Genomic DNA, 56580 nt, shown 5'->3' on the forward strand with positions numbered 1-56580 from the left:
GTCGGCGAGTGCGGCGAGATCATCGCGGCGCTCCGCGACGCTCGACGGGAAGGCGCGGGCGTTTTCGATGAGTGACTGCATGGTGGCCTGCCTTGTGCTGCGGGCAATTGATGGCAGGGGTGCTGTGAGCGGCTGCTGGGCCGCGCGGGGTGTCATGGCCGGCTCCCACGGCGGGGGCGGTGCTGCGCGGGGCGACCGATCCGGGAACGTGCACATCCGAGGTGCCGCGTTTGCGGATCGCCCGAGGGTGGTGAGGCGGCGGCAGGGCGTACGAGACGTACGCCGTAGGTGTACGGGACGGCTCCGCTGCCGTGCTTACCTGCGAGCCGACTGCATTGTGCGGCCGGTGCGGTGACAACGACGATGGGAACGACAGGCAGACCTGTCGGCTGGGCCGTGTGGGTGCGGCATCGGGTGTGCATCAGGTCGCGGCTGACACGAGCCGCCCGGTGCACGTCGGCTTGGGCGGGCGAGGGGGGAGCAGGGGCATGGGAGCGGTGTGCCGAGGTCGTGAACGGCGGGCCGTGCGGCCTGCCCAACAGCGGGCACAGGTCGCGGTCGCGGTAGGAAAACCGGTGAGAGACGCGCATGTGAGAGGCGCGGGTGAGTGCCCCGAAGATGCCAGCGGTGGGCGGCGCTGAACTCGAAGCCGCCGAAGCGTGTCGGTCGACGTCCACCTCCCCAAACTACTACACGACGTAGGAAGTCATGCCGTCCCAGCGATGGTGGACCGACGTCGCCTCTGCAGGCGGCTCGCACAGCCAAGAGAGGGAAAGGCAGGTCGGAGCAGTTGAGAGCATTCGGTGAACTGGAATCGGACATCATGCGCGTGGTGTGGGCGAGTGAGGAATCCCTCAGCATCCAGCGCCTCACCGATGTCCTCAATGAGGAGCGTTACACGGCCGAACTGATGGAACAGGCCCTGGCCTCATCGAGCGACCGCGCGAACGCGCTGCTGCACTTCGCCGGCCGTCTCGACGCCGAGGAGGCGGTGGCCCTGCGCAAGGCACTGGACACCATGCCGCCCGACCGCAACTCCGACCCCGGTACCGAGCCCGACCGCGATACCGATCTCGTCCTCGACACCGACCACTGAGGTCCCACTGTGTTAGTCATCGCAGCCTTGTTCGCCTACGCGGTACTCCTCGGCGGGCCGGTCGCTCGTCTGCTGACTCGTGCCCGCTGGGTCACCCGCTTCCCGCAGGCCGCCCTGCGCAGCTGGCACGCCTGCGCGCTGAGCCTTCTGGCCTCGGTGGTGGGCTTCCTCCTCGTGGTCGCGCACGACCTGTGGGAACACGCGATGGTGTGGCTCTTTAGCGCCGACGAGCCGCTGGTGCACGACGCCTACGGCGGCTCCTGGCTGGTGGCGGACATTCCCCGGGTCGCGTTGGCCGTCCTGTTCCTCGGTGCCGTCACGCTCATCGGTCTCACCCTGCGCAGTCTGCTGCGGCTTCGAAGGGAGCGGAACCGGCACCTGCTCACCGCCGACGCCCTGGGCAAGCACCACCGCATCCACGACCCGGACGTGCGGGTGCTGGAGCACACGGCCCCGGCGGTCTTCTGCATCCCCGGCACACGGAACGGCGCACGCATCGTGGTGACCACGACGGCCCTGGACATGCTGTCCGACACCGAACTCGCCGCCGCTCTCGCCCACGAGCGGGCCCACCTGAAGTACCGCCACCACCGCGCATTTCTCACCGCGGACGTCCTGACCGCGGCCCTCGGCTGGAGCGGGCTCTCGCGCGGCTACGCACAACAGGTGCGCCGCCTCGCGGAGATGGCCGCGGATGACCAGGCGGCGCAGAAGCACGGCCGGCGCGCCGTGGCCTCGGCGCTGTTGGAGATGTGCGCCGTGGGTCCCACTGTCACCGTGTCCGGGCTGCCCGCGATGACAGGAACCGACCCGGCCGAGCGCATCCGCCGCCTCATCAGGGCGACACCGCCGCAGGAGGCACTGGCGCCCGCCCTGAGATCAGTGGGATCGCGGGCGAGGAGCCATCATCCTTCTCCTCGGCCTGCTCGGCGCCCGTACTGCCTTCCGCGGTAGTGCTGCTCCCGGAAGGGGCTGCAGATGTCTTGGACTCCGAGGGGCTGGGGGAGAGGGGCGTGGCGTCGGCCGCCGCAGGCTTCAGCTCCAGCGTCGGCGCCTGATTGCCGTGGCCGCCGGCGTCCGCGTGGTCATGCTCACCGGGCTTCTCGAGCTCGATCCAACGGTCGGTGCGCCCGCCCTCGTAGCTCTGCAGGGTCTTGAAGGCCAACGACTCGACGTCGGGCAACTGCCGCACGGTGACCGAGTACGCGGCGTCCTTTCCGGCGGGTACAGCGGGGCCGGACACGGCGTAACCGCGCTCACTGCGTACGAACTTCCAGTTCCTGGGGCCGTCCTTGTACGTGATGTCCCTAGGGGAGAGCCCCTGGGGCAGGATGACCTCCAGCTTGGTGATGCCGGCGTCGGCCGACTCCGACTCGGCGTTGAAGGAAAGGGTGACGTTCTGGTCGAGGGCGCGGGCGCCTTTTGCCTCGACCTCGACATGGGCTGCGGCGGGCGGGACGGCGACGACGGAGGCCGCCGCGATGGCGGTGGCGATCACGGCAAAGCGGCGCGCGGTGCGCGCGCGGGGGCTGCGATACACGGGTAACTCCCGGGTGTTCAGGTGTAATGCGGGTGCGCGAGAATGCGGCCCGCTCGGGCGACGGGAAACGCACCCATCGTCGGCGGCCCCCGCCGCACCACTTCGTACGTCAGCACTGCCGCGGCATCCGGTGGCGACTGAGCCCGGGCCCGGACCGCTCGCACGAGTCCCTGCCGACGCGCGCGTGTCAGGCGCCCGTCCCGTACAACGGTCCTGGCCAGCGCGACCAATGCGTCGCCGAGACGCCGAACCATCCCGGCCGCCAGCCGGACCAGCTTCTGCCCGGCCGCATCCGCACGCTGCAGACACCATGCGACCAGCAGCGCGGCCAGGACATGGGCGGCGGTCATCGCCGTACCGCCGTGCTGACCGGCATGCCACATGGCATGCGGATCATGCTGCGATGCGTGCATGGGGTGCCCGCCGTGAGCCATGGCGTGGTGCTCGCCGGCCCACGCGAGCCAGAAGTGCAGCACCAGCTGTCCGGCCGCGGTTGCCGAGCAGACCGTGAACAGCGACCTGTGCCGGCGCGCGAGCGGCAGCGCCGCCACGAACAGCACCAGAAATGCGGGTAGCACTGCCCCCCAGTCCGCGGAACCCTGCGACATGAGATGGTGCCCGGCTGTCCCGAGCCCCGTACCGGCGAAGGCGAAAACCGCCGCGCGGAGAGCCGCCGCCCGCCTGCCGAGCGTGGCCCGCAACGCGAGGCGACAAGCTCTCCCGGTCCGGCCGCTCCCTCTCATGTCCGAACCATCATGAGGCATCGACACCCAGGCGTGTGGAGCACTGCTGATTGTCTCGCTCGTCGACCTCGATGCCGGCTGCCGTCATCGTGACAGCTCAGTGGCAGTTCCCGACATTCTGCGCGGTGGCCCTGATGATGTCCCGGACCAGGAGCAGAACCTGGTCACACATGAGCTCGACGTCGCGCTGCGACCGTGTCTTGCGAGGAGGAGCCGCGTCCAGACGGGCAGGGTCGTCCATGTCCAGCTGATGGGCCACGTCGTTGCGGGCGGTGAAGAACTCGTCCAGGTCCGCGAAGCGCTTCTTGGGGATCTGCTGGGCGGTGATGCCCAGGGCGCCACCGGCCCGTTCGCGCAGATCACTGCTGCCCTGGAAGCTGGCCTTCGTCTTGCTCCTGACGTAAAGCTGCAGGATCTGCGCGGCTGGGTCGACCGACTTCAACGCGGCGACGAAGTCACCTTCCACCTCTGGCGACCTGACCTGGTTCTCGACGAATGTTTCGTACTTGAGTTTCGCCGTCCCCGGCTTCGTGATCAGTACAGGGACACAGCCCGCGATCAGTGACTTCACCGCGGCATCCACCCCGGCGGAGGTGAACACGATCGCCGCCCGCAGGAGGTCCTGCTCATCCCGTCCCAGTCGCCCCCGGGTCTCCGCGTTCTTCTGCTTCGCCCGCGTGGTCCGTACCAGATGAAGGGTGTCGAACAAGCCTGTCACGCTGTTGTGGGTGCTTCGCAGCTTCCACCAGGAAGGGACGATCTCCGGGCACGCGTACGGCCGGTTGCCCAAAGCGGTGAGCTTCAGCTTGCGGATGTTCCCCGGCTTGCCGAGCGCGATCTCTTGGTCTTCAGATTTCGCGGACAGCTCTCTTGCCGACTCGTCCCCCACCTTGCCCCCCGTTTGCTCTTGTTCGGACCACCATCCTTCCCCAATCCATCCAAATAGGCCACGGGCCTGTTCAGTGCTTCCGGTGGATGTTCCGGGAGGGCGCGGACGTCCTCCAGCTATCACCATGTGCCCTCTGGGCCACGGGACTCACTTGATGCGGTTCGCCAGCGTGGTGGCCTTGTGCACGAAGTTTTCGAGCGGACCGCGCCGGAAAAGCCGGAACCATATGACGGCCATCAGTATCGCGGCCACGGTGAACGCGAACAGCACCAGCAAGCTGCTGGGCAGGTCCTCTTCCCACAGCGCCCAGATGGCCACGATGTGCAGGACGTAGGCGGTCAGGGACATCATGCCGACCGCGGTGACCGGTGCGGCGAGACGCCGTACGCGCGGCAGCCGGTCCACGGCGAACAGGCAGCCGGCCAGTACGGCGAGGGCGACCCCGGCATTGCCCACGATCGAGAAGGTCGTCTGGCTGTGCGGTGCTGCCACCAGGAGCCATTCGCGGAACGCGCCGTCGGGTTCGCCGACCGTGTCCGACCACCAGGCCGAGCCGGCGGAATTGCCGTCCGTGCGCGCGGCGATGGTGGCGTACGCGTTGGGAACCAGGTGCAGGGCGAGCCAGGAGCCGCCGTAGCCGAGCACGGCCAGCGCGCCGCCGGTCAGGGCCAGGCGGCCGCGGACCCGGGCGAGGTCGAGCCGGGCCACCGCCATGCCGGCGATCACGAACGGTATCCAGGTCAGGATCGGGTAGGCGCCGGTGAACAGGATCTCGATGAAGCCGTCCGAATCGGTGATCCTGGCCAGCGGGTCGAGAGCGATTACGGCGTCGGCCCAGCTTCCCTCCTCGATGGAGACCTTGATCAGGTACAGGTCCTGGGGGAGTATCAGCGCGGTGCCGGCAGCGATCACGGCCAGGGTCGCGGCGCGCAGCCGGTACAACGGGAGGGCGAGGAGGAACAGCAGCGCGTAGCAGGCGAGGATCACGTCGATCTGGGTGTCCAGCGCGATGAGGGCGATGCCCATGGCGAACAGCACGGCGGCCCGGATGACGACCTTGCCCACCGCCTGCCGCCCGGCACGGCCGGTCCGCGGCTCCGGACGGCCGGTGAGCAGGACCAGCGAGAACCCGGCGAGCAGGGCGAAGAGGGCGGAGGCCCGGCCGTAAGTGGTTTCCACCAGGAAACCCAGCGTCCCGCCGTCCATCGGGTCGGGGCCGACGTGGGCGGCGTACATGCCCAGTACCGCCAAGCCGCGGGCGAGATCGACACCGACCAGCCTGCGGACGGTTGGTGCGGCGGTCGGCTGCGATGAGTACGGCGGTGCGGCGAGGGCCCCACCGGCCTGGGATGTATTAGGTGCCATTGGGCCAAGATGTCCCGAGCGCTTGAAATATGAAATGACGCAACGGTATTCGGCGGTATCGGATGCCCGTGCGTCGTTGTACTGAGCCTGCCGGTGCACGAAAGCAGTATTGAGAGCTCGTTGACCCCGCCTGTACCTGTTCGGCGAACAGCGGCAACGTTATTGAGCCGGCCGACGATGAGCGGAGCGCTGCAGCAGTGACGGTTGTGACCGCGGAGGCATTCGGGGCACTACACGCCAAGGCGTGCTGTGCGCCGAATACATCCATCGCCCGTGAGGACTGCCGACAACCGCCGCTCTCTGAGCGGACGTTAGGGCCGGACGCCGTGGTGACGCGGCGCGTGGTGTCGGTGGGGACCGACCGCGGTGGGCAGGCCGGGCGGAACTTCTGGAACGCCTGCGGATCATCCTGCTTCGTACCACGGGACAGGAATCGTCGCGGCGTACGTGCGGGGCCCGTACCGGTCGCGCCCCCGGTACGGGCCCCGCACGTTGGACCGGCCGGTCAGGCGGTCCCGGGTACCTCCGTGGCGCCTTGAGCGGAGCGGGTGGGGTGCGGCTGCAGGACCCGTTCGGCGAGGAAGCCGAAGATCACGCCGAAGGCTGCCCACAGCAGGGCCTGGATGCCGAGCGAGGCGAGACGGAACTGCCACAGCACGGTGGCCGGGAAGTCCTTGGGCGTCTCGTTGACCGCCGGCAGGAATGCCATGGCCGCCGCGATGACCGCGGTGCAGCCGATCGCCGTGGCGAGAGCGGCGTTCCCGTTGCCGAGTCGGCCGGCCAGGCGGCGGCCGATGATGATCAGGCCGATGGCGACCAGTACGGACAGTGCGATCATCCCGAAGTACAAGATGGTGCGCTGGCCGACGGTGTCAGGGTCGCTGGCCCCCGGCGGATTGGCCGGGTACTTCAGGAACGGCACCAGGCAGACGGTGACGAACGCCCCGGCGGCGACCAGGGCGGCGGTCGCCCGTGCGCCGAAGGGGCCGATGCGTCCCAGAGCGAAGCAGAAGGCCAGCGTGGCGATGCCGCCCACCGCGGTACCGAAGATGAGTACCGCGGTGGCCAGACCGGCGGTGGACTGCATGGCCCGGCTGACCACTTCCACGCCGTGTTCGTGGGAGCGGGAGTCTTCGAACGCGATGCCCGCGTTCACCCCCGGCTCGCCGATCAGATAGGCCAGACCGAAGGCCAGCAGCCCTGCGGCCAGGCCGGCGAGCATGCCGCGTACCAGCAGCGCGCGCACGGTGACGGAGTTCATGAGGCTTTCCCCCGGAGCTCAGTGGCAGGGGAAGCCGAGCAGGTGCCGGCCGTCGTGCACCCACTCGTGGACGCCCGAGCCGGAGAAGAGGGAGGTGGCGCCCTGCTCGGCGCCGACGAAGTACAGCAGGACCAGCATCAGCAGGCCGAAGAACGCCGCCCAGGGCAGAATCGCCCGGATCGGCAGTTTGTTCGGCAGTTTCGCCGTGACCGGCGTGGACAGGGGGGAAGGGGCAGTTGCGGAGTGAGCCATGGCGGTACCTCCTCGGGAACACGCGTCCCGCTAGTTGGAGCACGCGACGACGGCGCCGGGTCTGACTCACCGGCAGCTCCCCGCTCGGCACGAGGGGCTGCACAGCACACAGTGGCGCGACCGTGCCGGATTTGCACCGGGCTTCCGTTCGCGCCGTCGTCCTATCTCACCAGACGGTACAGGCCAGCCACTTGGCGGCCAAGGTGGCATGCCTCACTTTCGTTCCACTTCCACTTCCGCTCCCGCCCGCGCCGCACCACCGGTACACGACTAGCCTGCCGCCGTGACCATCCGGCTGACCCTCCTCACCCCGGCCCCCGGCCCGGCCCTGCGTGAGGCACGCATCGACGACGACGGTCCACTGGACGAGCGAGGCCGGCAGCAGGCCCGCGCCGTCGCAGGTGACGTGCCCCCGGCCGACTGCCGACTCACCGCCCCTTCCCTGCGGTGCCGGGAGACCGCCGCCGCCCTCGGGCTGGACCCTGCGGTCGACACCGCTCTGCGCGACCTCGACCTGGGCAACTGGCGTGGCCGTACGCTCGACGACCTGGCTGCCACCGACCCGGCCGCGGTGGCGGCCTGGACAACTGACCCGGCCGCCGCCCCGCACGGCGGTGAATCGGTCGACCAGTTGTGCCGGCGCGTCGCCGACTGGCTGGACCACCTGCCCGACACTGTCGGCCGGGTCCTGGCCATTACCGACCCCGCCGTGGCCCGCGCCGCCGTCGTGCATGCCCTGACCGCACCCGCGCACGCGTTCTGGCGCATCGACCTCCGCCCGCTGACTCCCATCCACCTCACCGGCCGCGCCGACCGCTGGAACCTCCGCCTGTGAAGGACCGACGCTCCTGGGAACGGTGACGCTCGGCCTCGGCGATGCATTCCGCATCCTGCACGTCGGCAGCCTGGGCGTCGCCGAGACCCGATGAGATCAAACCGCAGGCCCACAACACCTTGCTGCGTGCCCGGCTCGGGTCCTCGTCCAGGGCGAGGGCCCGGTCGAGGTAGTAGCGGCCCTCCCGGCCGGACCCGCAGCCGTGCGAGGTCGGGGCGGTTGGCGTCGGTGACGGTGAATCCGGGGACCGCCTGGGCGGCCCGTTCGGCCAGCAGCACGGCCCGTGTCAGCACCTCGATCGCCATCCCGCGCGCCTCGACCAGGTGCTCGCAGGTGTCCAGCACCAGCAGTAGTTCCCGTCCGGCCGGATAGGCCGCCAGCACGTCGATCATGGCGCGGGTGGTCCGGTCGGCGAGTGGCAGCGCTTCGGCGATGGTGCGCGGCAGCAGCGCGCCGTCGTGCAGAGCGGACAGTTCCACCAGCCATGCCCCCTCGCGAAGTTGGCGCTGCAGTCCGTCCGCTGCCGCCGGCGCCGGCCGCGTCTTGCCGACGCCGGTCACGGTGAGGTGTGACGCAGCCGCTCGGCAGCCGAGAAATTCGGCGGGCACAGGCCGGCGTGACTGTGACCAGGGCCTTCCGGGCACGCCCTCGGGGATGGATACATCAGGCCGGAGGGGGTGACGTGGATCACCGCCGTCTTGGACTGTTGCGCCCGGCCGAGCAGGTGAGTGGGCTCAACTGGCGGACTGTGGCGAGGAGGAGACGCATCGTCCGCGAGCGCGCCCGATCCCCCCGCCTGAGGTCGCCCGGTCCATAGAGTGACCACCCTTGTTAGGTAAGCCTTACCTGATCTATGGTCTGGCCCGGCTGGATCCGGGTGCGACGGACGGACGCGCGATCGGGTTCAGTTATCCGCTCATTTCTGTCTAATTCGGAGATTCATCGTGCCCGAATCCGCACGGTCGGCGCAGCACGTCCCTGCTGCCGCCCGACCACCCATCGGCGATCGCCCGCAAGTAGGCGATCGCCTGTCCTTCCGCCCCCTCGTCCGCCTCGCCCCCGTCCCCAGGGCCGAGGCGGTCCTCGTTCCCGTCCCCAGGACCGAGGTGGCCAGGTGAAGGGCAACCGACTCGCACTCGACTCGCTCCTGACCGCGCTGGCTCCGGCGGTCTGGGGCAGTACCTATCTGGTGACCACGGAGCTGCTGCCTCCCGAGCGTCCCCTGCTGGCCTCCACGGTGCGGGCACTGCCCGCGGGACTGGTACTGCTCGGAATCGGCCGCGTGCTGCCGCGCGGAGTGTGGTGGTGGCGCGCCCTGGTGCTCGGGGTGCTGAACATCGGCGCCTTCTTCTACCTGCTGTTCCTGGCCGCTTACCACCTCCCCGGCGGCGTGGCCGCCCTGGTGGTCGCGATCCAGCCGATGCTGGTGCTGCTGCTCGCGGCGGCGCTGCTGAAGGACCGGATCCGGCCGCCCCAGGTGGCGGCGTGCGCGCTCGGCCTGCTGGGCGTGGCCCTACTGGTCCTGCAGCCCCAGGCGGGCGTGGACGCGGTCGGCGTGCTGGCCGGGCTCGGCGGCGCGGTCTGCATGGCCTCCGGCATCGTGCTCACCAAGCGCTGGGGACGGCCGGCAGGCGTGAACGTCCTGACGTTCACCGGCTGGCAGCTCGCCGTCGGCGGTCTCGTACTGGCACCTGCCACGCTGCTCGCCGAGGGCCTGCCGAGTCACATCACCGGTACCAATCTCGCCGGATTCGCGTACCTGAGCGTCATCGGGGCGCTGGTGGCGTACGCCGTGTGGTTCCGCGGCATCGAGCGGCTCCCCGCGCTCGCGGTGTCGATCCTCGGGTTCGCCAGCCCGCTGGCCGCGACGGTGCTCGGCTACGTCTTCCTGGGCGAGGCGCTGTCGCTGCTCCAGGGAGCAGGGGCGGTGGCCGTGGTCGCCGCCGTCTTCCTGGCCCAGCCCAGGCGGCGACGGACAGGCTCCCCGGCGCGGACCGCAGATCCCAACGCCGACGGGCGCGTCACCGAGGAGCCGACCGCCCATGCGTCGTAATCACGTACCGGCCTACGCACACGCACAGACACACGCACCAGCCACTGATCGGGAAACCGTGAACACCGCTCCGACCACCCGGCACATCCCACACATACGTGACACCCGCCTCGCCCCCAGTCTGCCCGATCTGCTGCAGGAGCAGGCGGCGTCACGGCCCGAGGCCGTAGCGGTCATCGGCGAGGACCAGAGCCTGACGTACCGGGAGCTCGCGCGGGCCGGCGGCCGGCTCGCCGCCCACCTGCGTCAACTGGGCGTGGATACGGGTGACACCGTCGGCCTGTTCGTCGAGCCGTCCCTGGACCTGATGGCCGGCGCCTGGGGCATCCTCTTCGCCGGTGCCGCGTATCTGCCACTGTCCCCGGAGTACCCCGAGGACCGGCTGCGCTACATGATCGAGGACAGCCGCACCCGCGTCATCGTCGCCCAGGAACACCTGGCCGCCCGCCTGGCCGAGCTCGCCCCGCAGGGCATCCGCATAGTCACCCTGGCCGATGCGGCGGAGCACCCGGAAGCAGTGGGTGGCGGCATCGGCCCGGCCGTTCCTCGCCTCGACGACCTCGCGTACGTCATCTACACCTCCGGCAGCACAGGGCGCCCCAAGGGCGTACTGATCGAGCACCGCAGCATCGCGTCCCAGATGCGCTGGATGCACGCCTGCGGCCACCTGGGCAAGGACACCACGGTGCTGCAGAAGACGCCGATGAGCTTCGACGCCGCGCAGTGGGAGATACTGGCGCCCGCGGTGGGCAGCCGGGTCGTCGTGGGAGCGGCGGGCATCTACCGGGACCCCCAGGCCCTGGTCCACACCATCGTCAAGCACGAGGTGACCACGCTCCAGTGCGTGCCGACCCTGCTCCAAGCGCTGGTGGACGACGAGGAGTTCTCCCTGTGCACCTCGCTCAGACGGGTCTTCTCCGGCGGTGAGGCGCTCTCCAACCGGCTCGCCCGTGCCCTCGCCGACGAGCTTCCGTGGGTGTCGCTGGTGAACCTGTACGGGCCGACCGAGTGCACGATCAACGCGACCGCGCATCTGGTCGACCCGGACGAGATCGGTGACGGTGCGGGCACGGTCCCCATCGGCGTGCCCGTCGACAACACCCAGTGCTTCATCCTCGACGAGAACCGCGCCCCGGTGGACATCGGGGAGACCGGCGAGCTGTACATCGGCGGCGCCCAGCTGGCGCGCGGCTACCTGCACCGCCCGGAGCAGACGGCGGAGCGGTTCGTCCCCTCGCCGTTCGTGCCCACCGAGCGGCTGTACCGCACGGGCGACCTCGCGTACTGGAACCCGGACGGCACCGTCCAGTTCGCCGGTCGGGTGGACAACCAGATCAAGCTGCGCGGCTACCGCGTCGAGCTGGACGAGATCGCGGTCGCGATCGAGGAGCACACCTGGGTCAAGCGGGCGGCGACGATCGTCACCGACGACGCGCGGACCGGCTTTCAGAACCTGGTCGCCTGTGTCGAGCTGAACCCCAAGGAAGCCGCCCTGATGGACCAGGGCAACCATGGTGGTCACCACCAGTCCAAGTCGAGCAAGCTCCAGGTCAAGGCGCAGCTTTCCAACCCGGGTCTGCGCGACCCCGAGGAGCTGGACGGCTGCCCTGCGCTGGACCTGCCCGGCAAGCAGGCGACCGAGCGCCAGCGGCGGGAGACCTTCGCCCGCAAGACGTACCGCTTCTACGAGGGCGGAAAGGTCACCAGGGACGACCTCCTGGAACTCCTCGCGCCGCGGCCGGTCAGCGGCTGCTTCCGTGGGCTCGATGAGCTGACGTATGCCGAACTCGGGGAGATCCTGCGGTGGTTCGGGCAGCATCGGAGCGAGGAGCGGCTGCTGGCGAAGTACGCCTACGCCTCCCCCGGCGCGCTGTACGCCACGCAGCTGTACTTGGAGACGGGCGGCGGCGTGGCCGGCCTCGACGCCGGCGCGTATTACTACCACCCCGTCGACCACAGCCTCGTCCGCATCGGTGACGCCGCGGCCGGTTCCGCCACTGCCGCCGGCCCGTACCTCTCCGTCCACTTCCTCGGCAAGAAGCGGGCGATCGAGCCGGTCTACAAGAACAACATCCAGGAAGTGCTGGAGTTCGAGGCCGGGCACATGGTGGGGCTGTTCGAAGAGGTACTGCCCGAGTACGGGCTGAACATCAGCCCTCTGGACCGTCTGCCCGCCGTCAAGGACGGCCTGGACGTCGCTGACGAGGACTACTACCTGGGCACGTTCGAGGTCCACGCCAACGACGGGACGCCTCGGCAGGACCCGACCGAGATCTATGTGCAGGCGCATCCGGGCGGAGTCGTGGACCTGACGGCCGGTCAATACTGTCATGATCATGGCAAGCTGAGACGCGTCTCGGACGGTCTGGTGGAGGCCCGGCATGTGATCGCCATCAACCAAGGCGTGTACGAGCGGGCGGGCTTCGGCATCAGCGCCATCAGCCGCGCGGACCAGCCGTGGCTGGAGTACATCACCCTGGGGAAGAAGCTCCACCACCTCCAGCGCAACGGCCTCGGCCTGGGCTTCATGTCCTCGGGCTACAGCTCGAAGACCGGCCACCCGCTGCCGGCCGCGCGCCGCATCGACGACATCCTGTCCGCCTGCGGCATCGCGCCGGGCCCCTCGTACTTCTTCCTCGGCGGTCGGGTCAGCCTGGAGCAGATCCGCAGCGAGGGCATGCGCGAGGACACGGTCCATATGAAGGGCCCGGCCGAGATGATCAAGGACGAGCTGGGCCGGCTCCTGCCCGACTACATGATCCCGAACCGGGTCCTGGTCCTCGACGCACTGCCGCTCACCGCGAACGGCAAGGTCGACGCCAAGGCACTGGCCGGCTCCGACGCGGTGCGCTCGGCGGATACGGGCAGCCCGTACGTGGCCCCGGCGACCCGGACCGAACGGTGGCTGGCCGAGGCGTGGGGCACCGCGCTCAAGTACGAGAACGTGTCCGTGGAGGACGAGTTCTTCGGCTCCGGCGGGAACTCGCTGACCGCCGTCGCGCTCGTCAACAAGATCAACAAGGAGTTCGGCACGCAGCTGCCGCTCCAGGTCGTCTTCGAGTGCCCGAAGCTGGCCGACCTCGCGGCCCGGATCGACGGCTCCATCGATACTGCCGAGCCCGCCTCACGGCTGGTGCCGCTGGCAACGGCGGACCAGGGTACGGACACGGCCAGCCCGGTGTTCTGCTGGCCGGGCCTCGGCGGCTACCCGATGAACCTCCGTCTCCTGGGCCGGGAGGCCGAACTCGGCGGCCCCTTCTACGGCATCCAGGCCCACGGCATCAACGCCGGAGAGACGCCCTACGCCACGGTCCGGGAGATGGCCGCCGCCGACGTCGCCGAGATCCGCCGCGTACAGCCCGAAGGCCCGTACACCCTGTGGGGTTACTCCTTCGGCGCACGGGTCGCGTTCGAGGCGGCCTGGCAGCTGGAACAGTCCGGCGAGCGGGTCGCGAACCTGCTGCTGATCTGTCCCGGGAACCCGAAGGTCCGCGAGGCCGACGGAGACCGTCACGGCCGCACCGCCTCGTACCGCAATCCGGCGTACCTCACGATCCTCTTCTCCGTGTTCGCGGGCGTCATCAGCGGCCCCGACCTGGAGCGATGCCTCGCGACGGTACGCGACGAAGCCGCCTTCGTGTCCTTCGTCCACGACCTGTACCCCGCCCTGGACGAGCAGCTGATCCGCCGGATCACCCGGATCGTCGGCCGGACCTACGCGTTCGAGTACAGCTTTCGCGAGCTGGCCGAGCGCCGCCTGAACGCGCCGGTGACCCTCTTCAAGGCCACCGGCGACGACTACTCCTTCATCGAAGGCCACTCCGGCTACTCCGCCGAACCCCCGACAGTGGTTGACCTCGACGGCGACCACTACAGCGTGCTGAAGGAGCGCGGCGTCGCCGAACTGGTCGCGGCGATCCGCGACCGCCTCGGCAAGTGAACCCACCAGCGATACAAAGGAGAACGCCGTGCCGCACGTCAACATCAAGCACTTCCCCAAGGACTTCACCGAGGAGCAGCACCATCGACTTGCCGAGGCCGTCACCACGGTCGTCATGGAACACTTCGGCGTCCACGACGGTGCCGTCTCGATCGCCCTGGAGCCGGTGGCCAAGGCGGACTGGAACGAGTCCGTCGGCGTCCCGGAGCTCACGGACCGCCGGCACCTGTTGATCAAGGCGCCGAACTACCGCAACTAGCCACGGATATCCCTTCGCCCGCCGCGCTTGCCGCGAGCAGCAGGATCGCCCTCCCGAAGCCGGTGCGGCCCTTGCCGGCGATGCAGTGGAAGTGGCGCGGGCGGCCAGCTGGCAGCTGCCCGCGCCGCGCGCGGCAACCGTGAGGCGGGGGGGACCGCAACCACTCAAGACGACCGCGCAGCCGATGACCAGTCGGCATTTTCTACAGCGACGCGCCGGCCCAGGGCGTCACTCGTAAACGTGCGAGTAACCCACGTCACAGATAAGGAGCCTGCCAGGGCCCCTGGATCCTCCGCCCGAACGCCTAATCGATGAATCGGCAGGTGCCGGAGCATGGTGCCGGAGAATCCGTCGGCGGCCGTGCGCAACTGATGTGGTCCACGTTGCGTCCCACCCTTTGGTGCACAGTGGCCAAGGCCGCTGTGCAGCGACTGCCGGCTGCCGTGCGTCACGCGCGGCGGCAGCCTGCGTGACCAGCAGATCGAGTACCCTTCCCTGACGTGCGGCGTCGCGCGTGAGGGGCGGCCCGTGGATGGGCCCGATATGAGGTGGAGGAAGCCGCGTTGCACGTCCAGGAGTGGCTCGAGTCCGTACCGGCGGTGAGCGTCTACCTCCTGGTGGGGGTGGTCATCGGGCTGGAGAGCCTGGGCATTCCGCTGCCGGGTGAGATCGTCCTCGTCAGCGCGTCTCTGCTGGCCGCGACGCAGGACCACATCAACCCGGTCGTGCTGGGGGTGTGCGCGTCGGTCGGCGCGATCGTCGGCGACTCCATCGGGTACGTCATCGGCCGTAAGGGCGGCCAGCCACTGCTGGACTGGGCCGGGCGGAAATTCCCGCGCCACTTCGGGCCCGAGCACGTCGCGATGGCCGAGGCGAAGTTCGACAAGTGGGGCATGTGGGCGGTCTTCTTCGGGCGGTTCATCGCCCTGCTGCGGATCTTCGCCGGGCCGCTGTCGGGCGTACTGCGGATGCCGTACTGGAAGTTCCTGATCGCCAACGTCCTGGGCGGCATCGTCTGGGCGGGCGGCACCACCGCGCTGATCTACAGCGTCGGCATCGTCGCGGAGCCCTGGCTGAAGCGCTTCTCCTGGCTGGGCCTGGTCGCCGCGGTCCTCTTCGGCCTCGGCTCGCTGGTCGTCATGAAGCGCCGGGCGGCCAAGGCCACCGCCACTGACCAGCAGGAGCGCCAGCCGGCCGCCACCGCGGCAACGGACTGACCGCTGCGCCGGGGCCCCGGCACCTTCCGCGCGCCTCACGCGACACCGGTGATCTTCCTCTTGTGATCTTCGCCCCAGTGGGGTGAGGTCCCGTCGTACGCCGCCTACGGTGCTCTCGGCGCAACACGATCACGCACCTGCACAGACGCGACGAGACGCGACGGCACGCGACGAGGAGACAGCAATGGCGGAACAGGCATTGATTTCCGGGGTCGGCGGGCCGGAGCCCAGGATCGACCCCGGGGCGTTCACCGCTCCCACCTCCGTCGTGCTCGGCGAGGTCACCATGGCTGCCGGTTCGAGCGTCTGGTACCAGAGCGTCCTGCGGGCCGACGGCGGCCCCATCGCCATCGGCGCCGAGAGCAACATCCAGGACAACTGCACCGTCCACGTCGACCCGGGCTTCCCGGTCTCGGTCGGCGAGCGCGTGTCGGTCGGGCACAACGCGGTACTGCACGGCTGCACCATCGAGGACGACGTGCTGGTCGGCATGGGCGCCACGGTACTGAACGGCGCCCGCATCGGCGCCGGCTCCCTCGTCGCCGCGCAGGCCCTGGTCCCGCAGGGGATGCAGGTACCGCCCGGTTCGCTGGTCGCCGGAGTGCCGGCCAAGGTCAAGCGCGAGCTGACCGACGAAGAACGCGAGTCGATCAAGCTGAACGCCGCGGTCTACGTCGACCTCGCCATTCGCCACCGCGAGACCGTCCAGCCCGGCTACGCCCCGGCCAAGCCGGCACAGCCCGACGAGGCGTAGCGGTAGCGACAGCCGCAGCGGATCAGCCCGGCTGGCTGCTGTCCTTCAGGGTGCCCCAGCCGTGCCAGCGGTCGATCTCGATCCAGGCGCTGACCCGCTTGCGGTCCCGCTGCGGGTACTCCTTTCCCATGTAGTGCTGGGCCAGCCGGTCGATGTCGGCCAGGCCGTCGTCGTCACGCAGTTCGACGACGCGCCCGATGATGCTGATGTGCGTGTACCAGCTCTCCTCGTCGAGCACGGTGAGCGTCACCCGGGGGTCCTTGCGCACATGGCTCAGCCGCTTACGGCCTTCATCCATGTTGACCAGCACCCGTCCGTCGTCCCAGAGGTACCAGGTGGCCGTGGACACCGGCTGGCCGTCGGACCGGAGCGTGGTGATGACAGCCGGGTTCGGCTTCCTCAGCATGGCGACGGCGGCCTCGGGAAGCGGCGGATTCGACATGGGCTCTCCTCCTCGTTGTGCTTGCGTTCACGTCCCGCGGCGCGGGCTCCGCACGGGGGCGGCCCCAGCCGTGAGACGCACCTGCACCGTGCCACATCCCGCGCGCCGCATCCCGCACCCACCCCCTCGGGTCTGCCCTATGGCCTAGCGCTTTCCTTGGGCAGCGTGTTCCTCACCGTGTGTGGCGGTGCAGGCGGAGGGCCAGATGTACGGCCAGTGCGCGGGGTGTGCCTGTCGGGTCGCCGCCGAGCAGGGTGAAAGCACGGCGCAGACGGGCGTAGAGGGACTGGCGCTGCAGGTGGAGGAGTTCGGCAGTACGGGTCTTGTGGCAGCCGGTCTCGAAGTAGGTCTCCAGCGTGGTGAGCAGCGGGTCCCGCTCCGGGGCGCGGAGCGCCAGGAGCGGGCCGAGCTGCTCATGGACCAGTGCGTCGGCCGGTGCGTGGAAGGAGTCGGCCAGCAGTAGCCGTTCGACGCTCAGGTCGGTCGCGTCGATGACGGTACGCGGAGGGAGTGCGGGGGAGAGGGAGGGCTGGTGCAGGTGGAGGGATTCCAGTGCCGCTTTCAGCGAGGCGCTGCAGTCGGCGATGTCGGGGAGCAGCGGGCCTACGGCCACCGTGGTGTCGTTGTCGCCGGTCGCGCACCAGGTGGTGAGGTCGCTGAGGAGGCGTGCGCGGGAGTTGGCTGCTTGTCCGGTTCGCGGCCGAGTGCGCACCGATATGAGTGCGTGCAGGGACAGTGGCGAAGGCATGTCCACGGCGAATCGCCCGTGCCGGCCCAGCAGTTCCTCCAGGCCGTGGAAGCCGGATGCGGGGCCTGCGGTCAGGGCCGCGATGCCGATCACCGGTGCCTCGGCCGCGAACCCGAGGGACGCGGCCAGCCGGCGCAACCGGTCGGGGTGGGTGGTGCCTCCGGTGGCGAGGCGGACCAGTTCGCCGGCGGCCAGTTCGCGCGGGCCCGGCGGCCGGGAGCGGAGAAGTGCCAGCTGCAGGGCTTCCGCGGTGCGGTCCCGGGCCAGTTCGATCATCTCCAGGTCGGCCCCGGGGCCGGGGTGCACCACCAGCGTGGCTGTCGGTACGCCTCGGATGGTGAGGCGCACGCTTGTGCCGTCGGTCGGGGCAGTCGGCCGGTGTGCCGGTGTCGTGTGTCCCGATACGGCTATGACGCGGTTCGCCGGGTCGAGGAGGGTTGCGGGGGCGCCCACTTGGCGGGTCAAGGCGTCCAGTACTTCCTGCGGCCCGCCACCTTCGGCGAGGAGGCCCGAGAGGTGCTGGGAGAGTGCGCCCACCAGCCGGAGGCGGGTCACCGAGTCATTGACCAGGACGCCGTTGATGACCTCGGCGACCTCGACGAACGGTACTACTCGGCGTAGTTCGATGACCGGGAATCGGGCGGCCGTGGCTGCTTCGAGGAGCGGCGGGGGCACGGCCGGGAGGGCAGCGCCGGTCTCTATGGCGACGCCCGCGACGCCGCGGTCGGCCAGCTTGCGGATGTAGGTGCGCTGTTCGTCGGCGGTCGCGCGGGCGAGCACGCTGCCGCCGGTCAGCAGCAGCTCGCCGCCGCGCAGCAGGGACGCGATGTCCAGTACCTCGCTGGAGTGGATCCAGCGCACGGCCCGTTCCAGCCCGTCCTGGCCTGCCAGCACTCGGGGCCGGGCGGGGGAGAGGCTGGGGTGCGCGAGGACCCGCGGCAGGGACATGGGCGTACGCGAGGGGATCGGCGAACTCGACGTGCTCGGCATGGATGACCTGCTGCACATGACGATGTGTCTAGCACCACGGACTGTCTGTGCGACAGACCGTCCCTTGTCTGGGCTGGTCAGGACACCAAGAATGAGCGGCCAACACCCACCGGGCAATGAACCCACCGAGCAATGAACCCACCGAGTAACGCAACCACCGAGTAATGCACCCACCAAGCAATGGGGGTCATCCGATGGCACGTTCGCAAGAGCCGGGCTCGTCGGCACCGGTATCCGGCACGACCGTGATGAATGACGTGGAGGCCATGCTGCGGCCGGTGCCGGAGGAGGCTCGGACCGGGAGCGTGTCCGGGCAGTTCTGGATCTGGTGCGGGGCCAATATCGCCCCGATCAACTGGGTGCTGGGTGCGCTCGGCATCCACCTCGGCCTCGGCCTCGCCGACACCCTGACCGTGCTGGCCGTCGGCAACCTGATCGGCATGGCGCTCTTCGGGCTGTTCGTACTGCTGGGACAGCGCACGGGCGTGACCGGCATGGTGCTCGGCCGGGCCGCGTTCGGCCGGCGCGGCAACTACCTGCCGGCGGCCATACAGGCGCTGCTCGCTGTCGGCTGGTGCTCGGTCAACACCTGGATCATCCTCGATCTGGTGATGGCTCTGCTCGGCAAGCTGGGCGCGGTCGATCCGCACGCCGCCAACCACGGCTGGAAGGTGGGCGTGGCGGCGCTGCTCATGGCCATCCAGGTCGCCATTTCCTGGATCGGCTACCGCGCGATCTCCGCCTTCGAGCGCTGGACCGTACCGCCGACCATCCTCGTACTGGTCGTCATGTCCGTCGCCGCCTGGTTCTTCCTGCATATCGACTGGTCGTACGCCGGGCCGCCCGGCAGGATCCTCACCGGCGGAGACCGGTTCGCCGCGATGACCGGAGTGATGACGGCGATCGGCATCGGCTGGGGCATCACATGGTTCACGTACGCCGCCGACTACTCGCGCTTCGTCAGCCGGCGGATGCCGCGCCGCAAGCTCTATCTTGCCAGTACGCTCGGCCAGTTCATCCCCGTCGTCTGGCTCGGCACACTCGGCGCCACGCTCGCCACCAAGAACGGGCAGGCCGACCCCGGCGGGCTGATCGTCGACAACTTCGGCGCGCTGGCAGTGCCCGTACTGCTGCTCGTCCTGCACGGTCCGATCGCGACGAACATCCTCAACATCTACACCTTCACCGTCGCCGCGCAGGCGCTCGACATCAAGGTCCGCCGGCGCACGTTGAGTGCGGTGGTGGGTGTGTTGTCGATGGCGGCAGTGGTCTTCTTCGTCTACCAGGCCGACTTCGCGGCGATCCTGGACAGCTGGCTGGTCTGCCTCGTCGCCTGGGTCGCGGCCTGGGCGGGCATCATGCTCGTCCATTACCTGCGGATCGAGCGCGTACTGAGTGACCGGACTGACCGGAGCGATCGCGGGTCGGGCGAGGTGGTGATTGACCGGCTGTTCGATCCGGTGGGGAGTCGGCGGCTGCCGGATGTGAACGGTGCCGGGCTGGTGTCGTTCGGAGCCGGCGTGTTCGTCACCTGGCTCTTCATGTACGGGCTGATACCGGTCTTCCAGGGGCCGGTCGCGGTCGCGCTGGGCGGGGTGGACCTGTCCTGGCTGGCCGGCGGGCTGACGAGTGCGGTCTGTTACGCGGTGCTGGGGCCCCGGGCGGCGGCCCGGGCGAGGAGACTGACCCCTGCGAGCGCATCCAGTACGTCCACCACGTCCAGTACATCCAGTGTGTCCAGTGCTCCCAGCACCCCCAGTGCGCCCAGTGCTTCCCACCGAGGAGACGACCAGTGATGACCTTCCCTTGGCCCGATGGGTACCGTGCGGCCGCTTCGTTCACCTTCGATGTGGACGCCGAGTCGTGCGTGCTCGCCCACGATCCGTCGGCCGCCTCCCGCATGTCGCTGATGTCGCATCAGGCGTACGGGCCCCGGGTGGGCGTGCCACGGCTGCTGCGCGTGTTGCGTCGGCAGGGCGTGCGGGCCACGTTCTTCGTGCCGGGCTTCACCGCCGATACGTATCCCGACATGGTGCGGGCGATCGTCGACGACGGCCACGAGGTCGCCCACCACGGGTATCTGCATGAACAGACGCGGGGGATGGACGCCCGGACGGAAGCGCGGGCCATCGACCGGGGACTGGCGGCGCTGGAGCGGCTGGGCATCCGGCCGACGGGCTATCGCGCGCCGTGGTGGGAGATGAACTGGCACACGCCGCGGCTGCTGATCGAGCGCGGATTCCGGTACGACTCCAGCCTGCTGGACGACGATGTGCCGTACCGGCTGCGGGAGGAGCAGGGGAAGCCCGGCGCCACTCTGGTGGAGATTCCCGTGCACTGGGGGCTGGACGACTGGGAGCAGTACGCCTTCTATCCGGGGTGGACCGGGAGCGGGGTCATCGAGAGCCCGCGCAAGGCGTGCGGGATGTGGCGTGAGGAGGCGGCCGCGTACCACGCGGAGGGCGGCTGCTACGTGCTGACCAGCCATCCCTTTCTCTCCGGGCGGCCGGCTCGGTCTGCCGCGCTGGAGGGGCTGATCGAGGCTGTGCGGGGGATGGCCGGTATGTGGGTCACCACGCTCGCGGAGATCGCGGAACATACGGAGCGGGTGGTGAACGAGGTACGGACCGTCCGGCGGATCGACGCGCCGGAGCTGTCGGAGGACGGGGAGCGGCGGCTCGTGGGGTGAAGATCACAGGTCGGGGCGGGGTCCGTTGGTCTTACTGGTGAGTACGGTGAGCGGGTGCGTGCGAAGAAGAACGTGTTCTCATCTGTCGGGGCCTGGCGGCGCCGGGCCGCGTCGTGGGTCGTGCACCGGGGTACGCGTTGGGTCCAGGAGGCCGGCGCGGTGACGGCGGAGCGGCCCGGGCCGTACCGCTTCCGCCGTATCGGGGGCGGCACCCGGCTCGCCTATCCCCAGGGCACGGTCTTCGGTGAGCAGTGGATCGAGCTGGGCGAGTACTGCATCATCGGCGAGCAGGTCACGCTGACCGCCGGGATGATGCCGGGGCTCGATCTCGGCCCGCACTCGGTGCTGCGGCTGGGCAACGGCGTCGTACTCGGCCGGGGCAGCCATGTCGTCGCCTCGCAGACCGTCACCATCGGCGACGAGGTCTACTGCGGCCCGTACGTCTACATCACCAGCGACAACCATTCGTACGACGATCCGGCGCAGCCTGTGGGCAAGCAGTGGCCGCGGACCGCGCCCGTCGAGATCGGCCGTGGGTCCTGGCTGGGCGCGGGCGCGGTGATCCTGCCGGGCGCGCGGCTGGGCCGGAATGTCGTAGTCGCGGCGGGCGCGGTCGTGCGCGGCGAGGTGCCCGACCACGCCGTGGTCGCCGGGGCGCCCGCCAAGGTCGTCCGCACCTGGGACCCGGCGGCGGGCTGGCAGCCCCCGTTGCGTACGCCGCCGCCCGTACCGATCCCCGAAGGCGTCACCCATGACCAGCTCCTGGCGCTGGCCGAGTCGGAGGCGGGATCGACCGCCACGACCGTCTCCGCCGCCTCGGTCGGCTCACCCGCTGGAAGCCAGCAGAGCCGTCCCCGCGAGGGCCAGTGAGGCGCCTGCCGTCTGGATGGCGCGCAGCCGCTCCTTGAGTAGGCCCATCGCGGCGACCGCGGTGACGACGGGGTAGAGCGAGGCGAGTACCGCGGCGATGGTGACCGGGCCGCTCTGCGTGGCGATGGCGTACGTGCCGTTGGCCGCGACGTCGGCGATGCCGACGAACGCCAGTGCCGGGAGCGCTGCGCGGATGACGGCCAGGCCGCCTTCGGGCAGCGCGGGTGTGCCGCGCCGGGTCGCCACATACAGGGCGGCGCCGCCGACCGCGACGTTGCAGACTCGCTGCACGAACAGGGCGAGGAAGAGCCCGGTCACGTTCGTCGAAGCCTCGGAGATGAACGCCATCACCGCGCCGAAACCGAACGCCGCGATCAGCGTGAGGACGATGGCCTCGCGGGTGACCGCGCCGCCGCCGCGCTGCGGTCCGCCGGCCAGCACCACGCCGACGACGGCCACCGTCATGCCCGCTATCTGCACCGGGCCCGGCCGCTCGCCGCCGATGAAGCCCACGCCGAGCGGCACGAGGACGGTGCCGAGCGAGGCGAGCGGCGAGACCACGCCCATCGGGCCGAGCGCGAGCGCGCGGTAGAAGCAGAGCATGGCCGCCGGGCCGATGACGCCGGCCGCGACGGCGAACCAGAGCTGCGGCGCCGCCGCGTGCCAGGCGCCGGTGGCGACGACGATCGCGCCGAGCACCGCCGCGGCGATCACCTGCGAGACGACCACGACGGTCAGCGCCTGCATGCGTCGGGTGAGCAGTCCGCCGCCGAAGTCGGCGGCTCCCCACAGAAAACTGCTGGCCAAGGCGAATACCGCGGTCATGGTGTCAGTCCTCGCAAGTACAGTGTGATGAACGATGCAGTACAGGACAGCGTAGTTCAGGATGATGCACCGCGTCATCCAATATGTTTGACCCCTCGACCTTTCTAGCGGACTGGACTGGACGGAACGGTGACGGACCTCGATCAGCTCACGCAGTCGCTGGCGCGCAATCTCAAGCACTGGCGCACGGACAGGGGCTACACGCTCGATGCCCTGGCCGCCCGGGCGGGCGTGAGCCGCGGCATGATCATCCAGATCGAGCAGGCGCGGACGAACCCGAGTGTGGGGACGACCGTGAAGATCGCCGACGCCCTCGGCGTCAGCATCACCACGCTCCTGGAGTACGACCGGGGGCCGCAGGTGCGGATCGTCGCGCCCGGCGAGGCGGTACGGATGTGGTCCACCGAGGCCGGCAGTCACACGTCGCTGCTCGTCGGCACGGAGGCGCCCGGCCCGTTCGAGATGTGGGACTGGCGGCTGATGCCGGGTGAGCGCAGCGAGTCGGACCCGCATCCGGCGGGGACGACGGAGCTGATCCATGTACGCCGCGGGGAGCTGGTCCTCGTCGTGGACGGGGACGAGCATGCGATCCCGGCGGGTGCGTCGGCCACGTTCGAGGCGTCGGCCGCGCACGAGTACCGCAATGACGGCGAGGAGGTCATGGAGATGACGATGGCGGTGGTCGTTCCCTCCGGCCGCTGAGTCCGGGCGTTGGCTCCGGCCGTTGGGCCCGGCGGCGGGGCGCCCGGCCGTTGGGTCCGGAAAGTGAGACAGGAGTCGTGACAGGAGTCAGCCACGCTCATGATCCTGTTAGCTTGACGGTCATGCCGACATCAACGCCTTCCCCCACCCCCTCCTCTTCGTCCGCGCCCACCCCCATGGACGCCTTCGACGATGTCCGGCCCGCCGTCGAGTGCCTGGAGCTGCTGCCCGAGCCCGTCGCCGCCGCGATCCGCGACTGGCAGGGGCCGGTGGACGTCAAGCAGCTCCTGCACGTGGACACCGACCCGGCCATCGCCGACACCGCGCTGCTCGTCGAGCACTACGGCTCCTGGCTGCTCGAACAGTCGGCGAACTGCGTCGTGGTGGCGGGCAAGCGCGGCGACACCGTCACCCTCGCCGGCTGCCTGGTGCTCTCCACCACCCGCGTCGACGTCAACGGCGTCGTACGCCGCGAACTGGGCTCCCGCAAGGCGTCGTTCGCCCCGATGGACACCGCGGTCGGCCGCAGCGGCATGGAGTACGGCGGCATCACGCCCATCGGACTGCCCGCCGACTGGCCGCTCCTGGTGGACGCGGCCGTCGCCGAAGCGCCGTACCTCCTGATCGGCAGCGGCGCCCGGCGCGGCAAGCTCATCGTCCCGGGCGAGGCGCTCGCGACCCTGCCGGGGGCCCGGGTGCTGGAGGGGCTGGGGCGTCCGGTCGGGGCCTAGAGCCCGTATCCAGGACGCGGGCTCTCAGAGTGCCGCGATGTCGGTGGCCGAGCCGAGATACGTCTCGCCGAAGGCCGCCGCCGCGGCGTCCGACGCGAGGAGCTGACGCAGCCGGGCCGCCGCCGTGCCCGCGCGGAAACGGTCGCCGGACGAAGCCCCGTGCATCACCTCGGACAGCCACTGGGAGAACTCCTGGTACTGCCAGACCTTCGCCAGGCAGGCGTCCGAGTAGCGGGCGAGCGGCTGTTCGTCACCGGCCGTGCAGGCCGCGATGAGTGCCTGGGCGAGCAGCAGCGCGTCGTGGATGGCCAGGTTCATGCCCTTGGCCGCGATCGGCGCGACCAGGTGGGCCGATTCGCCGGCGAGGTACACACGGCCGTACCCCATCGGCTCGACCACGTAGTTGTGCATGTCCAGGACCGTCTTCTCGATGATCCGGCCCTCGGTGAGCGGCTGCGCGCCGGTCGCGGCGAGGCGGGTGCGCAGCTCGCTCCAGATCCGTTCGTGCGGCCAGTTGGCGGGGTCGTCGCCCGGCGGGCACTCCAGGTAGTACCGGGTGACCTCGGGCGTGCGCGCCATGTGGGCGCTGAAGCCGCGCTCGTGGAGGCCGAAGACGACGCCCTCGGCGGACGGCGGGGCTTCGGCGAGCAGCGCGAGCCAGCCGATGCCGTAGTCCAGGCGGGAGATGCGGAGTTGGTCGGCGGGTAGCGCGGCGCGCGCCACGCTCCGCGCGCCGTCGCAGCCGGCTATGTACGCGCAGTCGATGCGGTGCCGTTCGCCCGTCTCCGGATCGGTGTACGAGACGGAGGGCCGGTCGGTGTCGATGCCGGCCGGCCGGACGTCCCGTACGCCGAAGCGGATGTCGCCGCGCGCCGCGTCCGCGTAGGCGGCGACCAGGTCCGTCACCAACAGCGGCTGCGGGTAGACGAAATGGCTCTGCCCGGAGAACTTGCCCGGCTCCACCACATGCCGCTCGCCGTCCCACCGGAACTCGAACGTCCGCTGCCGCTCGGCCCGTTCCAGCAGTCCGCCGGCCAGCCCGTGCCGGTCCAGCGCGCCGACCACCCACTCCTCGATGAAGCCGGCCCGCGGCCGCTGCTCGATGAACTCCCGGCTCTCCGCCTCCAGTACGACGCAGCCGACGCCGGCGGCACGCAGGACGTTCGCGAGTGTCAGCCCGGCGGGGCCGGCGCCGATGATGACGACGGACGTACGGTGCGCCTTGCCGGCGGGGGAGTCGGCCACGGTGGTGGTTTCCTTCAAGTGGGACCGGAACGGGAACTGGGTGGCAGTGTATGGCCGAAGTGGCTGGTCAGGGACGGCGCGTGGCGGCGTGGGCGCGGACGTCGAGGGACAGGGGCGTGGAGTGCTCCGCGAAGCCGAGGCTGCGGTACAGGGCCTCCGCCTCGTCGGTGGCGTGCAAGTCGACGCGGGACACGCCCTGTTCGGCCAGCCAGGTCAGCAGCGTTTCGGTCGTCGCACGGGCGTACCCGCGGCCGCGGTACTCCGGGTCCGTGCACACGTTGAAGATGAAGGCGAAGCGGCCCGTGGGGTGCTGCGGTGCCGGGAGCCGCTGCTCGACCGTTCCCACCGCGCAGGCGGCCAGCCGGGGAGCGGTGCCTCCGTCCGCCGCGCCGTCCGCGTCCACGACGAAGGCGCCCAGTACGGGGTCGGGGCCCGAGAGCTGCCGGCGTGCGATCTCCGCGGCGTCCTTTTCCCAGCTGCCGGGCTCGTCGGAGCCGTGCATCGACGCGAACATCAGCCGACGCAGCCGTACCAGTTCCTCGGCGTCCTCGGGGCCTGCCTGTCGTATCTCGATCATGACGGGACGCTAGCGCACGTGCGCGTGCGTGTGAGCGCGCGCGTGAGTCATGAGCGCAGTGCATTGACCATTAGCGGCTTTTTGGTGGTTTTGGGACGCTGGGAGAGGAGAACCGGTCCAGTGGAGGTGTGAAAGCCATGCCCGAACCAGGGAGCAAGAAGTTCGACAGGCGACGGGCGCAGCTCCGTCGGGAAGCCGAGGACCAGGGAATCCCGGACAAGCACGCCAACGAGGACGCGAAGGGGCGGCTCGAGGACGATCCGCAGTGGCAGACCCACGGCCCCCGGACGGAGCGTGGGCTCGGCCCGAAGGGGCAGCGCAACGAGCGCGACGACCAGCGGAAGTCCTGAGCCGGCGGAACTCCTGAGGAGGACGTGGTGAGCAAGAGCAAGAACCCGCAGTCGAACGAGCTGCGCCGCAGTGGCAAGAGCGCCGCCGTTCAGGACGCGGCCGAGGCCAAGGCGGGCTCCGACCGGAAGGTGGGCCCCGGCGGCGCCGAGCACGCGCACGGTACCGACAAGGGCCGCAAGGGCGGTGGCCCGGGCGGCGGCGTACCGGCCGACCAGAGCCCCGACCACCCGTAAGTCCATCGACGGTCTGTAGTTGGACCGTCGACCACCCGTAGCCACCGTCAGCGCCCCGGCACAGGTCGGGGCGCTGACGGCTGTCAGCCCAGCCGGGGAATCTCGATCGCCGGGCAGCGGTCCATGACCATGTCGAGTCCGGCGGCACGGGTGCGCTCGTAGGCCGCCTCGTCGATGACACCGAGCTGGAACCAGACCGCCTTGGCGCCGATGGCGACGGCCTCGTCGGCTACCTGCCCCGCAAGGCTGCTGTTCACGAAGGTGTCGACGACGTCGATCCGGAAGGGGATGGCGTCGAGGGAGGGGTAACCCTGTTCCCCGTGCACCGTCTCTGCCTTCGGATGCACGGGGACGATCCGTTTTCCGAATCGCTGCAGTACGTCCGCGACGCCGTACGCGGCCCGCCGCTGATTCGAGGACAGGCCGACGACGGCCCAGGTGTCCCCGAGCTCCGTCAGGATCCTGCGGATGGTCGCCGAGTCGTCATCGCCGTACATGGGTGCCTCCTAGCGGTTGTCGTGCGCAATGTACCCGGTGCTGGCCAAGGCTCGGCGGCTCGTAGGGCGGCCGGCCGCCGGTTCGGCGCTCCTGGCCGGAAAGCGTCTTACGGCAGGCTTCCAGCCGCTCTACGTTGACCTCATGACCAGATTTCGAAATTGGTCACGAGGTCAGAACAGTCGATCGGTAGGCGGCACGGGGGGGCGACGGGCACGTGGAGCGTGGCGAGCGGATTCTGGAGGCGGCGGGGGAGCTGCTGGTCGCATGGGGGTACCGGCGCGTCACCATCGACGAGATCGCCCGCCGTGCCCAGGTCGGCAAGGGCACGGTCTATCTGCACTGGAAGACCAAGGACGCGCTCTTCCTGGCCGTCGTCCTGCAGGCCAAGCTCCGCAGCCACCGTGCCCAGACGGCCCGTATGCGCGTCGACCCGCTGGAGGTCCTGCCGAGCCGGATGATGAGCGGGGTGTACCGGGACTTCCTGGCGGACCCTGTACTGCGCGCCGTCTACAGCGCCGACACCGACGTCCTCGGCCGGTTCAACGACATCGCCAAGAAGGAGCTCGCCGAACTCGCGGCGTACGGAGATCAGGTGGTGCGCCGCCAGCTCGAAGTGCTGCGCGAACACGGGCTCGTACGGGCGGACATGGACGTCGTGCAGCAGCAGTACGCGCTGCTGGCGACGGCCTCCGGCTTCTTCCTGACCGAAGCGCTGCTCCACGACCGTGCCCCGCACGCCGCGGAGGAACGGGCCCACATCCTCGCCCACACCCTGCGGGGCGCGCTGGAGACCTCAGCCGATCCCCGCTCCGGTACCGGTACCGAACCCGCCGCCGCCCGAACCCGCGCGGCCGCGGAAGCCGCCGCTTCGGAGATCATCCCGCTCTACGAGCGCCTTGAAGAGCTCAGCGAGCAGGAAATGCGGCGGCAATTGCGTCATTGACGTGACCGACCCCCCACGACCTGGAGGAACGCCCGATGACCGAAGCACCCGCCACCCCGTCCTCCCCAATGACCGCCCACGTCGGCAAGCACCCCGGCGAGCCGAACGTCGCCGACCCGGCGCTGATCGCCGACCCGTTCGGCGGCTACGGCGCGCTGCGGGAGAAGGGGGCCGTCGTCCGCGGCCGGTTCGTGGACGACTCGCCCGTGTGGTTCGTGACCCGTTTCGACGAGGTACGTGAAGTCCTGCGGGACCCGCGGTTCGTGAACGACCCGGCGGTGGTGTCGGCGGACGGTACCCGCGAGAACCCGCTGACCCGGCTGCTGGACATGCTCGGCATGCCCGAGCACCTCCACGTCTACATGCGCGGCTCCATCCTGAACAACGACGCCCCCGACCACACCCGGCTCCGCCGCCTGGTGTCGCGGGCCTTCACGGCGCGCAAGATCATGGATCTGCGGCCGCGGGTCGAGGAGATAGCCGACGACCTGCTGGACCGCCTCCCCGAGCACGCCGAGGACGGCGTCGTCGACCTCCTCGAGCACTTCGCGTACCCGCTGCCGATCACCGTCATCTGCGAACTGGTCGGCATCGCGGAGGAGGACCGCCCGCAGTGGCGAGCCTGGGGCGCCGAGCTCATCACGATGGACCCGGAGCGGGTGAGGAGGGTGTTCCCCGCCATGATCGAGCACATACACGCGCTGGTCAGCGAGCGGCGCGGCGCGCTCACCGACGACCTCATCAGCGAGCTGATCCGGGCCCATGACGACGACGGCGGCCGGCTCAGCGACGTCGAGATGGTCACCATGATCCTCACCCTGGTCCTGGCCGGGCACGAGACCACGGCGCACCTCATCACCAACGGCACGGCCGCGCTGCTCACCCACCCCGACCAGCTCGATCTGCTCCGGTCGGACCCGGCGCTGCTCCCGCCCGCCGTCCACGAGCTGATGCGCTGGTGCGGGCCGGTGCACATGACCCAGCTCCGGTACGCCGCGGAGGACGCCGACATCGCCGGTACCCGCATCCGCAAGGGCGAAGCCGTACAGCTCCTCCTGGTCGCGGCCAACCGCGATCCCCGCCACTACGCCGACCCCGACCGGCTCGACCTGACCCGGCACCCGGCCGGGCGCGCCGAGGACCACGTCGGCTTCGGCCACGGCATGCACTACTGCCTCGGCGCCTCGCTCGCCCGCCAGGAGGGCGAGGTGGCCTTCGGCCGACTGTTCGCCCGGTATCCCCGTCTGTCCCTCGCCGTTGACCCGGCCGACCTGCAGCGGGCGCCGGTACCGGGGAGTTGGCGGCTGACCGCCCTGCCGGTGCGCCTGCAGGACTGACCGCCCTGGCGGTGCGCCTGTAGAGGGGCTCGTGCCGCCGGTCCGCCTGCGGGGGGACCGGTGCGCGCCCATTAGGGTGGCGTGATGCAGGAGCAGTACGTCACCCTCGCCGCCGAAGGCGTCCACGAGATCGAGATCAACAAGTCTCGCTTCATCTGCGCGCTCGCGCCGGTGGCGACCGAGGCCGAGGCGCAGGAGTTCATCGCGCGTATCCGCAAGGAGCACCCGACCGCCCGGCACAACTGCTTCGCGTACGTCATCGGCGCCGACGGCGGCGTCCAGAAGGCGAGCGACGACGGTGAGCCGGGCGGCACGGCGGGCGTCCCCATGCTCCAGATGCTCGTGCGGCGCGAGATGCGGTACGTCGTCGCCGTCGTCACCCGCTATTTCGGCGGCATCAAGCTCGGCGCGGGCGGGCTGATCAGGGCGTACGGCGGGGTGGTCGGGGAGGCCCTGGACGCGCTGGGCACCGTCACCCGCCGTCGATTCCGGCTGGTCACGGTCACCGTCGACCACCAGCGGGCCGGCAAGGTCGAGAACGACCTGCGGGCCACCGGGCGCGACGTCCGGGACGTCCGTTACGCCGAGGCCGTCACGATCGAGATCGGCCTCCCCGAGAGCGAGCTGCCCGCCTTCCGCGCCTGGCTCGCCGACGCCACCGCCGGCACGGCCACGCTGGAGCTGGGCGGCGAGGCGTACGGCGAGGGATAGGCGGCCGACCGAACCGGGGAGCGGTGCCCGGACTGATTGAGCCCTTCGGTGCGGGGTAACCGGTCACGGCACACCATTTATGCGTGAGGAGGTGCGATGACCAGCACCGCTGCACCGAAAACCGGCTACGGGCCCGCGCCCGGCGACGCTCCCCGCGACCCGGAACCCGTACCGCGCGACCCCGAACCGCCCGAGCAGACCCCCGACGAACCGGCGCCCACCCCCGGACCGGCCGCGCCCGACGCGCCTCCGGAGGAGCGGCCGGAGACCCCGCCCGGCGCCCCTGCGCCGGAGCCGCCCGACTGAGCCCGACCGATGACCGAGGACGGCGGGCCGGACGGCCTGGCCAGAGGCCGGCACGAGACCCCTGAGGAGCGGGCGGACCGGCGATGGGCGGAGCTGCTCCAGGAACTGCGCGTCGCGCAGACCGGCGTACAGATCCTCTTCGGCTTCCTGCTCACCGTCGTCTTCCAGCCCGGCTTCGCGCGTCTGGACGACGTCGGCCGGGACATCTACGTCGTCACGGTCGTGCTCGGCGCCGCGACGACCGGTTCCCTCATCGGCCCGGTGTCACTGCACCGGCTGGTGACGGGGCACCGCCTCAAGCCGCAGACCGTGACCTGGGCCTCCCGCCTCACCGTGCTCGGACTGGTGCTGCTGCTGTGCACGATGGTGTCCGCCATGCTGCTCATCCTGCGTGTCGCGCTGCACGGCAGCACCGCTGCGGTCTGGCTGGTGGGCGGCATGTTGGCATGGTTCGTGCTGTGCTGGTTCGTACTGCCGGTGTGCGCACGGTGCAGCGCCCGGCGCGATGGCGACCGCTGAGTGCAGTCCCGCGCGGCTACAGGAGTACCGGCGTAAGGTCCGGGTCCTCGAAGCTGGTCTTCTCGCCGGGGCGCCGCCGCCCCCAGGCCAGGCGGCGCCCGGACACCGCCTGGCCTGCCGCTTTCCGCTCGCAGGCGTAGCCTCGGGAGTGCCGGTGCGCTGAGCGCCCGAGCACGGGACCGGTCCCGCGGTCCATACGTCCGGCGGTTTCGGACGGGAGGCACCGGGGTGTCGTCCACGCGTGTTCCCGGCCCACGGATGACACTGTGGGGCGAACGGATCAGGCCGGGCCCGGACCCCGTGCGCCGCGGAGCGGGAGGCCGGTGCGGGGCAGCCCGGCCGGAGCGAAAGGAGTGACGTCCAGCATGGCGTCGACCGAACCTGTGCCAGGAGTTCCGTGCTGGGTCAGCCTGAGCGCGCGTGACCTGAGGGGGGCCGAGGAGTTCTACGGCGCGGTACTGGGCTGGACCTTCCGGCCCGGGGCGCTGGGCGAGGAGTTCTCCGTCGCCTTCGTGGACGGCAATCCGGTCGCGGGCCTGGGCGAGCTCGCGGGCGCCCTGCATGTCGCCGTCGCCTGGACCCCTTATTTCGCCGTCGCGAACGCGAACGACTGCGCCTCCCGGATCAGGGAGCGCGGCGGCACGGTCGCCGTCGGCCCCCGGTCCTTCGGGCCCGGCCGCGCCGCGATCTCCGCCGACCGGGACGGTGCCACCTTCGGGATCTGGGAGGGGCGCGTCCCCACCGGCTGGTCCGTCGGCCAGGGCAGCGCGCCGGCCTGGCTGGAGCTGCGCACCCGTGACGCGTTCGACGCCGCCATCTTCTATGCCGAGGTCCTGCAGTGGGCGGCCGAGGAGGGCAAGGGCTGCGACGTGGCGTACGAGCAGGAGCGGGTGATCGTGCGCGAAAGCGATCACACGGTGGCCGAGCTGCGCGGGGGAGCGATCGAGTCGGCGCCCGATCCGCACGTCCGGCCCCGCTGGCACGTGCACTTCTGCGTACCGGATGTGAAGGCGGCCGCCGAGGCCGCGGTCGCGACCGGGGGCGCGGTCGTCTCCCCGCCGGTGGAGACCGAGGGCGGCGGCCACCGCTCCACCCTCCGTGACCCTGAAGGCGGCCTCTTCACGGTCACGGAAGGCATCTGAGGCACGCGCGGGACGCGCCTCCGCGCGTCTACGGGTGCGTCGCCTCCAGCAGGACCCGGACCGTGCCGAGCGTGGTGTCCCTGGCGTCCGGCAGGTTCATGCCCGCCTCGATGCCGGTCCGCAGATAGCGCAGTACGGGCTCGGTGAGCCGTTCGCCGGGCAGTGCCGCGGGGATGCCCGGCGGGTACGGCGTCAGCATCTCCGCCGCGATCCGTCCGGCCGCCCTGGCCACCGGCACATCTTCCGTCGCCCCGAAGAACCCGTCCCGCGGCAGGCACGCCTGCTCCAGCCGCAGCGTGGCCGGCGGCGGGATCTCGATCTCCGGCGCCGGGCGCAGCTCCGGCGCCGCCCGGCTGAGGTCCTGCAGCGCGGCGAGCAGCCGGTCGGCGGTGGCGCGGTCGTCGGCGTGCGTGAGCTGCGTGCTGATCCGGCGGTGGTCGGAGAGGTGGGCGTCGATGCCGCGGTGCGCGCGCAGCCAGTCGGCGCACCAGTACCCCGTCGTGCCCAGCGCACTGACGTCGATCACCACGGGCAGCGGATCGAAGTCGTGCCCGAGCCCGGGGCCGCAGAAGTCGGCGCGGTCGTTGACGTGCAGCCCGTCGATCTTCTCGATCCCGGTCCGCACCTCGGCGGCCAGCTCCAGCGCGTGGCCGAGCAGCTCCTCGCCGTGCTGCATCATCTGCCGCCGCCAGCCGTCCATGCCCGCGTACAGCAGTACCGAGGGACTGGTCGTGCCGAGCAGGTCGGCGCGGGACTTCAGCAGCGCCGGGTCGATCAGGTCGCCGCCCAGATGGAACACCGACCCCTGCTCCAGACCGCTGCCCATCTTGTGGATGCTGGTCACGCAGACGTCGGCGCCCGCGTCCATCGCCCAGGAGGGCAGATCGGGGTGGAAGGGCAGGTGCGCGCCCCACGCCTCGTCGACGATCAGCGGCCGGCCGCGGCGGTGGCAGACCTCGGCGATGGCCGCGATGTCGGCGCAGCTCCCGTACGGCGTGGGGCTGGTGACCAGTGCGCCGCGGGCGTCCGGGCAGGCGTCGAAGGCGGCTTCGTACGCCTCGGCCGAGGGTGCGTGCGCGAGGTGCCGGTCGGCGTCCCACTGCGGTTCCACCCAGACCGGGTTGACGCCCGAGAGGATGAGACCGGACACCACGGACTTGTGCGCGTCCCGGCCGATCAGCAGCTTCTCGTGCGGCCCCGCGACGGCCAGCATCGCCGCCTTGACGGACAGCGAACTGCCGCAGGTCGAGAAGAAGGTGTGCGAGGCGTGCACGGCGTCGGCCATCAGGTTCTCGGCGCGCTCCAGCACCCGGCCCGAGGTCCGCCGGTCGTCCAGACCCCCACTGGCCAGCACGTCGCCCTGGAAGACGGCATCGCCCAGCACCTCGCGGACCCGGGGATCGGCACCGCGGGCCTGCTTGTGTCCGGGCGGCGTGAAGGAGAGCCGCCCGAGCTCGCGGTAGTCGGCGAGCGCTTCGAGAACCGGGGCCTGCGTGTGATCCTTTGCCATGTACCCACGGCTTCCCGCGGTCGGCTGACGTCAATCCGGGCATATGCCATGAGTGGCGACGAGCAGCGCTTCCTCGAACGTGGCCTAAGCAGAAGCCCGGCGGACGGCGGAGCGACGCATACTGGCGGCATGGGCAGCCAGTCGTCGGACACAACAGCCACTGGTCGGGGTGACGCGTACGCACGCGAAGACCCGGCCGGACAACAGAGCCGCAGCGCGGACGAGCGCGACCGCCGTGCCGATCAACGCGACCGCGTCGCGGACGAGCGCGAACGCCTGGCGGATGAACGGGAGCGCCTCGCGGACAAGCGGGAGCGCGCCCTGGACGAGCGGGAGCTACGCCTCAGCGAGCTCCAGAACCGGCTGGACCACCGCGCACAGCAGATGGGAATGATGACGGCCGGCAGTCGGCAGCGGTCGTACGAGGCGGTCGAGCGGTCCCGCGCCCTGCTGGACGCGACCGCCGCCGGCCTCGAGCGGAGCCACGCGGCACTGCGCCGCGCGGACGCCAGTGACGACCGTGACCAGAAAACCGTCGACCGCGAGCTCAGGGCCTCGGAGCGGCAGGCGGCACCGGGCAAGGGCGATCGATCACGGGAGGCGGACATCAACGACGAGGCGGACGCGGCGGACGAGGCGTGACTCGGGCTTTCAGGTCCGGCTCCACGACCCCAGGACCATCAGCGTCTTCGTGCCCGTGACCCGGCCCGCGCTGCGCAGGCCGTCGATGACCTGCTGCAGATGGGCGATGTCGCGTACCCGTACCTGGATGAGGGCGTCCGGGTCGCCCGCGATGGTGAACACGGCCTGTACTTCGGGGACGTTGTAGGCCGAGCGCACGATCTCGTTGACCCGCGTCGTGCCGGCGTACCGCAGCTCCACGAAGGCTTCGATGCCCCAGCCGAGCTTGCTCTGGTCGATCTGCGCGGCGAAGCCGGTGATCACCCCGATGTCCTTGAGCCGGTCCACGCGCCGCTTGACCGCGGCGACCGAAAGCCCCACCTCGGCGGACATCTCGGAGAAGGTCCGGCGGCCGTCCTCGCGCAGCAGCCGCAGCAGGCGGTGATCGATGTCGTCGACCTCAGTCATGCAAAGGAATGTATGTCGGAGCCTGTCATTCGTAAATAGTTTGCGGCTTGGCGGCGAGTTTCCTTTCGAGTCTTGTGCGTTCCGCTTCCTGTTGCTGTGCTGTGGGCCGTTCGTCACCACCTCATTTCCACTCCCTTTCCCGGTCCCTTCACAACGATGTCGAGGAGGCTTGCGTGAGCACCCCACCCGCTGCGGTGTCGCTCGACGACAAGTACACGGCCACCGATGGCCGGGCGCTGATCTCGGGCGTTCAGGCCCTGGTACGGCTGACGCTGGAACAGCGCCGGCTGGACGAGGCCCGCGGCCTCGACACACGGGCCTTCGTCAGCGGATACCAGGGATCGCCGCTGGGCGGCGTAGACCTGGAGATGGGGCGCGCGGCCCGCTTCCTGGACGAGGCCGGCGTGGTCTTCCAGGCGGGCGTCAACGAGGAGCTGGCCGCCACGGCGGTGGCCGGCACCCAGATGCTCGGCCAGGTGCCGGGGCGCCGGCACGACGGTGTGACCGGCTACTGGTACGGCAAGAACCCCGGCCTGGACCGCGCGGCCGACGCCATCCGGCACGCCACCCTCGCCGGCACCGCGCCGCTCGGCGGGGCGGTGGCCTGGATCGGCGACGACCCGGGCAGCAAGTCCTCCACGGTGCCCAGCTCCTGCGAGCGGATGTGCCAGAGCATGGCGATGCCCGTGCTCGCGCCCGGATCCGTCGCGGAGATCATCGAATTCGGGCTGCACGCCGTCGCGCTCTCCCGCGCCACCGGCCTGTGGACCGGCCTGAAGATCGTCGCGGACATCGCCGACGCCTCGGCGACCGTCGACTTCGACGCGGTGCGCCAGGGCATCCCCGAGCCGGACCGGACCGCGCGCCCCACGGCCCCCGCCCTCGTGGGCCCCGCCGCGCTCGACGCGGAGCACGACATGCTCACCCGCCGCCTCGACCTGGCCCGCGCGTACGCCCGTACGGCAGGGCTCAACAAGGTGACCTTCAGCGCCCGCCGCGCCACCCTCGGCGTGCTCGCCTCCGGTACCTCCTACGCCGTCGTGCAGCGTGCACTGGACGACCTGGGCCTGGACGAGGCGGCCATGGAGGCGCTGGGCCTCCGGCTGATCCGGATGGGCATGCCGTTCCCCGTCGCGGACGAGGACCTGGTGGCCATGACCGGCGACCTGGAGCAGGTCCTCGTCGTGGAGGACAAGGTGCCCTTCCTGGAGGGGCTGCTGAAGGAGGCGCTGTATCGGACGGCTGACGCGCCCGTCGTCGTCGGGCGCCGGGAGGAGGACGGGCGGCCGCTGCTCACCGCGCGCGGCACGCTGGGCGCCGAGGACGTGGCCCGGGCACTGGCCCGCCGCATCGGCGCCGACCGGCTGCCCGACGGGGCCCATGCGCACCTGGAGGCGCTCGCCCCGGCCCGCCCCGCCCGCATCACCCTGCCCACCGTCGCGGCCCGCACCCCGTACTTCTGCTCCGGCTGCCCGCACAACACCTCCACCCGCACCGACGACGGCACGTTGGTCGGCGTCGGCATCGGCTGCCACGCGATGATCGCGCTGGACGGCGCCGGGCGCGGCACGCAGATCGGACTGACCCAGATGGGTGGCGAGGGCGCCCAGTGGATCGGCATCGCGCCCTTCACCGACGACGCGCACTTCGTGCAGAACCTCGGCGACGGCACGTTCCACCACTCCGGCTCGCTGGCCGTCCGCGCCGCCGTCGCCGCCGGCGTCACCATGACGTACAAGCTGCTCTACAACGACGCCGTCGCCATGACCGGCGGCCAGCGCGCCGAAGGCCGCCTGGACATCCCCGCGGTCATCCGGCTGCTCGCCATCGAAGGCGTGCGCAAGGTCGTCGTCACCACCGCGGACCCCGGCAGCTACCGCGGCGTCCGGCTGGACCCGATCGCGACCGTGCGGCACCGCGATGAACTCCCCGATGCGGAGCGGGGATTGGCCGCCACCGAAGGCGTGACGGTCCTGCTGCACGACGACCGCTGCGCCGCCGAGGAGCGGCGGCTGCGCAAGCGCGGCGCGCTGCCCACCCCGGTGGAGAAGGTCGCCATCAACGAGCGGGTGTGCGAGGGCTGCGGAGACTGCGGCGACAAATCGACATGTCTGTCCGTCCAGCCCGTCGAGACCGAGTTCGGCCGCAAGACCCGAATCCACCAGGCGTCCTGCAACACCGACCTGAGCTGCCTCAAGGGGGACTGCCCCTCCTTCCTGCTCGTCGAGCCGGGCCGCAAGGAGCCCCGGAAGATCCCGGACCTGCCGGTGGAACTGAGCGAACCGGCCCGCCGGTTCGGCCCCGGCGGCACCCTGCTGCGGATGCCCGGCGTCGGCGGCACCGGCGTGGTCACCGTCTCCCAGATCCTCCAGATGGCGGCCCGGCTGGACGGCCTGTACGCGGCCGGGCTGGAGCAGACCGGCCTCGCGCAGAAGGGCGGCCCCGTCCTCAGCGACCTGCGGATCGCCAAGACGCCGGTGACCGGCTCGCTGCGCGCCTCCCGTGGCACCGCCGACGTCCTGATCGGCTTCGACCTGCTCGGCGCCGCCTCCGACAGCAACATGGCGGTGGCGCGCGCCGGTCACACCGTCGCCGTCGTCAACACCGCCGTCGTACCGACCGCCGCCATGGTCACCGGCCGCGTCGTCCTGCCCGGCTCGCCCGACGACGCCCTCGAACGCATCGAGTCCGTCACCAGCCGCGAGGACAACCTCTACCTCGACGCGCAGGGCCTGTCCGAGGCCCTCTTCGCCGACCACATGCCGGCCAACATGGTGCTCATCGGCGCCGTCTACCAGCACGGCTGCCTCCCGATCAGCGCCGAGGCCGTCGAGGACGCCATCCGCCTCAACGGCGCCGCCGTCGAGAAGAACCTCGCCGCCTTCCGCTGGGGCCGCGCCGCGGTACTCGACCGCGCGGCCGTCACCGCCGCGCTCGCCGCCCCCGAACGCCCGGTCGTCGAGATCACCCGGGCCGCCGCGTCGATCGCCGCCGCGCACACCTCCGACGAGGAGCTGCGTACCGCCGTCGCCACCCGCACCGCCGACCTCATCGGCTACCAGAACGAGCAGTACGCCCGCCGGTACGCCGACGACGTCGCCCGCGTCGCGGCCCTCGCCCAGGAGCGCGGCGGCGCCGAAGCCGGTACCTCCATCGCCCTCGCCTACGCCCACGGCCTGCACAAGCTCATGGCGTACAAGGACGAGTACGAGGTCGCCCGGCTCCACCTCGACGCCACCGAACAGGCGAAGCTGCGCGACGAGTTCGGCGCCGGATCGGCCATCTCCGTCCTCCTCCACCCGCCCGTCCTGCGCGCCCTCGGCATGAAGCGCAAGATCCGGCTGCGCCGCACCGCGCCGGCCGCCTTCCGGGCCCTGCGCGCCGGCCGCGTGTTGCGCGGCACCTCCCTGGACCTCTTCGGGTACGCCGAGGTACGCCGCGTGGAGCGCGCCCTGATCGGCGAGTACCGCCAGTTGGTGCGCGGCGCGCTCGCGCACCTCACGCCGGAGAACACCGACGCCGTCCGTGCCGTCGCGGAGCTGCCGGACCTCGTTCGCGGGTACGAGGACATCAAGCTCGCGCGCGTCGCGGACTTCCGCGAGCAGGCCCGCGCCGCACTCGCGGCGCTCGGTACCACCCCCGCCCGCGCCGCAGCGGGCACGCACACGGAGGCACGATGACCGTCGACCGGCTGCTGCCCACCCAGGAGGCCGAGGACCTGCTCGACCTCACCCGTGACATCGCCGACAAGGAGCTCGCGCCCCGCGTCGACAAGCACGAGCGCGAAGAGCGCTACCCGGAGGGCCTGTTCGCCACCCTGGGCGCGGCCGGGCTGCTCGGTCTGCCCTACCCGGAGGAGTACGGCGGCGGAGGCCAGCCGTACGAGGTGTACCTCCAGGTCATCGAGGAGCTGGCGGCCCGCTGGGCGGCCGTCGCGGTGGCCGCCAGCGTGCACACCATGTCCGCGTACGCCTTGATGACATACGGCAGCGAGGAGCAGCGGCACCGCTGGGCACCCGGGATGCTCGGCGGCGGCCGGATCGGCGGCTACAGCCTCTCCGAGCCGCAGGCCGGCTCGGATGCCGCCGCGCTGACCTGCAAGGCCGTGCGGGAGACGGGCGGTTACCGGATCACCGGCAGCAAGGCGTGGATCACCCACGGCGGCAAGGCCGACTTCTACACCCTCTTCGCCCGCACCGCCGCCGGCAGCCGCGGCATCTCCTGCTTCCTCGCGCCCGGCGCCACCGAAGGGCTGACCTTCGGACGGCCCGAGGAGAAGATGGGCCTGCACGCGATCCCGACCACCGCGGCGCACTGGGACGGCGCGCTCATCGAGGCGGACCGGCTGATCGGCAGCGAGGGCCAGGGCCTGCAGATCGCCCTGTCCGCACTGGACTCCGGGCGGCTGGGCATCGCGGCGTGCGCCACCGGCGTCGCACAGGCGGCCCTGGACGCGGCCGTCACCTACGCCAACGAGCGCACCGCCTTCGGCCGGAAGATCATCGACCACCAGGGCCTCGGCTTCGTCCTCGCAGACATGGCCGCCGCCGTCGACTCGGCACGCGCCACGTACCTCGACGCCGCCCGCCGCCGCGACGCCGGCCGCTCTTACAGCCGCCAGGCCAGCGTCGCCAAGCTCATCGCGACCGACGCCGCGATGAAGGTCACCACCGACGCGGTGCAGGTCTACGGCGGATACGGTTACACGCGGGACTTCCCGGTCGAGCGCTACATGCGCGAAGCCAAGATCATGCAGATCTTCGAGGGGACGAACCAGATCCAGCGGCTGGTGATCAGCAGACAGCTCTCCCGGCCGTGAGCCGCAGGAAACGGGGGAGATGACGATGTACGCGAGGTCCCTGGGCGACGACGGCGCGGAGCTGCGCCCGCTCGAACCGTGGCAGGCCGAGGAGTTCCTGGCCCACATCGAGCGGGGGCGGGAGTTCATCGGGCAGTACGTCGGCCTGCCGGACGTCGTCACGAACCTGGAGTCGAGCCGCGCGCACCTCAGCTCGTACGCGGAGAAGGCCGCGGCCGACACCGGGCGCATCCACGGCATCTGGATGGACGGCAAGCTGGTCGGCGGGGTCCTCTTCCGGACGATGGACCTCGCGAGCGGCACCGCCGAGGCGGGCTGCTGGCTGGAGCCGTCGGCGGCGGGCAGGGGACTGGTCACCAGGGCCGTGCGCGTGCTCATCGACTGGGCCGTCGAGGAGCGCGGCATCCACCGCGTGGAGTGGCACGTCTCCTCGGCGAACGCACCCAGCATCGCCGTGGCCCGGCGCCTCGGCATGACCAAGGACGGCGTCCTGCGCGAGAGCTACCCCTACCGGGGAAAGCGGCACGACATGGAGGTCTGGTCGGTACTCGCCCCGGAATGGCGCGCGGGCAGGGAGAAGCCGTCCGAGGGGTGCTGATCACCGCCCCGCGGCCTGCGGATACCGTGCGGACATGGCAGACGTGGTCGAGGGATGGGCGGGTGGTCCGGCGTGCTGATCGATGAGCTGCGGCAGGAACTGCCGGACGGCCGGCTGGTCGAGGACCCGGAGGTCGCCGCCGGGTTCGTGCACGACGAGGCGGAGTGGGCGCCGCACGGGACGCCCCGCGTCGTCGTCCGGCCGCGCACGGCGGAGGAAGTACGCACCGTGGTCCGCGCCTGCCTGCGGCACGGCGTCCCCCTCGTCACCCGCGGCGCCGGCACCGGCCTCTCCGGCGGTGCCAACGCCGTCGAGGGCTGCGTCGTGCTCTCCACCGAGCACATGAACACGATCCGGGAGATCGACCCGGTCGAACGGCTCGCGGTCGTCGGCCCCGGCGTCGTCAACGACGACCTGCGTGCCGCCTGCGCCGAGCACGGCCTGTGGTACCCGCCGGACCCGGCCAGCGCCCCCTGGTCCACCATCGGCGGCAACGTCGCGACCAACGCGGGCGGCTTGTGCTGCGTGAAGTACGGCGTCACACGGGACTACGTACTCGGGCTGGAGGCCGTGACCGGCACCGGCGAGCTGGTCCGGCTGGGGCGACGGACGGCCAAGGGCGTCGCCGGATACGACCTCGCCGGACTCCTCGTCGGCTCCGAAGGCACGCTCGGAGTGATCACCGAGATCACCGTACGGCTGCGCCCGCAGCGCGAGCCGGAGCGCACGGTCGCCGGGTACTTCTCCTCCGTCGTGGACGCGGGCCGCGCCGTCGCCGCGGTCGGCGCCGCCGGGCTCACCCCCTCCGCGCTGGAGCTGATCGACCGGCACTGCCTGGCCGCCGTCGACAAGTGGAAGAACATGGGCCTCTCCGTCGACGCGGACGTGGTGCTGCTCGGCCGTACGGACGCGCCTGGGCCGGCCGGCGAGCAGGAGGCCGCGCACATGCTGGCCTGCTTCGAGGAGGCGGGCGCCACCTGGGCCGCGCAGTCCACCGACCAGGAGGAGGCCGACGCGCTGTTCGCGGCCCGGCGCCTCGCCTACCCGGCGCTGGAACGCCTCGGCCCGGTCCTCACCGAGGACGTGTGCGTCCCCAAGGCCGCGGTACCGGAGATGCTCGCCCGCATCGAGCGCGCCGCCGCCCGCCACGACACCCTCATCGCCAACATCGCGCACGCCGGCGACGGCAACCTCCATCCGCTGCTGATCACCCCGCCCGGCGACACCGCGGCACAGGAGCGCGCGCAGGCCGCCTTCCACGAGATCATCGCGGACGCGATCGACCTGGGCGGCACGGTCACCGGCGAGCACGGCGTCGGACTCCTCAAGCGCGACGGCCTGGCCCAGGAGCTGTCCGCACCCGTCCTGGACATGCACCACGCGATCAAGAGGGCCCTGGACCCGCAGGGCATCCTCAACCCGGGCAAGGTCGTGTGACGGTGACGGCCACGATCCCCCCGTGCCCGTCCCGCGAACTCAGCCTTTAGGCTGATCGTCCGGTGATCCACTGCGGTCGTCGCGCAGGGCCGACAAAGAGACGAGGGGGACGAACACTTCATGCACGGTCTCGAACCCGCGGATCCGCCGGCCCTGGGCGGTTACCCGCTGCTGGCCAGACTCGGCGCGGGTGGCATGGGGCAGGTCTACTTGTCCCGCACGGCATCCGGACGGCCGCTGGCGCTGAAGACGGTCCGTTCCGACCTCGGCGCCGAGCTGGGCTTCGAAGCGCGCTTCGACCGGGAGATCCGCAACAGCGACCGGGTCCGTTCCCCGTGGTCCGTCGCCGTCGTGGACCACAGCGCCGCCGGGCAGCGGCCGCAGTGGCTGGCCACCGAGTACGTACCGGCACCGTCGCTCGGCGAATGGGTCGAGCAGCACGGGCCGCTCCCCGAGCCGGCCCTGCTGGCGCTCGCCGCCGAACTGTGCGGGGCGCTCCAGGCAGTGCACGCCACCGGTCTCGCCCACCGGGACGTCAAGCCCGGCAACGTCCTGCTGGCCGGTGACCACCCGCGGCTGATCGACTTCGGCATCGCCCGTGCCGCCGACGACTCCCGGCACACCCATACCGGCGGCATGATCGGCTCACCCGGCTTCCTCGCGCCCGAGCAGGCCACCGGAACCGGGACCGCCGCACCCGTCGACGTGTTCTCGCTGGCCGCCGTCCTGGCCCACGCCGCCACCGGACACGGCCCCTTCACCCGGCCCGAGGAGAACGCCTCGGCGCCCGTCCTGCTGTACCGCATCGTCCACGAGGACCCCGACCTCGGCGGGGTGCCGGAGGCCCTGCGGCCGCTGCTGGCTTCCTGCTTGGTCAAGCAGCCGGAGGAACGGCCCACGGCGAGCGTGCTGGGCAAGGAGCTGGAACGGATCGGCGCTCGCGCGCACCAGTGGCAGCAGGCGGTCCCCGCCGCGCTCGCCGAGGAGCTGGCCGCCCGCGAACGGTCGCTGCGCGGGCCGGCCGACGGTCCGCCCGCGCCGTGGCAGGCGCCCGTGCCGGCGGCCACCGCGCCGGGCTTCGGCCCGCCGCCGACCATGGCACCGCCCGTCGCCCCGTCACCGGCCTTCGTGCCGCCGTCCGCCGCCCCGCCCGTCGCCCCGCCCGTGCGGAAGCAGCTGTCGAACCGAGTACTGGTCTCCGGCATCGTGCTCGTGTTCCTGCTCTCGCCCCTCATCAGCAGAACCATGCGGGAAGTGGTGCCGTTCGCCCTCCTCCTCGCCCCCTTCGTCCTGCTCGGCTTCCTGATCCGCCGGATCGTCGTGCGGCGCCGGAGACAAAGCGGTCGCTAGAGCGTGTGTGTTGGAGCAGCCCGGCTCCGGCCCGCCCGCCCGAAAACCGAGGTCCGTGGGAAACCGGGGGCCCAGGGGCGCTAGCGTGGTGCGTGCCGTTGACCACCGGCCGCGGGCCGGTCGCGGACGCATCGCGCGGAGGAAGGAAACCATGCAGGTCGGAGCCGTCTGTTGAGAATCTTGCACACCTCCGACTGGCACCTGGGGCGCTCGTTCCACCGCGTGAACATGCTCGGCCACCAGCGCGCCTTCCTCGACCACCTCATCGAGACCGTCCGCAGCCGGCAGGTCGACGCCGTGCTCGTCGCGGGCGATGTGTACGACCGGGCCGTCCCGCCGCTCGCCGCCGTCGAGCTGTTCGACGACGCACTGCACCGCCTCGCCGACCTCGGCGTGCCCACCGTCATGATCTCCGGCAACCACGACTCCGCCCGCCGCCTCGGCGTCGGCGCCCGCCTCATGGCGAAGGCCGGCATCCACCTGCGCACCGACCCGGCGGGCTGCGGCACCCCCGTGGTACTCACCGACGACCACGGGGACGTGGCCTTCTACGGTCTGCCGTACCTGGAGCCGGCACTGGTCCGCGACACCCTCGGCGCCGAGAAGGCCCGCCACACCCAGGTGCTGGGCGCGGCCATGGACCGGGTACAGGCCGATCTCGCGACCCGCCCCGCCGGCACCCGCTCCGTCGTCCTCGCGCACGCCTTCGTCACCGGCGGCGCGCCCAGCGACAGCGAGCGCGACATCACCATCGGCGGCGTCGCCTCCGTACCGGCCGATGTCTTCGATGGCGTGGACTACGCGGCCCTCGGCCATCTGCACGGCTGCCAGACGATCACCGAGCGGGTGCGGTACTCCGGCTCCCCGCTCGCGTACTCCTTCTCCGAGGTGCACCATCGCAAGTCGATGTGGCTGATCGACCTGGGCGCGGACGGCGCCGTGGAGGCGGAGCGGCTGCCGTGCCCGGTACCGCGCCCGCTCGCCCGACTCCGCGGCCGCCTGGAGGACCTGCTCGCCGACCCGGGCCTCGCCGAGCACGAGGAGTCCTGGATCGAGGCCACCCTCACCGACCCCGCACGCCCGCACGAGCCGATGGCCCGGCTCACCGAGCGCTTCCCGCACACCCTCGCACTCGCCTTCGAGCCCGAAGCGCGCGACGGCGGGCCCGACGTCTCCTACGCGCAGCGGCTGCGCGGCCGCAGCGATCAGGAGATCGCCGAGGACTTCGTGGCCCACGTACGGCCGCGCCGCGCCGCCGACGCGGCGGAACGCGCCCTGCTCGGCGCCGCGCTCGACGAGGTACGGACCGACCAGGCGGCAAAGGAGTCGGCGTGAAGCTGCACCGGTTGACCCTCACCGCCTTCGGGCCGTTCGGCGCCGCCCAGACCGTCGACTTCGACCGGCTCTCCGGCGCCGGGCTCTTCCTGCTGCACGGCCCGACCGGTGCCGGTAAGACCTCCGTCCTGGACGCCGTCTGCTTCGCGCTGTACGGCTCCGTGCCCGGCGCCCGCCCCGGCGGCCAGTCCCTGCGCAGCGCCCTCGCTGCCCCCGGCACGTCCACCGGGGTCGTCCTCGACCTGACCGTCGCCGACCGCCGGCTGGAGATCACCCGGCGGCCCGAGCAGCCCCGCCTGAAGAAGCGCGGCACGGGCACGACGATGGAGAAGGCGTACAGCGCGCTGCGCGAGTACGACCCGGCGGCGGGGGAGTGGAAGGCGCTCAGCCGGTCCCACCAGGAGATCGGCGAGGAGATCCAGCAGCTGCTCGGCATGAGCAAGGAACAGTTCTGCCAGGTCGTACTGTTGCCCCAGGGCGAGTTCGCGAAGTTCCTGCGGGCCGATGCCGAGGCCCGAGCCAAGCTGCTCGGCCGGCTCTTCGACACCCGCCGGTTCGCCGCCCTGGAGGAACGGCTCGCCGTGCTGCGGAAGACGGCGGCCGACCGGGTCACCGCCGCCGACGACCGGCTGCTCGCGCTCGCCCACCGGATGGCACAGGCGGCGGGCGACACCCCTGACCTGCGCGACCCGTCGGTGCCCGCGCCGGGACCGGCGGAGGAGCCCGCCACCGGTACGGCCCGCGGTTCCGCCAGCAGCACGGCCCGTGGCTCCCGTACGAGGGCGAAGAAGCCGGCCGTACGCACGGACGGCGCGCCCGCGCCCGGCGAACCGGGCTTCGACGCCTCCGTCCTGGCCTGGGCGGCCGTCGCCCGGGCCGGTGCGCGCGAGCGGCTGGAGATCGCCGAGGCGGCGGCCACCACGGCCGAGACCGCCGCTGCCGAGGCGGCCCGCACCCTGGAGGAGACCCTCGAACGCGCCCGGCTCCAGCAGCGGCACGCCGAGGCCCGCCGTCGCGCCGACGCGCTCGAAGCGCAGACGGCCGACCGCGACCGGGCCCGGCAGCGGCTGGACCGCGCCCGCAAGGCCCAGCGTGTCGCCCCCGGACTCGCCCTGCGCGACGCCGCCTGGCGCGACCACGTAGCGGCGCAGGCCGCCGAACGCCGCTCCCGCGAGCGGCTGCGCCCCGACCTCGTGGACGCGGGCAGCGACCAACTGGCTGCGCTCGAACACCGGTTGAGGGGCGAGCTCGGCTCCCTCGACGCGGCCCGCCGCGACGAGCGCCGCGCCGCTGACATCGCCACCGAACGCGCTGCACTGGACCGCGAGGCCCGCGCCGATGAACAGACCCTCCTGGACGCCGCCGACTGGCTGACCGGCTGGGAGGCCACCCGCACCGCGCACCAGCACCGCATCGAAACCGCCCAGGAGGCGGCGGCCCGCGCCGAACAGCTCGGCGCCCGCCTCGAACCGGCCGAAGCCCGCCTGGCCGCCGCCCGCCGCCGCGACCGCGCCACCGCCCAACTCGCCGACGCCGAGCGGGAGTTGCTCCGCGCCAGGGAGTCCGCGACCGAGGCCCACGAGGAGTGGCTGAAGCTCAGGGAAGCCCGGCTGCACGGCATCGCCGCCGAACTGGCCAAGAACCTGGAAGCCGGTGCGCCGTGCGCCGTCTGCGGCGCGACCGAACACCCGGCGCCCGCCCGTACCGAAGCCGGTCACGTGGACCGCGAGCGGGAGGAGGCCGCGTTCGCCGCGTACGAGCGTGCCGTCTCCGCCCGCGAGGAGGCCGAGCGGGCCGGGCAGTCCGTGAAGGAGGAGCTGGCCGCCGCCACCGCGGGCGCCGGCAACGCGCCGGTCGCCGCGCTCGCCCAGGAACTGGAAGAGCTGCGGGCGGAACACAACGCCGCGCACGCCACCGGCGCCGGGCTGCACGCCGCCCGCGAAGCCCTCGCCCACGCCGAGCGCGAGTACGAGCAGCGCCGTGCGGAACAGCAGGCCGCCCAGCAGCGCACCGCGGCCCGCGACTCCCGCCGCGAGGCGCTGGACCGCGAGGAGAACGCGCTGGCCGAAGGGTTGCGCCGGGCACGCGGCGACAGCGCGAGCGTCGCCGAGCGCGCCCACCGCCTGGAACGGCAGACCGCGCTGCTCGCCGAGGCGGTGACCGCGGTACGGGACGCCGAGACCGCCGCCGAACGCCTGAAGGAAGCCGACGCGGCCCTCGCCGACGCCGCGTACAAGGCGGGCTTCGACACTCCGCGGGAGGCCGCCGCTGCCCTGCTGAGCGACGACGAATGGCGGCGCGTCCAGGGGCAGTTGGACGCCTGGCAGGCCGAGGAGGTCGCGGTCGCCGCGGAACTCGCCGACCCGCGCACCGCCGACGCCGCGGCCCTGCCGCCCGCCGACACCGACCGCGCCCGCGCCGCCTCCGACGCCGCGGCGCGTCGGCTCCGCGAGGCCGCCACCGCCCAGGCCACGGCCCGCGAACGCTGTGCCGAACTGGACCGCCTCTCCGCGCGTGCCGAGCACGACGCCCGGGAACTGGCCCCGCTGCGCGCCGAGTACGACCGCGTCGCCCGCCTCGCCTCGCTCACCGCGGGCACCTCGGCGGACAACGAACGCAAGATGCGCCTGGAGTCGTACGTACTGGCCGCGCGCCTCGAACAGGTGGCGGCCGCCGCCAGCGCCCGCCTCACCCGCATGTCGGGTGGCCGCTACACGCTCGTGCACTCCGATGAACGGGCCGGCGGCGCCCGCCGCTCCGGCCTCGGCCTGCACGTCATCGACGCATGGACAGGCCAGGAACGCGACACGGCCGGGCTGTCCGGCGGCGAGACCTTCTTCGCCTCGCTCTCCCTCGCCCTCGGCCTCGCCGACGTCGTCACCGACGAGGCCGGCGGCACCCGCCTGGACACCCTCTTCATCGACGAGGGCTTCGGCAGCCTCGACGAACAGACCCTCGACGAGGTCCTCGACGTCCTCGACTCGCTGCGCGAACGGGACCGCAGCGTCGGCATCGTCAGCCACGTGGCCGACCTCCGCCAACGCATCCCGGCCCAACTGGAGGTCGTCAAGAACCGCGCGGGCTCGTCCGTCCGCCTCCGCACCCCCGAGAGCGCCGGCTGACAGTGCGTCATGGGCGGAGAGGCCGGCCCGCCAGCGGCGACGAGTACACCACATTGGTCGTCACCGCGCCGAGCGCGCCGATCCGCCCCGCCACCTCCTCCAGGTGGCGCATCGACCGCGCCGCGACCTTGATGACGAAGCAGTCGTCACCCGTGACGTGATGCGCCTCCAGAATCTCCGGCGTCTTCTCCAGCAGGTCGTGGAACGGCTTGTAGTCGGCGTCCGGATACCGAAGCCGTACGAACGCCAGCACCGGCAGCCCGATCCGCTCGGGATCCACCACGGCCGCGTACCCACGGATCACCCCGGCCTCCTCCAGCCGCCGCACCCGCTCGGTGACGGCACTGGCCGACATGTTCACCGCCCGCGCCAGCTCGGCGTAGCCCGCACGCGCGTCCTGCTGCAGAGCGTCGAGTATGCGCCAGTCGGTGGCATCGGGGGAGTACCGGGAAGAACTCGTCATGATCGCTGTCTAGCAGTGGAATCCCCGGCGGATCAAGGGTTTTCCCGGGGAAGATCCATTCCGGCACGGACCGGCGCCGCGGCCGCCAGTTCGTCGACGCTGCCGGACATGACGGTGCGGAGGTGCGTGGTGAGATGGTCGAGCGGCCAGTCCCACCAGGCGATGTCCAGGAGGCGGGCGATGTCCGCCTCGCTGTACCGGTGGCGGAGGAGGCGGGCCGGGTTGCCGCCGACGATGCCGTAATCGGGCACGTCGTCGACGACGACGGAGCCGGAGGCGATGACCGCGCCATGGCCGATGCGTACGCCGGGCATCACCGTCGACCGGTAGCCGAACCAGACGTCGTTGCCGACGACGGTGTCGCCGCGGCCGGGGAGGCCGGTGATCAGGTCGAAGTGCTCGGTCCACGAGCCGCCCATGATCGGGAACGGGAACGTCGACGGGCCGTCCATCCGGTGGTTGGCACCGTTCATCAGAAACCGCACGCCCTCGCCCAGCGCGCAGAACTTCCCGATGACCAGCTTCTCCGGCCCGTAGTGATACAGCACGTTGCGGGTCTCGAACGCGGTCGGATCGTCCGGATCGTCGTAGTAGGAGAACTCGCCCACCTCGATCAGCGGCGAGGTGACGAGCGGCTTGAGCAGCACGACCCGCGGCTGCTCGGGCATCGGGTGCAGCACGGTGGGGTCGGCGGGAAGGGGAAGGGGGGCCTGCGGCATGGCGGAAGCCCTTTCTCGGGAGAGGAGGAACGTGGGAAAACGGGGTGACAGGGGGCGCGTCAGCGGTCAGGGTGGTGGGCCATGGCCATGACGCACGACCGGAACCACGACCGGAACACGGAACCGGAAGCGACCGAACCCTCCCCGTCCGCCGACGCGCTGCGCCGCGCACCGTACCCGCTGCGCGGCCGTACCGCGCTGGTCACCGGTGCGAGCCGGCGCGGCGGCATCGGATACGCCGTCGCCCGCCGACTGGCCGCGTACGGCGCGAGCGTGTACCTGCACCACCACGTCCCGCACGACGCGCGGCAGCCGTGGGGCGCCGACCCGGGCGGGCCCGAGGCGGTCGCGGCGGGCGTACGGGAAGCGGCCGTGCCGGGCGCGGTGGTGGCGCACGGCCCGGCCGACCTCGCCGACCCCGAGGCCCCGGCCCGGCTCCTCCGCACCGCCGCCGACGCGCTCGGCGGCCGCCTGGACATCCTCGTCGCCAACCACGCGCTCAGCGGCGGCGACGGCGATCTCGACACCATCGACGCGGCCATGCTGGACGCGCACTGGGCGATCGACACCCGGTCGGTGATCCTGCTGGCGCAGGCGTACGCCCGCCACCGCGCCCCCGGGCAGCCCGGCGGCCGCATCGTGATGATGACGTCCGGGCAGGACCAGGGCGGCGGGATGCCGGAGGAGGTGGCGTACGGGCTGGCCAAGGGCGCGCTGGCGTCGGCCACGCGTACGCTCGCCACGACGCTCGCGCCGCTCGGCGTCACGGTGAACACCGTCAACCCCGGCCCGGTCGACACCGGTTACGCCGTCGGTGAGCTCCGTGAGTGGGTCGCCCGGCGCTTCCCCGGCGGCGCGTGGGGAGTCCCCGACGACCCGGCCCGCCTCATCGCCTGGCTGGCAACGGACGAGGCGGCCTGGATTACCGGCGAGGTCATCAACTCGGAGGGCGGCTTCCAGCATTGAGCGGCTGGGCCTCCTCCGTACCGGCCGCCGCACCGCTCCCGCTCCCCGCGTACTCGAACACGTACATCCCCGACTCCTCGCCCGCGCGCACGAAGCCGGACCGTGCCAGGACGCGCTGCGAGGGCAGGTTCGCGGGCTCCGTGGCGGCCCGCAGTGTGCGTACCTCGGGACGAGCAGCCGCCCACGAGGCGAGCAGCCGTACCGCCTCCGTCGCCCAGCCGGCGCCGCGCGCCGAGGGGGACAGGTCATAACCCAGCTCGGCCGTGCCGGACTCGTCGGGCGGGCCGTGGAAGCCGATGCCGCCCAGGGCCACACCGTCCTCGGTACGGGTGACGGCGTACGTGCCCCAGCCCGGCCGGTACAGCCCCGCCGACGCGAGCTGCACCATGATCCCGGCGCCCTCCACCGTGCCCTCGGGCGGCTCACCGTCCACCCAGACCAGCCCGGCCGTACCACCGTCCGCGAGCCGGGCGCACTCGGCCGGCGGCAGCGCCCGCAGTGTCACGCGCCCGGCGGTGAGCGCGAGCGGACAGCCCGACGCCACCAGCGCCTCGAATTCCTGCAGGTCCGGGCCGGTGATCAGGGTGCGGTTCCGGTCCGCGAGCGCGGCGGCCAGCGCGGTGCGGCGCGCCGAGGGCAGCCGGCCGCGGTACAGAACAGGGCCGGGCCCGGCCGGTACGCCGACGACGGCCCGCGCCGCGTCGCCCGCGAGCAGCGCCTCGTGGTCGACGACCGCGACCCGCGCACCCGCCGCGCGGGCGGCCCGGGCCTCGGACGCGAAGTCCGGGCCCGGGCTGCCCGGTTGGCGCGGATCACCGGGGAAGAGGAAAAGGACGGTCATGGGGCTGGACCCTACGGACCGTCCGCCCTGCCCGCCACGGCTTTTCCGGGACCTCCGGCTACAGCGCCGACAGTTCGCTCTCCAGGTCGTCCAGGCCCAGCGAGCCCTGGGAGAGCGCCGCCATGTGCCACTTCTTCGGGTCGAAGGCGGCGCCGTGCCGGCGGCGGGCGGCCTCGCGGCCGTTCAACCAGGCGCGTTCGCCCAGCTTGTAGCCGATCGCCTGGCCGGGCATGCCCTGGTACCGGATGATCTCGCTCTCCACGAAGTCGGACGAGCGGCTGCAGTGCGCGTCCATGAACTCCTGCGCCAGCTCCGGCGTCCAGCGCTCGCCCGGGTGGAACGGCGAGTCCGCCGGGATCTCCAGCTCCAGGTGCATGCCGATGTCGATGATCACGCGGATCGCGCGCATCATCTGGGCGTCCAGGTAGCCCAGGCGCCGCTCGGCGTTGCTGAGGAAGCCCAGCTCGTCCATCAGCCGCTCGGCGTACAGCGCCCAGCCCTCGGCGTTGGCGCTGACCATGCCGACCGTGGTCTGGTAGCGGGAGAGCTCGTCGCTGACGTGTGCCCACTGCGCGAGCTGGAGATGGTGGCCGGGCACGCCCTCGTGGTACCAGGTCGAGACCAGGTCGTAGACCTGGAAGCGGGTCTCGCCCATGGTCGGCAGCCAGGTGCGGCCCGGGCGTGTGAAGTCCAGTGAGGGGCTGGTGTAGTACGGCGCGGCCGCGCTGCCCGCGGGCGCGATCCGCGACTCCACCCGCTTGACCCGCTCGGCCAGTTCGAAGTGTGTGCCGTCCAGCTTCTCGATGGCCTCGTCCATCAGCGACTGGAGCCACTCGCGGGTCTCCTCGACGCCCTCGACCATCTCGCCGTTCTCGTCCAGCCAGGCCAGCGCCTCCCACGGGGTCTTGGCGCTCGGGAGGACCTTCTCGGCCTCCTTCTCCATCTCGGCGAGCAGCCGGTGGAATTCGGACCAGCCGTACGCGTACGCCTCGTCCAGGTCCAGGTCGCTGCCGTTGTAGTAGCGGGCGAGGCGGGCGTACCGCTCGCGGCCCACCACGTCGGGGGCGCCCTCGACGGCCGGCGCGTAGGTGTCGCGCAGCCAGTCGCGCAGCTCGGTCAGCGCGCCGGTGGCGAAGGCGGCCGCGGCGTCCAGGTCGGCGCGCAGGCTCTCGGGCCCGGTCGCGGCGAAGTCGGCGAACCAGCTGCGGTCCGTGCCGATCCACTCGCCCAGCTGCCCGAGCACCGTCCGCACCTGCCGTGGTCCCGCCGGCAGCCCCCGCTTCAGGCCCTCGCCGAGGGAGGCGCGGTACCCCTCCAGCGCCGCGGGCACCGAGCGCAGCCGCTGCACGACGGCCGCCCAGTCCTCGTCCGTCGCGGTCGGCGTGAGCGTGAAGATGTCGCGCACGGAGTGCAGCGGCGAGCTGAGGTTGCTGACGGCACGCAGGCCCTCGCCCGCCTCATGGACGGCGAGTTCGGCGGTCAGCCGCTCGCGCAGCAGCCGGGCGCAGCGCCGCTCGCCGTCACTGTCGCCACCCGGCCGCGCCTCGGCGGCGGCGAGCCGGTCGAGCGTCGTGCGGGCGAGCTGGGCCAGCTCCTCCTGCCCCGTGGGGGAGAAGTCGGGCAGCTTGCCGGAGCTCTCCGGTACGCCGAGGAACGTGCCGGTGATCGGGTCGAGGGCGATCAGGGCGTCGACATAGGCGTCGGCGACCTGGCGGGGCAGCGGCTCGGCGGTGGAGCCGGCCTGACCGGTGGAAGCGTTGGGTTCGGACATGGGCCCATCCTGGTACGGATGGGCCCACCGCGTCACCAGCAATAGTGGCGACGTCCCTGTCCGGGGCTACGCCGTCCGCGAACCGCGGATCCGGTCCCGTACCAGCGCGATCCCCACCACGAGCACCGCGGCCAGCAGCGACAGCGTGACCTGCTGCCGCCCGTCGGGGTCGGTCAGCATGTAGACCAGCACGAACGAGATCATGCCGATCGTCGCCCAGGTCAGATACGGGAACAGCCACATCTTCACGACCAGCTTCGACGGGTCGTCCCGCAGGATCATCCCGCGCATCCGCAGTTGCGCGAAACAGATGACCAGCCACACGAACAGCGCGACGGCGCCGGAGGAGTTCAGCAGGAAGGCGAAGACGGTGTTCGGCCACTCGTAGTTGAAGAACACCGCGACGAAGCCGAAGAGGACGGAGGCGAGGATCGCGGCGCGCGGCACGCCGCGGGCGCTGGTCCGCGCGAACGCCTTGGGCGCGTCGCCGCGCTGACCGAGCGAGAAGGCCATACGGGAGGCGGTGTAGAGCCCGGAGTTCAGACAGGACAGCACCGCCGTCAGCACGATGACGTTCATGACCTGCCCGGCGTGCGGGATGCCGATCGAGTTCAGGGCCGCGACGTAGCTGCCGTCCTTGGTGATCGACTTGTCGTTCCACGGCAGCAGGCTCACCACGATGAAGATCGAGCCGAGGTAGAAGACCCCGATGCGCCAGATAACGCTGTTGGTCGCCTTGGTGACGGCGCGCTGCGGGTTCTCGGACTCGCCGGCGGCGAGCGTGACGATCTCGCTGCCCATGAAGGAGAAGACCACCATGAGCACGCCCGTGAGGATCGACCCCGGGCCGTGCGGCATGAACCCGCCGTGCGCGGTGAGGTTGGAGATGCCCGCGCTGTCGCTGTGTACTCCGGGGAGCACGCCGAAGACGGCCAGCATGCCGATCACGACGAACGCGCCGATCGCGACGACCTTGATTCCGGCGAACCAGAACTCGAATTCACCGTACGAGGCGACCGACGCCAGGTTCGTCGCGGTGAGCACCACCATCACGATCAGCGCCCAGCCCCATTGCGGTACGGCCGGCACCCAGCTTTCCAGGATCTCCGCGCCCGCCGTCGCCTCGACGGCCAGCACCACGACCCAGAAGAACCAGTACAGCCAGCCGATCGAGAAGCCGGCCCAGCGGCCGAGCGCCCGGTCCGCGTACGCGGAGAACGACCCGGAGCTGGGATAGGCCGCGGCCATCTCCCCCAGCATCCGCATCACGAAGACGACCAGCGCGCCGACCAGCGCGTACGACAGGAGGATGGCGGGCCCGGCGGCGGCGATGCCGGAGCCGGAGCCGACAAACAGGCCGGCGCCGATCACCCCGCCGATCGCGATCATGGACAGATGGCGGTTCTTGAGACCGGCCTGCAGGCCGTCCGACGGGCCGTCGCCAGGGGCGGACGGTGGGGGAGGAGCCACGTCGGTCGTCGGTTGCGTGCTCATACGGTCCTCGGCATTTCGGTGGGATTCCATCCCTGCGGGGCAGGGCGCGGCACGCCGCGGGGTACGGCGGGCCGCGATGAGGTGCGTCGCGTGGGGGAGGCGGGGAGCCGGCGGCGCGCTGCGGGCGGACGCCCGGCATCCGGGGCCCGGTGTCCCGGGATTCCCCGGCCCTCCGGGGTCACCCGGAAGGTCACGGGGGTTCGATCTTGCGTTACGCAGACGCTAGGAAGAATTCCCGCCACTCACCATGTACAGATGTCACACCCTGTCCGCCGGACCTTTCGACATGTGCACAAACGTGCAGGTCAAGAGCGGTGCGGAACGGCCCTGGCGCCGGTCAGCGTGCAGGGGTCGACGTCCGCTGCGACATCCTCCGGGTCGATTCCGGCATACCGGGCCAGTTGCGCCACGTCGCGCCCCTGGAGGAGTGGGAGCGCTTCCGCGATCCGCTCGTCGCTCCAGTTCCACCAGCCGATCCGCCACAGCAGCTTGCGGCGCAGCGGGTCGAAGCGGTGCCGGACGGTCCTGTTGTCGCCCACCACGACGGAGTACGGGGCGACGTCCTTCGAGACGGTGGCGCGTGCCCCGATGATGGCGCCGGTCCCGATGCGCACGCCCGGCAGCACGACCGCCTCGTACCCGATCCACACCTCGTGCCCCACGACGGTGTCGCCTGCCGGCGCCCAGGCGTCGTGCTCGTGCGCGAAGAAGTTGAAGCCGTACGGCGTCACCGCGTCGGCGTGGGTGTCATGCCCGTGATTGCCGCCCAGCAGAAAGGCCGTGCCCGAGGCGAACTGGCAGAAGTTCCCGATCCGCAGCCGGTCCAGGGGCACGCCCGTGCCGCCGTACTCCGTGCGGTCGTCGAAGGCGTAGCGCAGCCGTGCGGCGAACGACTCCTGGTGGTGATAGCCGCTGTACCAACTGTGCCGGCCCTCCTCCAGTGCGATCAGCGGATGCGCCGCCACCTCGGGATCGGTGTCGATCCGCTGCACTTCGGTGAAATCCTTGAAGATGTCGGTCATGGTCGCGGACGCTAACAGCGCGGCTGCGGAGGGTCTTCCGTATTTTTCTCTGTGCACGGCCGGTGCGCCGCCGGTGTGCTCCCCGTGTGCTGCCGGTAAAGAGATGTGAGGCTTCTGTGTCCGACGGTCGTGGGAGGTGTGCTTTCCGCGGTAACGGACAGGGTGCGCGTTGTTACGATGCGCCCATGGCGGGGGACGCCGGACCGACCGGCCGGGAGAACAGCGCACCGACGGATCCGAGTACACATCAACTGAGGCTGTTCCTGCTGCTGGCCGAGGAGATGCACTTCGGCCGGGCGGCGAAGCGGGTGTTCATGACCCAGCCCGCCTTCTCGCAGCAGATCCGTTCGCTGGAGCGGCGCCTCGGGCTGACCCTGGTCGACCGCACCACGCGCACGGCGGGGCTGACCCCCTCGGGGCAGGAACTGCTCCCCGAGATCCGGGCGATGGTGCAGGCCGCCGACCGGCTGCGGCAGGTCGCCGGCGAGCGCGTCCGTACCCTCTCGGGCCGGGTGGTCATCGGCTCCTTCGAGGCCATCACCTCCGTCCACCCGATCCCGGAGATCCTGGAGGAGCTGAAGGCGCGGCATCCGGGGATCGAGGTGGAGATCGTCCGGACGGGCTTCGCGGACTCCGCGGCCACCGTCCTCGCGGGCGGGGTGGACGCGGCGTTCCTCTTCCCGCCCGTGCCGCCCGGGATCCAGACCCAGCGCCTCGCCGACCTGCGCCGCGTCGTATGCCTGGCCACCTCCGACCCGCTCGCGGACGCGGGCCCGCTGACGCTGAGCCGGCTCAGCGGGCGGCGGAACATCGGCTGGTCGCCGGAGATCCCCAAGGTCTGGCGGGACTTCTGGGCGGTCGACCCCCGCCCCGACGGCAGTCCAGCGCGCTACACCGCCCACCAGATCGCCGAGTTCGAGCCCGCCCTCACGGCCATCGCGCTCGGCGAAGGCGTGCAGTTCCCGCCGGAGCCGGCCCGTTGGCTCTACCAGCGGCACGGCGTCGCGTACGCCGAGGTCACCGACCTGCCGCCGTGCCACACGGCCCTCGCCTGGCGGACCCGCGACCGCGACCGGCCGATAGTGACCGCACTGCGCCGGGCGACCCGCACGGTCCTGGACCGCCTCCGGTAACCGGTGCCGCGGGGCCGCGGCACCGGCCGGACTCACTTGGGATTCTGTGCGTGGGTGAGCGTCTCCCAGGCGACGAAGAGGTTGTTGGAGCCGGCCGGGCGGCCACGCTCGGTGAGCGCCTGAGTGTTCGTCATGGGCTGGCCCAGGCGGCCGTGCAGCGCGTTGAACCCGACCTCGGTGACCGGCCCGAGGCCGCGCTTGATGCTGCCCCCGCAGAGCCAGTTCGGCGGCGCCTCGCCCAGCTCGTACTTGGCGTGGAAGCCGAGCGCGTACCGCAGCCGCTCGCCGACGTCGGTGGCGAAGAGGTCCTGGCCCTGGATGCGGCTGGTCTCGGCGATGTGCGAGATGGCGGAGATGCCGTAACCGGTGTGGGTGAAGTCGCGACAGGTCTCCTGGGAGAGGCCGTTCACGAACGTGGACTGACCCTGCCAGTACTTGATGATCTTCTCGCGGCTGTCGAGCCCGCTGCCCGGCGCGGTCTTCGGCAGCTCGCCGTCGCTGCTGAGGTACACGTACGCGGGCACCCGGCCGCGGAACTTCGCCATCGCCTTGTCGTACGAAGCCTTGTCGTCGAGGAAGACGGAGATGCCGACGGCGGCCTCCATCATGCTCAGTTCCCAGTTGCCGTTGGAATGCGAGCCGTTGATGACCTCGGGGAGGTAGACGGTGCGCAGCATGGCCTTGAAGCGGTCCACCTTGTCCTGCGCCCAGCCCGTGTAGGTGTACCGGATGATCTCGGCGGCCCGTGGCCAGGAGGAGCCCGCCCAGCCGGTCTGCAGCGGGGCGTTGGAGTTGGTGTGATCCTGGATGGTGCCCGACCAGGCGTCCATGATCTCGATCGCCTTCTT

53 protein-coding genes (1 of these 53 only partly in view) are annotated in these 56580 nt (G+C 71.4%); 31 read left to right on the top strand and 22 right to left on the bottom strand.

What is annotated here, in order from left to right; translation table 11 throughout:
• The first annotated feature begins 790 nt into the window (after positions 1 to 790).
• Complete coding sequence (locus tag IG84_RS0119555; protein WP_211266488.1) at positions 791 to 1096, top strand: hypothetical protein; 306 nt, start codon at positions 791 to 793, stop codon at positions 1094 to 1096.
• Positions 1097 to 1105: 9 nt separating this feature from the next.
• Complete coding sequence (locus IG84_RS39995; protein WP_157848916.1) at positions 1106 to 2050, top strand: M56 family metallopeptidase; 945 nt, start codon at positions 1106 to 1108, stop codon at positions 2048 to 2050.
• On the opposite strand, the gene IG84_RS0119565 is transcribed toward IG84_RS39995, so the two are convergent.
• The 6 genes from IG84_RS0119565 to IG84_RS0119590 form a co-directional block, all read right to left on the bottom strand.
• The gene (locus tag IG84_RS0119565) at positions 1932 to 2636 is read right to left on the bottom strand and encodes a DUF1775 domain-containing protein (RefSeq protein WP_031058764.1); all 705 of its coding nucleotides are present in this window, start codon (positions 2634 to 2636) and stop codon (positions 1932 to 1934) included. The genes IG84_RS39995 and IG84_RS0119565 overlap by 119 nt on opposite strands.
• 17 nt (positions 2637 to 2653) lie before the next feature.
• Entirely contained in the window at positions 2654 to 3196 is a 543-nt protein-coding gene (locus tag IG84_RS42295) for a hypothetical protein (RefSeq protein ID WP_169749886.1), read from the bottom strand.
• A gap of 280 nt (positions 3197 to 3476) precedes the next feature.
• Positions 3477 to 4268, bottom strand: coding sequence for a hypothetical protein (locus IG84_RS0119575; RefSeq protein ID WP_031058770.1), 792 nt, complete (start codon positions 4266 to 4268; stop codon positions 3477 to 3479).
• Between the two features lie 147 nt (positions 4269 to 4415).
• Complete coding sequence (locus IG84_RS0119580) at positions 4416 to 5633, bottom strand: DUF418 domain-containing protein (protein ID WP_031058773.1); 1218 nt, start codon at positions 5631 to 5633, stop codon at positions 4416 to 4418.
• Positions 5634 to 6138: 505 nt separating this feature from the next.
• On the bottom strand, positions 6139 to 6894 hold the full coding sequence (locus tag IG84_RS0119585) for a CbtA family protein (RefSeq protein ID WP_031058775.1): 756 nt from the start codon (positions 6892 to 6894) through the stop codon (positions 6139 to 6141).
• Between the two features lie 18 nt (positions 6895 to 6912).
• Positions 6913 to 7146, bottom strand: a complete 234-nt coding sequence (locus IG84_RS0119590) for a CbtB domain-containing protein (RefSeq protein ID WP_031058776.1) — start codon at positions 7144 to 7146, stop codon at positions 6913 to 6915.
• Positions 7147 to 7429: 283 nt separating this feature from the next.
• Between IG84_RS0119590 and IG84_RS0119595 the strand changes: the two genes are divergently transcribed.
• The 4 genes from IG84_RS0119595 (at position 7430) to IG84_RS0119610 (ending at position 14233) form a co-directional block, all read left to right on the top strand.
• Positions 7430 to 7981, top strand: a complete 552-nt coding sequence (locus tag IG84_RS0119595) for a histidine phosphatase family protein (RefSeq protein ID WP_031058778.1) — start codon at positions 7430 to 7432, stop codon at positions 7979 to 7981.
• A gap of 1114 nt (positions 7982 to 9095) precedes the next feature.
• Positions 9096 to 10034, top strand: coding sequence for an EamA family transporter (locus IG84_RS0119600; RefSeq protein WP_078649060.1), 939 nt, complete (start codon positions 9096 to 9098; stop codon positions 10032 to 10034).
• 58 nt (positions 10035 to 10092) lie between these two features.
• The gene (locus IG84_RS0119605) at positions 10093 to 13974 is read left to right on the top strand and encodes an amino acid adenylation domain-containing protein (RefSeq protein WP_382467413.1); all 3882 of its coding nucleotides are present in this window, start codon (positions 10093 to 10095) and stop codon (positions 13972 to 13974) included.
• A gap of 28 nt (positions 13975 to 14002) precedes the next feature.
• Positions 14003 to 14233, top strand: coding sequence for a tautomerase family protein (locus tag IG84_RS0119610; protein WP_031058785.1), 231 nt, complete (start codon positions 14003 to 14005; stop codon positions 14231 to 14233).
• Here IG84_RS0119610 and IG84_RS42950 read toward each other — a convergent pair.
• Positions 14208 to 14432 carry a tyrosine-protein phosphatase gene (locus IG84_RS42950; protein ID WP_107053926.1) on the bottom strand — a complete coding sequence of 75 codons (225 nt, stop codon included), beginning with the start codon at positions 14430 to 14432 and terminating at the stop codon, positions 14208 to 14210. The two genes, IG84_RS0119610 and IG84_RS42950, sit on opposite strands and share 26 nt — an antisense overlap.
• A 364-nt stretch (positions 14433 to 14796) precedes the next feature.
• Here IG84_RS42950 and IG84_RS0119615 point away from each other — a divergent pair, with 364 nt between their 5' ends.
• The gene (locus IG84_RS0119615; protein ID WP_031058787.1) at positions 14797 to 15450 is read left to right on the top strand and encodes a DedA family protein; all 654 of its coding nucleotides are present in this window, start codon (positions 14797 to 14799) and stop codon (positions 15448 to 15450) included.
• Positions 15451 to 15634: 184 nt separating this feature from the next.
• Positions 15635 to 16204, top strand: a complete 570-nt coding sequence (locus tag IG84_RS0119620; protein ID WP_051862025.1) for a gamma carbonic anhydrase family protein — start codon at positions 15635 to 15637, stop codon at positions 16202 to 16204.
• Between the two features lie 22 nt (positions 16205 to 16226).
• Here IG84_RS0119620 and IG84_RS0119625 read toward each other — a convergent pair whose 3' ends face one another.
• Together IG84_RS0119625 and IG84_RS0119630 are read right to left on the bottom strand one after the other, a co-directional pair.
• Positions 16227 to 16646: a PPOX class F420-dependent oxidoreductase gene (locus tag IG84_RS0119625; RefSeq protein WP_031058791.1), complete on the bottom strand. Its 420-nt coding sequence runs from the start codon at positions 16644 to 16646 to the stop codon at positions 16227 to 16229.
• A 172-nt stretch (positions 16647 to 16818) separates the two neighbouring features.
• Positions 16819 to 18342, bottom strand: coding sequence for a PucR family transcriptional regulator (locus IG84_RS0119630; RefSeq protein WP_031058794.1), 1524 nt, complete (start codon positions 18340 to 18342; stop codon positions 16819 to 16821).
• A 236-nt stretch (positions 18343 to 18578) separates the two neighbouring features.
• Between IG84_RS0119630 and IG84_RS0119635 the strand changes: the two genes are divergently transcribed.
• Genes IG84_RS0119635 through IG84_RS0119645 form a run of 3 tightly spaced genes read left to right on the top strand, consistent with a single transcriptional unit; the run spans position 18579 to position 21943 of the window.
• A complete protein-coding gene (locus tag IG84_RS0119635) occupies positions 18579 to 20180 on the top strand; it encodes a purine-cytosine permease family protein (protein ID WP_031058796.1) in 1602 nt (533 codons plus the stop codon).
• A complete protein-coding gene (locus tag IG84_RS0119640; RefSeq protein WP_051862028.1) occupies positions 20180 to 21073 on the top strand; it encodes a polysaccharide deacetylase family protein in 894 nt (297 codons plus the stop codon). The genes IG84_RS0119635 and IG84_RS0119640 overlap by 1 nt, the downstream gene beginning before the upstream one ends.
• A 54-nt stretch (positions 21074 to 21127) precedes the next feature.
• Positions 21128 to 21943 (top strand): acyltransferase, encoded by an 816-nt coding sequence (locus IG84_RS0119645; protein ID WP_078649068.1) that lies wholly within the window; start codon positions 21128 to 21130, stop codon positions 21941 to 21943.
• Here the strand turns inward: IG84_RS0119645 and IG84_RS0119650 are convergent.
• A complete protein-coding gene (locus IG84_RS0119650) occupies positions 21899 to 22768 on the bottom strand; it encodes an EamA family transporter (RefSeq protein WP_031058805.1) in 870 nt (289 codons plus the stop codon). The genes IG84_RS0119645 and IG84_RS0119650 overlap by 45 nt on opposite strands.
• Positions 22769 to 22897: 129 nt before the next feature.
• Between IG84_RS0119650 and IG84_RS0119655 the strand changes: the two genes are divergently transcribed.
• Both IG84_RS0119655 and IG84_RS0119660 read left to right on the top strand, forming a co-directional pair.
• Positions 22898 to 23470 carry a helix-turn-helix domain-containing protein gene (locus tag IG84_RS0119655; RefSeq protein ID WP_031058807.1) on the top strand — a complete coding sequence of 191 codons (573 nt, stop codon included), beginning with the start codon at positions 22898 to 22900 and terminating at the stop codon, positions 23468 to 23470.
• Positions 23471 to 23646: 176 nt separating this feature from the next.
• Complete coding sequence (locus IG84_RS0119660) at positions 23647 to 24201, top strand: YbaK/EbsC family protein (protein ID WP_031058809.1); 555 nt, start codon at positions 23647 to 23649, stop codon at positions 24199 to 24201.
• A gap of 24 nt (positions 24202 to 24225) precedes the next feature.
• On the opposite strand, the gene IG84_RS0119665 is transcribed toward IG84_RS0119660, so the two are convergent.
• Together IG84_RS0119665 and IG84_RS0119670 are read right to left on the bottom strand one after the other, a co-directional pair.
• Positions 24226 to 25446: a 4-hydroxybenzoate 3-monooxygenase gene (locus IG84_RS0119665; RefSeq protein ID WP_031058812.1), complete on the bottom strand. Its 1221-nt coding sequence runs from the start codon at positions 25444 to 25446 to the stop codon at positions 24226 to 24228.
• Positions 25447 to 25513: 67 nt separating this feature from the next.
• Positions 25514 to 26023 carry a GNAT family N-acetyltransferase gene (locus IG84_RS0119670; RefSeq protein ID WP_031058815.1) on the bottom strand — a complete coding sequence of 170 codons (510 nt, stop codon included), beginning with the start codon at positions 26021 to 26023 and terminating at the stop codon, positions 25514 to 25516.
• A 137-nt stretch (positions 26024 to 26160) separates the two neighbouring features.
• Here IG84_RS0119670 and IG84_RS0119675 point away from each other — a divergent pair, with 137 nt between their 5' ends.
• On the top strand, positions 26161 to 26373 hold the full coding sequence (locus tag IG84_RS0119675; RefSeq protein ID WP_030255863.1) for a hypothetical protein: 213 nt from the start codon (positions 26161 to 26163) through the stop codon (positions 26371 to 26373).
• Between the two features lie 27 nt (positions 26374 to 26400).
• Positions 26401 to 26607 (top strand): hypothetical protein, encoded by a 207-nt coding sequence (locus IG84_RS0119680; protein WP_031058818.1) that lies wholly within the window; start codon positions 26401 to 26403, stop codon positions 26605 to 26607.
• An 83-nt stretch (positions 26608 to 26690) separates the two neighbouring features.
• On the opposite strand, the gene IG84_RS0119685 is transcribed toward IG84_RS0119680, so the two are convergent.
• On the bottom strand, positions 26691 to 27104 hold the full coding sequence (locus IG84_RS0119685) for a CoA-binding protein (RefSeq protein WP_031058820.1): 414 nt from the start codon (positions 27102 to 27104) through the stop codon (positions 26691 to 26693).
• Positions 27105 to 27319: 215 nt separating this feature from the next.
• On the opposite strand from IG84_RS0119685, the gene IG84_RS0119690 reads away from it, so the two are divergent.
• The 6 genes from IG84_RS0119690 (at position 27320) to IG84_RS0119715 (ending at position 32063) form a co-directional block, all read left to right on the top strand.
• The gene (locus IG84_RS0119690) at positions 27320 to 28048 is read left to right on the top strand and encodes a TetR/AcrR family transcriptional regulator (RefSeq protein WP_031058823.1); all 729 of its coding nucleotides are present in this window, start codon (positions 27320 to 27322) and stop codon (positions 28046 to 28048) included.
• A 35-nt stretch (positions 28049 to 28083) separates the two neighbouring features.
• Positions 28084 to 29385 carry a cytochrome P450 family protein gene (locus IG84_RS0119695; protein ID WP_031058825.1) on the top strand — a complete coding sequence of 434 codons (1302 nt, stop codon included), beginning with the start codon at positions 28084 to 28086 and terminating at the stop codon, positions 29383 to 29385.
• An 84-nt stretch (positions 29386 to 29469) separates the two neighbouring features.
• The gene (locus IG84_RS0119700; protein ID WP_030255881.1) at positions 29470 to 30096 is read left to right on the top strand and encodes a YigZ family protein; all 627 of its coding nucleotides are present in this window, start codon (positions 29470 to 29472) and stop codon (positions 30094 to 30096) included.
• 96 nt (positions 30097 to 30192) lie between these two features.
• Positions 30193 to 30402, top strand: a complete 210-nt coding sequence (locus tag IG84_RS38090) for a hypothetical protein (RefSeq protein WP_037800613.1) — start codon at positions 30193 to 30195, stop codon at positions 30400 to 30402.
• A 9-nt stretch (positions 30403 to 30411) separates the two neighbouring features.
• Positions 30412 to 30921, top strand: a complete 510-nt coding sequence (locus IG84_RS0119710) for a DUF6328 family protein (protein ID WP_037800614.1) — start codon at positions 30412 to 30414, stop codon at positions 30919 to 30921.
• 365 nt (positions 30922 to 31286) lie between these two features.
• Complete coding sequence (locus IG84_RS0119715; RefSeq protein WP_051862030.1) at positions 31287 to 32063, top strand: VOC family protein; 777 nt, start codon at positions 31287 to 31289, stop codon at positions 32061 to 32063.
• A gap of 28 nt (positions 32064 to 32091) precedes the next feature.
• Here IG84_RS0119715 and IG84_RS0119720 read toward each other — a convergent pair whose 3' ends face one another.
• On the bottom strand, positions 32092 to 33573 hold the full coding sequence (locus IG84_RS0119720) for an aminotransferase class I/II-fold pyridoxal phosphate-dependent enzyme (RefSeq protein WP_031058833.1): 1482 nt from the start codon (positions 33571 to 33573) through the stop codon (positions 32092 to 32094).
• A 129-nt stretch (positions 33574 to 33702) separates the two neighbouring features.
• Here IG84_RS0119720 and IG84_RS38095 point away from each other — a divergent pair, with 129 nt between their 5' ends.
• A complete protein-coding gene (locus tag IG84_RS38095) occupies positions 33703 to 34215 on the top strand; it encodes a hypothetical protein (RefSeq protein ID WP_037800616.1) in 513 nt (170 codons plus the stop codon).
• Between the two features lie 9 nt (positions 34216 to 34224).
• Here the strand turns inward: IG84_RS38095 and IG84_RS0119730 are convergent, their stop codons facing one another.
• Positions 34225 to 34662: an Lrp/AsnC family transcriptional regulator gene (locus IG84_RS0119730; protein ID WP_030255899.1), complete on the bottom strand. Its 438-nt coding sequence runs from the start codon at positions 34660 to 34662 to the stop codon at positions 34225 to 34227.
• 173 nt (positions 34663 to 34835) lie between these two features.
• Between IG84_RS0119730 and IG84_RS0119735 the strand changes: the two genes are divergently transcribed.
• The 7 genes from IG84_RS0119735 (at position 34836) to IG84_RS0119765 (ending at position 47323) form a co-directional block, all read left to right on the top strand.
• Positions 34836 to 38342: an indolepyruvate ferredoxin oxidoreductase family protein gene (locus tag IG84_RS0119735; protein ID WP_031058838.1), complete on the top strand. Its 3507-nt coding sequence runs from the start codon at positions 34836 to 34838 to the stop codon at positions 38340 to 38342.
• Complete coding sequence (locus IG84_RS0119740) at positions 38339 to 39481, top strand: acyl-CoA dehydrogenase family protein (protein ID WP_031058842.1); 1143 nt, start codon at positions 38339 to 38341, stop codon at positions 39479 to 39481. The genes IG84_RS0119735 and IG84_RS0119740 overlap by 4 nt, the downstream gene beginning before the upstream one ends.
• Before the next feature lie 25 nt (positions 39482 to 39506).
• Positions 39507 to 40079, top strand: coding sequence for a GNAT family N-acetyltransferase (locus tag IG84_RS0119745; RefSeq protein ID WP_031058844.1), 573 nt, complete (start codon positions 39507 to 39509; stop codon positions 40077 to 40079).
• Positions 40080 to 40151: 72 nt separating this feature from the next.
• On the top strand, positions 40152 to 41516 hold the full coding sequence (locus IG84_RS0119750; protein WP_031058846.1) for an FAD-binding oxidoreductase: 1365 nt from the start codon (positions 40152 to 40154) through the stop codon (positions 41514 to 41516).
• Between the two features lie 120 nt (positions 41517 to 41636).
• Entirely contained in the window at positions 41637 to 42866 is a 1230-nt protein-coding gene (locus IG84_RS0119755) for a serine/threonine-protein kinase (protein WP_051862032.1), read from the top strand.
• Between the two features lie 171 nt (positions 42867 to 43037).
• Complete coding sequence (locus tag IG84_RS0119760) at positions 43038 to 44201, top strand: exonuclease SbcCD subunit D (RefSeq protein ID WP_031058852.1); 1164 nt, start codon at positions 43038 to 43040, stop codon at positions 44199 to 44201.
• Positions 44198 to 47323: an AAA family ATPase gene (locus IG84_RS0119765; RefSeq protein WP_031058855.1), complete on the top strand. Its 3126-nt coding sequence runs from the start codon at positions 44198 to 44200 to the stop codon at positions 47321 to 47323. The genes IG84_RS0119760 and IG84_RS0119765 overlap by 4 nt, the downstream gene beginning before the upstream one ends.
• A 7-nt stretch (positions 47324 to 47330) precedes the next feature.
• Here IG84_RS0119765 and IG84_RS0119770 read toward each other — a convergent pair whose 3' ends face one another.
• Both IG84_RS0119770 and IG84_RS0119775 read right to left on the bottom strand, forming a co-directional pair.
• A complete protein-coding gene (locus IG84_RS0119770) occupies positions 47331 to 47786 on the bottom strand; it encodes an Lrp/AsnC family transcriptional regulator (protein WP_031058858.1) in 456 nt (151 codons plus the stop codon).
• Positions 47787 to 47818: 32 nt separating this feature from the next.
• Entirely contained in the window at positions 47819 to 48505 is a 687-nt protein-coding gene (locus IG84_RS0119775; protein WP_031058860.1) for a CatB-related O-acetyltransferase, read from the bottom strand.
• An 87-nt stretch (positions 48506 to 48592) separates the two neighbouring features.
• On the opposite strand from IG84_RS0119775, the gene IG84_RS0119780 reads away from it, so the two are divergent.
• Positions 48593 to 49471: an SDR family oxidoreductase gene (locus IG84_RS0119780; RefSeq protein ID WP_051862065.1), complete on the top strand. Its 879-nt coding sequence runs from the start codon at positions 48593 to 48595 to the stop codon at positions 49469 to 49471.
• On the opposite strand, the gene IG84_RS38100 is transcribed toward IG84_RS0119780, so the two are convergent.
• The 4 genes from IG84_RS38100 to IG84_RS42635 all read right to left on the bottom strand — a co-directional run bounded on the left by IG84_RS38100 (position 49443) and on the right by IG84_RS42635 (position 54599).
• A complete protein-coding gene (locus tag IG84_RS38100; protein ID WP_078649073.1) occupies positions 49443 to 50312 on the bottom strand; it encodes a GNAT family N-acetyltransferase in 870 nt (289 codons plus the stop codon). The genes IG84_RS0119780 and IG84_RS38100 overlap by 29 nt on opposite strands.
• Positions 50313 to 50370: 58 nt before the next feature.
• Entirely contained in the window at positions 50371 to 52083 is a 1713-nt protein-coding gene (locus IG84_RS0119790) for a DUF885 domain-containing protein (protein ID WP_051862034.1), read from the bottom strand.
• Positions 52084 to 52149: 66 nt separating this feature from the next.
• Positions 52150 to 53577, bottom strand: a complete 1428-nt coding sequence (locus tag IG84_RS0119795; protein WP_031058871.1) for an amino acid permease — start codon at positions 53575 to 53577, stop codon at positions 52150 to 52152.
• Between the two features lie 305 nt (positions 53578 to 53882).
• A complete protein-coding gene (locus IG84_RS42635; protein WP_051862036.1) occupies positions 53883 to 54599 on the bottom strand; it encodes a CatB-related O-acetyltransferase in 717 nt (238 codons plus the stop codon).
• Positions 54600 to 54784: 185 nt separating this feature from the next.
• Between IG84_RS42635 and IG84_RS0119805 the strand changes: the two genes are divergently transcribed.
• Positions 54785 to 55732 (top strand): LysR family transcriptional regulator, encoded by a 948-nt coding sequence (locus IG84_RS0119805; protein ID WP_031058877.1) that lies wholly within the window; start codon positions 54785 to 54787, stop codon positions 55730 to 55732.
• A 32-nt stretch (positions 55733 to 55764) separates the two neighbouring features.
• Here the strand turns inward: IG84_RS0119805 and IG84_RS0119810 are convergent, their stop codons facing one another.
• Positions 55765 to 56580, bottom strand: the 3' portion of a protein-coding gene (locus tag IG84_RS0119810; protein WP_031058880.1) for an alginate lyase family protein. 417 nt of this gene lie beyond the right edge of the window; the window shows 816 of its 1233 coding nt (coding positions 418–1233); the start codon falls outside the window, past its right edge; the stop codon is at positions 55765 to 55767.

The organism is Streptomyces ochraceiscleroticus (assembly GCF_000720485.1).
Taxonomy (GTDB): Bacteria; Actinomycetota; Actinomycetes; order Streptomycetales; family Streptomycetaceae; genus Streptomyces; species Streptomyces ochraceiscleroticus.

What these genes read in the sequence shown, in the direction of transcription:
- IG84_RS0119580 (WP_031058773.1), bottom strand. Translation starts at nt 5,633, where the DNA reads ATGGCACCTAATACATCCCAGGCCGGTGGGGCCCTCGCCGCACCGCCG.
- IG84_RS0119585 (WP_031058775.1), bottom strand. Translation starts at nt 6,894, where the DNA reads ATGAACTCCGTCACCGTGCGCGCGCTGCTGGTACGCGGCATGCTCGCC.
- IG84_RS0119590 (WP_031058776.1), bottom strand. Translation starts at nt 7,146, where the DNA reads ATGGCTCACTCCGCAACTGCCCCTTCCCCCCTGTCCACGCCGGTCACG.
- IG84_RS42950 (WP_107053926.1), bottom strand. Translation starts at nt 14,432, where the DNA reads ATGCCGACTGGTCATCGGCTGCGCGGTCGTCTTGAGTGGTTGCGGTCC.
- IG84_RS0119620 (WP_051862025.1), top strand. Translation starts at nt 15,635, where the DNA reads ATGGCGGAACAGGCATTGATTTCCGGGGTCGGCGGGCCGGAGCCCAGG.
- IG84_RS0119625 (WP_031058791.1), bottom strand. Translation starts at nt 16,646, where the DNA reads ATGTCGAATCCGCCGCTTCCCGAGGCCGCCGTCGCCATGCTGAGGAAG.
- IG84_RS0119630 (WP_031058794.1), bottom strand. Translation starts at nt 18,342, where the DNA reads ATGTCCCTGCCGCGGGTCCTCGCGCACCCCAGCCTCTCCCCCGCCCGG.
- IG84_RS0119635 (WP_031058796.1), top strand. Translation starts at nt 18,579, where the DNA reads ATGGCACGTTCGCAAGAGCCGGGCTCGTCGGCACCGGTATCCGGCACG.
- IG84_RS0119640 (WP_051862028.1), top strand. Translation starts at nt 20,180, where the DNA reads ATGACCTTCCCTTGGCCCGATGGGTACCGTGCGGCCGCTTCGTTCACC.
- IG84_RS0119650 (WP_031058805.1), bottom strand. Translation starts at nt 22,768, where the DNA reads ATGACCGCGGTATTCGCCTTGGCCAGCAGTTTTCTGTGGGGAGCCGCC.
- IG84_RS0119660 (WP_031058809.1), top strand. Translation starts at nt 23,647, where the DNA reads ATGGACGCCTTCGACGATGTCCGGCCCGCCGTCGAGTGCCTGGAGCTG.
- IG84_RS0119670 (WP_031058815.1), bottom strand. Translation starts at nt 26,023, where the DNA reads ATGATCGAGATACGACAGGCAGGCCCCGAGGACGCCGAGGAACTGGTA.
- IG84_RS0119675 (WP_030255863.1), top strand. Translation starts at nt 26,161, where the DNA reads ATGCCCGAACCAGGGAGCAAGAAGTTCGACAGGCGACGGGCGCAGCTC.
- IG84_RS0119685 (WP_031058820.1), bottom strand. Translation starts at nt 27,104, where the DNA reads ATGTACGGCGATGACGACTCGGCGACCATCCGCAGGATCCTGACGGAG.
- IG84_RS0119695 (WP_031058825.1), top strand. Translation starts at nt 28,084, where the DNA reads ATGACCGAAGCACCCGCCACCCCGTCCTCCCCAATGACCGCCCACGTC.
- IG84_RS0119700 (WP_030255881.1), top strand. Translation starts at nt 29,470, where the DNA reads ATGCAGGAGCAGTACGTCACCCTCGCCGCCGAAGGCGTCCACGAGATC.
- IG84_RS38090 (WP_037800613.1), top strand. Translation starts at nt 30,193, where the DNA reads ATGACCAGCACCGCTGCACCGAAAACCGGCTACGGGCCCGCGCCCGGC.
- IG84_RS0119710 (WP_037800614.1), top strand. Translation starts at nt 30,412, where the DNA reads ATGACCGAGGACGGCGGGCCGGACGGCCTGGCCAGAGGCCGGCACGAG.
- IG84_RS0119715 (WP_051862030.1), top strand. Translation starts at nt 31,287, where the DNA reads ATGGCGTCGACCGAACCTGTGCCAGGAGTTCCGTGCTGGGTCAGCCTG.
- IG84_RS0119720 (WP_031058833.1), bottom strand. Translation starts at nt 33,573, where the DNA reads ATGGCAAAGGATCACACGCAGGCCCCGGTTCTCGAAGCGCTCGCCGAC.
- IG84_RS38095 (WP_037800616.1), top strand. Translation starts at nt 33,703, where the DNA reads ATGGGCAGCCAGTCGTCGGACACAACAGCCACTGGTCGGGGTGACGCG.
- IG84_RS0119730 (WP_030255899.1), bottom strand. Translation starts at nt 34,662, where the DNA reads ATGACTGAGGTCGACGACATCGATCACCGCCTGCTGCGGCTGCTGCGC.
- IG84_RS0119740 (WP_031058842.1), top strand. Translation starts at nt 38,339, where the DNA reads ATGACCGTCGACCGGCTGCTGCCCACCCAGGAGGCCGAGGACCTGCTC.
- IG84_RS0119745 (WP_031058844.1), top strand. Translation starts at nt 39,507, where the DNA reads ATGTACGCGAGGTCCCTGGGCGACGACGGCGCGGAGCTGCGCCCGCTC.
- IG84_RS0119755 (WP_051862032.1), top strand. Translation starts at nt 41,637, where the DNA reads ATGCACGGTCTCGAACCCGCGGATCCGCCGGCCCTGGGCGGTTACCCG.
- IG84_RS0119770 (WP_031058858.1), bottom strand. Translation starts at nt 47,786, where the DNA reads ATGACGAGTTCTTCCCGGTACTCCCCCGATGCCACCGACTGGCGCATA.
- IG84_RS0119775 (WP_031058860.1), bottom strand. Translation starts at nt 48,505, where the DNA reads ATGCCGCAGGCCCCCCTTCCCCTTCCCGCCGACCCCACCGTGCTGCAC.
- IG84_RS0119780 (WP_051862065.1), top strand. Translation starts at nt 48,593, where the DNA reads ATGACGCACGACCGGAACCACGACCGGAACACGGAACCGGAAGCGACC.
- IG84_RS38100 (WP_078649073.1), bottom strand. Translation starts at nt 50,312, where the DNA reads ATGACCGTCCTTTTCCTCTTCCCCGGTGATCCGCGCCAACCGGGCAGC.
- IG84_RS0119790 (WP_051862034.1), bottom strand. Translation starts at nt 52,083, where the DNA reads ATGTCCGAACCCAACGCTTCCACCGGTCAGGCCGGCTCCACCGCCGAG.
- IG84_RS0119795 (WP_031058871.1), bottom strand. Translation starts at nt 53,577, where the DNA reads ATGAGCACGCAACCGACGACCGACGTGGCTCCTCCCCCACCGTCCGCC.
- IG84_RS42635 (WP_051862036.1), bottom strand. Translation starts at nt 54,599, where the DNA reads ATGACCGACATCTTCAAGGATTTCACCGAAGTGCAGCGGATCGACACC.
- IG84_RS0119805 (WP_031058877.1), top strand. Translation starts at nt 54,785, where the DNA reads ATGGCGGGGGACGCCGGACCGACCGGCCGGGAGAACAGCGCACCGACG.